Annotated in this window: 53 protein-coding genes and 1 tRNA gene (1 of these 54 running past the window's edge); 17 read left to right on the top strand and 37 right to left on the bottom strand. The window is 44.0% G+C overall.

Going from position 1 to position 57,671, the window contains the following annotated elements; genetic code table 11:
* On the bottom strand, positions 1 to 1,699 hold the 5' portion of the coding sequence (locus ACO1R6_RS10780; RefSeq protein WP_486264632.1) for a T9SS type B sorting domain-containing protein. The gene continues 1,076 nt to the left of window position 1, outside the view; the window shows 1,699 of its 2,775 coding nt (coding positions 1-1,699); it begins with the start codon at positions 1,697 to 1,699; its stop codon lies off the left edge, out of view.
* 254 nt (positions 1,700 to 1,953) lie between these two features.
* Here ACO1R6_RS10780 and ACO1R6_RS10775 point away from each other — a divergent pair, with 254 nt between their 5' ends.
* The 4 genes from ACO1R6_RS10775 (at position 1,954) to ACO1R6_RS10760 (ending at position 6,111) form a co-directional block, all read left to right on the top strand.
* Positions 1,954 to 2,625: a succinate dehydrogenase cytochrome b subunit gene (locus ACO1R6_RS10775; protein WP_486264630.1), complete on the top strand. Its 672-nt coding sequence runs from the start codon at positions 1,954 to 1,956 to the stop codon at positions 2,623 to 2,625.
* Between the two features lie 16 nt (positions 2,626 to 2,641).
* Positions 2,642 to 4,555 carry a fumarate reductase/succinate dehydrogenase flavoprotein subunit gene (locus ACO1R6_RS10770; protein ID WP_486264628.1) on the top strand — a complete coding sequence of 638 codons (1,914 nt, stop codon included), beginning with the start codon at positions 2,642 to 2,644 and terminating at the stop codon, positions 4,553 to 4,555.
* 140 nt (positions 4,556 to 4,695) lie between these two features.
* Positions 4,696 to 5,448, top strand: coding sequence for a succinate dehydrogenase/fumarate reductase iron-sulfur subunit (locus ACO1R6_RS10765; protein WP_486264658.1), 753 nt, complete (start codon positions 4,696 to 4,698; stop codon positions 5,446 to 5,448).
* Between the two features lie 138 nt (positions 5,449 to 5,586).
* Positions 5,587 to 6,111, top strand: a complete 525-nt coding sequence (locus tag ACO1R6_RS10760) for an NADPH-dependent FMN reductase (protein ID WP_486264627.1) — start codon at positions 5,587 to 5,589, stop codon at positions 6,109 to 6,111.
* A 73-nt stretch (positions 6,112 to 6,184) separates the two neighbouring features.
* Here ACO1R6_RS10760 and ftsZ read toward each other — a convergent pair whose 3' ends face one another.
* The 14 genes from ftsZ to ACO1R6_RS10690 form a co-directional block, all read right to left on the bottom strand.
* Positions 6,185 to 7,699, bottom strand: coding sequence for a cell division protein FtsZ (gene ftsZ, locus ACO1R6_RS10755; protein WP_486264625.1), 1,515 nt, complete (start codon positions 7,697 to 7,699; stop codon positions 6,185 to 6,187).
* Positions 7,700 to 7,722: 23 nt separating this feature from the next.
* Positions 7,723 to 9,048 carry a cell division protein FtsA gene (gene ftsA, locus ACO1R6_RS10750; protein WP_486264624.1) on the bottom strand — a complete coding sequence of 442 codons (1,326 nt, stop codon included), beginning with the start codon at positions 9,046 to 9,048 and terminating at the stop codon, positions 7,723 to 7,725.
* Between the two features lie 10 nt (positions 9,049 to 9,058).
* Complete coding sequence (locus ACO1R6_RS10745; RefSeq protein WP_486264623.1) at positions 9,059 to 9,577, bottom strand: cell division protein FtsQ/DivIB; 519 nt, start codon at positions 9,575 to 9,577, stop codon at positions 9,059 to 9,061.
* A gap of 232 nt (positions 9,578 to 9,809) precedes the next feature.
* Positions 9,810 to 11,222, bottom strand: coding sequence for a UDP-N-acetylmuramate--L-alanine ligase (gene murC, locus ACO1R6_RS10740; RefSeq protein ID WP_486264621.1), 1,413 nt, complete (start codon positions 11,220 to 11,222; stop codon positions 9,810 to 9,812).
* A complete protein-coding gene (murG, locus tag ACO1R6_RS10735) occupies positions 11,219 to 12,334 on the bottom strand; it encodes an undecaprenyldiphospho-muramoylpentapeptide beta-N-acetylglucosaminyltransferase (protein ID WP_486264619.1) in 1,116 nt (371 codons plus the stop codon). Before murG ends, murC begins: the two co-directional genes overlap by 4 nt.
* Entirely contained in the window at positions 12,318 to 13,502 is a 1,185-nt protein-coding gene (locus ACO1R6_RS10730; protein WP_486264617.1) for an FtsW/RodA/SpoVE family cell cycle protein, read from the bottom strand. The genes murG and ACO1R6_RS10730 overlap by 17 nt, the downstream gene beginning before the upstream one ends.
* Before the next feature lie 159 nt (positions 13,503 to 13,661).
* Entirely contained in the window at positions 13,662 to 15,017 is a 1,356-nt protein-coding gene (gene murD, locus ACO1R6_RS10725; RefSeq protein WP_486264615.1) for a UDP-N-acetylmuramoyl-L-alanine--D-glutamate ligase, read from the bottom strand.
* An 85-nt stretch (positions 15,018 to 15,102) separates the two neighbouring features.
* The gene (mraY, locus tag ACO1R6_RS10720) at positions 15,103 to 16,326 is read right to left on the bottom strand and encodes a phospho-N-acetylmuramoyl-pentapeptide-transferase (RefSeq protein WP_486264613.1); all 1,224 of its coding nucleotides are present in this window, start codon (positions 16,324 to 16,326) and stop codon (positions 15,103 to 15,105) included.
* 64 nt (positions 16,327 to 16,390) lie between these two features.
* Positions 16,391 to 17,854 carry a UDP-N-acetylmuramoyl-L-alanyl-D-glutamate--2,6-diaminopimelate ligase gene (locus ACO1R6_RS10715; RefSeq protein ID WP_486264611.1) on the bottom strand — a complete coding sequence of 488 codons (1,464 nt, stop codon included), beginning with the start codon at positions 17,852 to 17,854 and terminating at the stop codon, positions 16,391 to 16,393.
* The gene (locus ACO1R6_RS10710) at positions 17,854 to 19,956 is read right to left on the bottom strand and encodes a penicillin-binding protein (protein WP_486264610.1); all 2,103 of its coding nucleotides are present in this window, start codon (positions 19,954 to 19,956) and stop codon (positions 17,854 to 17,856) included. The genes ACO1R6_RS10715 and ACO1R6_RS10710 overlap by 1 nt, the downstream gene beginning before the upstream one ends.
* Entirely contained in the window at positions 19,940 to 20,374 is a 435-nt protein-coding gene (locus ACO1R6_RS10705) for an FtsL-like putative cell division protein (protein WP_486264608.1), read from the bottom strand. Before ACO1R6_RS10705 ends, ACO1R6_RS10710 begins: the two co-directional genes overlap by 17 nt.
* A 114-nt stretch (positions 20,375 to 20,488) precedes the next feature.
* The gene (gene rsmH, locus ACO1R6_RS10700; RefSeq protein ID WP_486264607.1) at positions 20,489 to 21,391 is read right to left on the bottom strand and encodes a 16S rRNA (cytosine(1402)-N(4))-methyltransferase RsmH; all 903 of its coding nucleotides are present in this window, start codon (positions 21,389 to 21,391) and stop codon (positions 20,489 to 20,491) included.
* Positions 21,391 to 21,858, bottom strand: coding sequence for a division/cell wall cluster transcriptional repressor MraZ (gene mraZ / locus ACO1R6_RS10695; protein WP_486264606.1), 468 nt, complete (start codon positions 21,856 to 21,858; stop codon positions 21,391 to 21,393). Before mraZ ends, rsmH begins: the two co-directional genes overlap by 1 nt.
* Before the next feature lie 398 nt (positions 21,859 to 22,256).
* Entirely contained in the window at positions 22,257 to 22,937 is a 681-nt protein-coding gene (locus ACO1R6_RS10690; RefSeq protein WP_486264604.1) for a fatty acid desaturase, read from the bottom strand.
* A gap of 447 nt (positions 22,938 to 23,384) precedes the next feature.
* Here ACO1R6_RS10690 and ACO1R6_RS10685 point away from each other — a divergent pair, with 447 nt between their 5' ends.
* Positions 23,385 to 24,389 (top strand): aldo/keto reductase, encoded by a 1,005-nt coding sequence (locus tag ACO1R6_RS10685; protein ID WP_486264602.1) that lies wholly within the window; start codon positions 23,385 to 23,387, stop codon positions 24,387 to 24,389.
* 71 nt (positions 24,390 to 24,460) lie between these two features.
* Positions 24,461 to 25,357 carry a helix-turn-helix domain-containing protein gene (locus ACO1R6_RS10680; RefSeq protein ID WP_486264600.1) on the top strand — a complete coding sequence of 299 codons (897 nt, stop codon included), beginning with the start codon at positions 24,461 to 24,463 and terminating at the stop codon, positions 25,355 to 25,357.
* Between the two features lie 221 nt (positions 25,358 to 25,578).
* On the opposite strand, the gene ACO1R6_RS10675 is transcribed toward ACO1R6_RS10680, so the two are convergent.
* From ACO1R6_RS10675 to ACO1R6_RS10620, 12 genes are all read right to left on the bottom strand, one after another.
* A complete protein-coding gene (locus ACO1R6_RS10675) occupies positions 25,579 to 26,424 on the bottom strand; it encodes a 4-hydroxy-3-methylbut-2-enyl diphosphate reductase (RefSeq protein ID WP_486264599.1) in 846 nt (281 codons plus the stop codon).
* A gap of 5 nt (positions 26,425 to 26,429) precedes the next feature.
* Entirely contained in the window at positions 26,430 to 27,125 is a 696-nt protein-coding gene (locus ACO1R6_RS10670) for a lycopene cyclase domain-containing protein (protein WP_486264597.1), read from the bottom strand.
* Positions 27,125 to 27,655 carry a hypothetical protein gene (locus ACO1R6_RS10665; protein WP_486264595.1) on the bottom strand — a complete coding sequence of 177 codons (531 nt, stop codon included), beginning with the start codon at positions 27,653 to 27,655 and terminating at the stop codon, positions 27,125 to 27,127. Before ACO1R6_RS10665 ends, ACO1R6_RS10670 begins: the two co-directional genes overlap by 1 nt.
* A gap of 6 nt (positions 27,656 to 27,661) precedes the next feature.
* Positions 27,662 to 28,498, bottom strand: a complete 837-nt coding sequence (locus ACO1R6_RS10660; RefSeq protein WP_486264593.1) for a phytoene/squalene synthase family protein — start codon at positions 28,496 to 28,498, stop codon at positions 27,662 to 27,664.
* A gap of 115 nt (positions 28,499 to 28,613) precedes the next feature.
* Complete coding sequence (locus ACO1R6_RS10655; RefSeq protein ID WP_486264592.1) at positions 28,614 to 30,092, bottom strand: phytoene desaturase family protein; 1,479 nt, start codon at positions 30,090 to 30,092, stop codon at positions 28,614 to 28,616.
* Positions 30,093 to 30,179: 87 nt separating this feature from the next.
* A complete protein-coding gene (locus ACO1R6_RS10650; protein WP_486264590.1) occupies positions 30,180 to 30,695 on the bottom strand; it encodes an RNA polymerase sigma factor in 516 nt (171 codons plus the stop codon).
* A gap of 677 nt (positions 30,696 to 31,372) precedes the next feature.
* Positions 31,373 to 32,257 (bottom strand): MerR family transcriptional regulator, encoded by an 885-nt coding sequence (locus ACO1R6_RS10645; protein WP_486264589.1) that lies wholly within the window; start codon positions 32,255 to 32,257, stop codon positions 31,373 to 31,375.
* A 6-nt stretch (positions 32,258 to 32,263) separates the two neighbouring features.
* Positions 32,264 to 32,728, bottom strand: coding sequence for a sterol desaturase family protein (locus tag ACO1R6_RS10640; RefSeq protein WP_486264588.1), 465 nt, complete (start codon positions 32,726 to 32,728; stop codon positions 32,264 to 32,266).
* Positions 32,729 to 32,772: 44 nt separating this feature from the next.
* Positions 32,773 to 33,546, bottom strand: a complete 774-nt coding sequence (locus ACO1R6_RS10635) for an enoyl-CoA hydratase/isomerase family protein (protein ID WP_486264586.1) — start codon at positions 33,544 to 33,546, stop codon at positions 32,773 to 32,775.
* Positions 33,547 to 33,661: 115 nt separating this feature from the next.
* On the bottom strand, positions 33,662 to 35,794 hold the full coding sequence (locus ACO1R6_RS10630; protein WP_486264584.1) for a ComEC/Rec2 family competence protein: 2,133 nt from the start codon (positions 35,792 to 35,794) through the stop codon (positions 33,662 to 33,664).
* Positions 35,787 to 36,248: a GNAT family N-acetyltransferase gene (locus ACO1R6_RS10625; RefSeq protein WP_486264582.1), complete on the bottom strand. Its 462-nt coding sequence runs from the start codon at positions 36,246 to 36,248 to the stop codon at positions 35,787 to 35,789. The genes ACO1R6_RS10630 and ACO1R6_RS10625 overlap by 8 nt, the downstream gene beginning before the upstream one ends.
* 163 nt (positions 36,249 to 36,411) lie before the next feature.
* Positions 36,412 to 37,434: a PhoH family protein gene (locus tag ACO1R6_RS10620; RefSeq protein WP_486264580.1), complete on the bottom strand. Its 1,023-nt coding sequence runs from the start codon at positions 37,432 to 37,434 to the stop codon at positions 36,412 to 36,414.
* 97 nt (positions 37,435 to 37,531) lie between these two features.
* On the opposite strand from ACO1R6_RS10620, the gene ACO1R6_RS10615 reads away from it, so the two are divergent.
* From ACO1R6_RS10615 to ACO1R6_RS10595, 5 genes are all read left to right on the top strand, one after another.
* Entirely contained in the window at positions 37,532 to 38,305 is a 774-nt protein-coding gene (locus ACO1R6_RS10615) for an SAM hydrolase/SAM-dependent halogenase family protein (RefSeq protein WP_486264578.1), read from the top strand.
* A gap of 185 nt (positions 38,306 to 38,490) precedes the next feature.
* Entirely contained in the window at positions 38,491 to 38,781 is a 291-nt protein-coding gene (locus tag ACO1R6_RS10610; protein ID WP_486264576.1) for a putative quinol monooxygenase, read from the top strand.
* 74 nt (positions 38,782 to 38,855) lie between these two features.
* Positions 38,856 to 39,392, top strand: coding sequence for an iron-sulfur cluster co-chaperone HscB C-terminal domain-containing protein (locus ACO1R6_RS10605; RefSeq protein WP_486264575.1), 537 nt, complete (start codon positions 38,856 to 38,858; stop codon positions 39,390 to 39,392).
* Positions 39,393 to 39,458: 66 nt separating this feature from the next.
* Positions 39,459 to 39,542, top strand: a tRNA-Leu gene (locus ACO1R6_RS10600).
* 219 nt (positions 39,543 to 39,761) lie between these two features.
* Entirely contained in the window at positions 39,762 to 40,721 is a 960-nt protein-coding gene (locus ACO1R6_RS10595; RefSeq protein WP_486264573.1) for a hypothetical protein, read from the top strand.
* Between the two features lie 269 nt (positions 40,722 to 40,990).
* On the opposite strand, the gene ACO1R6_RS10590 is transcribed toward ACO1R6_RS10595, so the two are convergent.
* Positions 40,991 to 41,290 (bottom strand): transposase, encoded by a 300-nt coding sequence (locus ACO1R6_RS10590; protein ID WP_486264572.1) that lies wholly within the window; start codon positions 41,288 to 41,290, stop codon positions 40,991 to 40,993.
* A gap of 423 nt (positions 41,291 to 41,713) precedes the next feature.
* Between ACO1R6_RS10590 and ACO1R6_RS10585 the strand changes: the two genes are divergently transcribed.
* A complete protein-coding gene (locus tag ACO1R6_RS10585; protein ID WP_486264570.1) occupies positions 41,714 to 43,330 on the top strand; it encodes a beta-N-acetylhexosaminidase in 1,617 nt (538 codons plus the stop codon).
* A gap of 108 nt (positions 43,331 to 43,438) precedes the next feature.
* On the opposite strand, the gene ACO1R6_RS10580 is transcribed toward ACO1R6_RS10585, so the two are convergent.
* From ACO1R6_RS10580 to ACO1R6_RS10560, 5 genes are all read right to left on the bottom strand, one after another.
* Complete coding sequence (locus ACO1R6_RS10580; protein ID WP_486264568.1) at positions 43,439 to 44,407, bottom strand: SRPBCC domain-containing protein; 969 nt, start codon at positions 44,405 to 44,407, stop codon at positions 43,439 to 43,441.
* Positions 44,404 to 44,724, bottom strand: coding sequence for an ArsR/SmtB family transcription factor (locus ACO1R6_RS10575; protein WP_486264566.1), 321 nt, complete (start codon positions 44,722 to 44,724; stop codon positions 44,404 to 44,406). The genes ACO1R6_RS10580 and ACO1R6_RS10575 overlap by 4 nt, the downstream gene beginning before the upstream one ends.
* Positions 44,725 to 45,290: 566 nt before the next feature.
* Complete coding sequence (locus tag ACO1R6_RS10570) at positions 45,291 to 46,013, bottom strand: hypothetical protein (RefSeq protein WP_486264564.1); 723 nt, start codon at positions 46,011 to 46,013, stop codon at positions 45,291 to 45,293.
* 72 nt (positions 46,014 to 46,085) lie between these two features.
* Complete coding sequence (locus ACO1R6_RS10565) at positions 46,086 to 46,697, bottom strand: immunity protein Imm33 domain-containing protein (protein ID WP_486264562.1); 612 nt, start codon at positions 46,695 to 46,697, stop codon at positions 46,086 to 46,088.
* Between the two features lie 74 nt (positions 46,698 to 46,771).
* Positions 46,772 to 48,325 (bottom strand): bifunctional metallophosphatase/5'-nucleotidase, encoded by a 1,554-nt coding sequence (locus ACO1R6_RS10560; protein ID WP_486264561.1) that lies wholly within the window; start codon positions 48,323 to 48,325, stop codon positions 46,772 to 46,774.
* Between the two features lie 332 nt (positions 48,326 to 48,657).
* On the opposite strand from ACO1R6_RS10560, the gene ACO1R6_RS10555 reads away from it, so the two are divergent.
* From ACO1R6_RS10555 to ACO1R6_RS10535, 5 genes are all read left to right on the top strand, one after another.
* Positions 48,658 to 51,021, top strand: coding sequence for a TonB-dependent receptor (locus ACO1R6_RS10555; RefSeq protein WP_486264560.1), 2,364 nt, complete (start codon positions 48,658 to 48,660; stop codon positions 51,019 to 51,021).
* Entirely contained in the window at positions 51,021 to 51,842 is an 822-nt protein-coding gene (locus ACO1R6_RS10550) for a DUF4249 domain-containing protein (RefSeq protein ID WP_486264559.1), read from the top strand. Before ACO1R6_RS10555 ends, ACO1R6_RS10550 begins: the two co-directional genes overlap by 1 nt.
* A gap of 131 nt (positions 51,843 to 51,973) precedes the next feature.
* Complete coding sequence (locus ACO1R6_RS10545; RefSeq protein WP_486264557.1) at positions 51,974 to 52,540, top strand: RNA polymerase sigma factor; 567 nt, start codon at positions 51,974 to 51,976, stop codon at positions 52,538 to 52,540.
* Between the two features lie 70 nt (positions 52,541 to 52,610).
* On the top strand, positions 52,611 to 52,832 hold the full coding sequence (locus tag ACO1R6_RS10540) for a hypothetical protein (RefSeq protein ID WP_486264555.1): 222 nt from the start codon (positions 52,611 to 52,613) through the stop codon (positions 52,830 to 52,832).
* A 363-nt stretch (positions 52,833 to 53,195) separates the two neighbouring features.
* Positions 53,196 to 53,873, top strand: coding sequence for a ClpP family protease (locus tag ACO1R6_RS10535; protein WP_486264554.1), 678 nt, complete (start codon positions 53,196 to 53,198; stop codon positions 53,871 to 53,873).
* Between the two features lie 82 nt (positions 53,874 to 53,955).
* On the opposite strand, the gene ACO1R6_RS10530 is transcribed toward ACO1R6_RS10535, so the two are convergent.
* The 4 genes from ACO1R6_RS10530 to ACO1R6_RS10515 form a co-directional block, all read right to left on the bottom strand.
* The gene (locus ACO1R6_RS10530; protein WP_486264552.1) at positions 53,956 to 54,408 is read right to left on the bottom strand and encodes a GNAT family N-acetyltransferase; all 453 of its coding nucleotides are present in this window, start codon (positions 54,406 to 54,408) and stop codon (positions 53,956 to 53,958) included.
* A 99-nt stretch (positions 54,409 to 54,507) separates the two neighbouring features.
* Positions 54,508 to 54,801 (bottom strand): YciI family protein, encoded by a 294-nt coding sequence (locus ACO1R6_RS10525; RefSeq protein ID WP_486264551.1) that lies wholly within the window; start codon positions 54,799 to 54,801, stop codon positions 54,508 to 54,510.
* A gap of 86 nt (positions 54,802 to 54,887) precedes the next feature.
* A complete protein-coding gene (locus tag ACO1R6_RS10520) occupies positions 54,888 to 56,819 on the bottom strand; it encodes a sialate O-acetylesterase (RefSeq protein WP_486264549.1) in 1,932 nt (643 codons plus the stop codon).
* A gap of 203 nt (positions 56,820 to 57,022) precedes the next feature.
* The coding region (locus ACO1R6_RS10515; protein WP_486264547.1) for a hypothetical protein at positions 57,023 to 57,671 on the bottom strand (649 nt) is incomplete at its 5' end.

Genomic DNA, 57,671 nt, shown 5'->3' with positions numbered 1-57,671 from the left:
AATTATTAGACCGGAAAACTTCGGTAAAGGTAGTGGTATTGCCCGGTGCCCGGAACAGGCGGTACTGTAACGGCGTAATTAATTGGTTTATGCCTTCGCGCGGCTGGGTCCATTTAATTAAAATACTACCGTTAGTAGGGTCAGTAGATTCTACCGATACATTGGTTAGCACCGGAATATTACTTTCCAGCATGGTACATACCGGCAAAGTTGCAATACTTTCGCCGCCCCGGGGAGCCGGAAATACCGCGTAAATAACGTAGCAATAATTGACACCGCGCTTTAAGCCGGTAGCCCCGCCATTATCGGTGTACGTTACGGCATTGGCATTTACCTCGGCAATTTTGGTAAACCCAGCCGAAGCAGGTACGCCGGTTTCGCATGGTCCGGGTACAAAATTAGAATTTCCTTCTCGCCGGTAAATAAATATCTGAGAGGCATTCTGGCAAGTATACGAATCCCAGTTAAGCGTAATGCTTTTCCCGACCGGCGTCACTTTCAGGTTTTGCGGGGCCGGCCCAATTACCTTAATATTCCAGGGTTGTAAATCGGTTAGCGGTAATTCGCCGTTACCGGTAGGCACATCGGTTACTTTAAATACTACCTGGTAAGGCTGGGTTTGCACATCGGCACAAACGGTATTCCAGTTAAATACGCCGGTATTACCCGTAACGGTAAAAGTAGCCGGCGGCACTTTACTAAATACGCCTCCAAATGCCTCTAACACCATTGGGTTATTATCCGGGTCCGTAGCGGTAACCCGGCCGGTTGCCCGGGTACCCGCTACCACGCAGGTATCGCGCGGCACGCGCAAGGTTGGCCGTTTGTTATTTACACACCGTACCCTGATTTGCATATCCCGCAGTGTTTCCCCAATTTTTCGGCCATTGCGGTATTCTTCTACAATAAAAGCGACGTTGTAATCGCCTTGCTGGCAAGGTGCGTTCCAGGTAATTTGGCCGGTATTGGGGTCGATGGTTAAAGTAGAGGGCCCTCCCGGCGGATTGGGCGCAGCCGAACAACAAAAAGAAGGGTCGTTTAATACTCGATACGATAAAACCGGACCGGCAATAGGATTTTGCTGGTCGCCGCTGGTGTTGCGTTGCGGGGTTATAAATCTAAACTGCAACCGATCACCATCGCGGTCGTAGGCGCCGGGGTTGTGCACAAACACCTGGCCGCAAGCTGCGTAATCGAGCGGCGGCACTTGTAATTCTGCCGAAGTATTTTGCCCGATAAAGGGGTCGATGGTGATGGTGGTACGCAGGAGCATGTTCTGCTGATCAGAATTGCCAATATTCATTACTCCTATAGCCCGGTTTACTTCGGTATATACGGCATTATACGTACCAGGCCCCGGATAGCGGTGATAAAAATAGTAAACGCACCGGTAAGTATCGCCTCTAACGGCATTGCGGGTTTGCCGGGTAGGAAACTGGTCTACCTTTTGGCTCTCACCAGTACCAAAAAATAAAGTAGCATCTTCATTAAAAGCACCGGTCTGGGCAAAATCAACAAAAGTTATAAGCTTAAAACGATAGAGTAACGGATCTCCCAGGGAGTCGCCCATAGATTTAGCAATAATTTCACCTGCCCGGATGTGCGTAGCCTGTACTTGCGAGGTAAAACCCCAGCTAAAGACAAACACCCAGAATAGGTAAAACAAGAATGGTTTCCGTAAGGGTATAGGTAAGTGCATACAAATTGTTTATCTGTGTAACGAAAGAAAATTTTCGTTAGTATTGTTATGAATTAGGGAAATAAACCAGATTAGGGCAAAAATAACCGGCAAATATTATAACGCTATTTTTTTTCAATAAGGTATAAATATTTTCATAACGGTATGTAATTTAGATTGTTTAAAAATAGATTTTATTATTGTTTTATAAAGGGTCGGAGATTACCTTTGGCCTTCATATAAGTGTTATTATTTAGATATATCTACAAATACAAATGAGTTGGTTTACAAAAACATTCTCCAGTACCATCGGCCGAAAGTTGGTAGTTGCCGTTACCGGTTTGTTTCTTTGTTCGTTTCTGGTTGTGCACCTGATAGGTAATTTGCAGTTATTTTCTGCAGATGAAGGGGTAGCTTTTAATGCCTACACTTATTTTATGACGCACAACCCGTTAATCCGGGCCATGGAAATTATTCTTTTACTGGGCTTTGTGTTTCATATTTATGAGGCCTGGTCTTTAAGCAGACGCAACCAAAGTGCCCGTTCAGTAAAATACGCCGTAAATCGGTTGGAGGAAAACAGTAATTGGTCATCGCGGAACATGGGCCTTCTAGGAACGGTAATCTTTATATTCCTGCTGGTACACCTTTATAATTTTTACTTTAAGCTTAAGTTTGGCGAAATAGGTTTAGATGCTGCAGGCAATAAAAATTTATACGCGATTACCGTTGAAGCCTTTAGCCAATGGTGGTACGTAGCGCTCTATGTAATTTCAATGATTGCCCTGGCATTCCACCTGATTCATGGTTTCCAGAGCGCTTTCCAGACTTTAGGTTTAAGTCATAAGAAATATACCCCGGCCATTAAGGCTTTTGGTTATCTCTTCTCGATTGTGGTATGTGCCGGCTTTGCCGCTATGCCGCTGTATTTTTTCTTCATTTATTAATTCTACCGGTTTATATATGCTATTAGATGCCAAAATTCCTGAAGGGCCTTTAGCCGAAAAGTGGGAAAAACATAAATTTAATGTAAAGCTGGTAAACCCGGCCAACAAACGTAAATACGACATTATCATTGTAGGTTCTGGTTTAGCCGGTGCTTCGGCGGCCGCTACCCTGGCCGAATTGGGTTATAATGTAAAAGTATTTTGCTTCCAGGACAGTGCCCGCCGGGCACACAGTATTGCGGCCCAGGGTGGTATTAACGCTGCCAAAAATTACCAGAACGATGGCGACAGCGTTTATCGGTTATTTTATGATACTGTTAAAGGAGGCGATTATCGCGCCCGCGAAGCCAACGTTTACCGGCTGGCTCAGGTAAGTGTTAATATTATTGACCAATGCGTGGCGCAAGGTGTGCCTTTTGCCCGCGAATACGGTGGCTTACTGGCTAACCGTTCGTTTGGGGGAGCACAGGTATCGCGTACGTTCTATGCCCGGGGCCAAACCGGTCAGCAGTTGTTACTAGGTGCTTACAGCGCCTTGAACCGCCAGATTGCTTACGGAAAAGTAAAAATGTATCCGCGTACCGAGATGTTGGATCTGGTACTGGTAGATGGCAAAGCCCGCGGTATTGTTACCCGCCACCTGGTTACCGGCCACATTGAGTCGCATAGTGCGCACGCCGTAATATTGGCTACCGGTGGTTATGGCAACGTATTTTATTTGTCTACCAATGCCATGGGTTCTAATACTACGGCCATTTGGCGGGCTTATAAAAAAGGAGCTTTCTTCGGTAATCCTTGCTTTACCCAAATTCACCCTACCTGTATTCCGGTTTCCGGCGAATATCAGTCTAAATTAACCCTGATGTCGGAGTCGTTGCGGAACGATGGCCGCGTTTGGGTACCCAAAGCCAAAGGCGATAAACGCGCGCCGCAGCAAATACCCGAAGACGAACGCGATTACTTTTTGGAACGCAAATACCCGGCTTTTGGTAACCTGGTACCCCGCGATGTGGCTTCCCGTAATGCCAAATTGGCCTGCGACGAAGGCCGCGGCGTAGGTTCTACCGGCTTAGCGGTTTACCTCGATTTTTCGGATGCCATTAAACGCGACGGATTAGATAAGGTAAGCCAGAAATACGGTAACTTGTTCGAGATGTACGCCAAAATCACCGGGGAAGATCCTTATCATACACCAATGCGTATTTACCCGGCGGTACACTATACCATGGGCGGTTTATGGGTAGATTACAACCTCATGACCACCATACCCGGTCTATACGCGGCTGGTGAAGCCAACTTCTCCGACCACGGAGCTAACCGCTTAGGTGCTTCGGCCCTGATGCAAGGTTTAGCCGATGGTTATTTTGTTATACCTTATACCATTGGCGATTACCTGGCGCAAATGCCGGCAGGTAAAGTAAGTACCGACCACCCAGCCTTTAAAGAAGCGGAAACCAACGTCCGGTCTACTATTCAGAAGTTACTTTCCATTAACGGTACCAAAACAGTAGACGAGTTCCACAAAGAACTAGGTTTATTAATGTGGGATTACTGTGGCATGGCCCGTAACGCCGAGGGTTTGCAGTTTGCCAAAGATAAAATTAAAGCCTTACGGGAAGAGTTCTGGCGCAACGTTAAGCTTTACGGCGAAAACGAAGACATGAACCAAACCATAGAGAAAGCTGGCCGGGTTGCCGACTTTTTAGAATTGGGTGAATTAATGGTGACCGATGCCCTGCATCGGAACGAATCGTGCGGCGGACACTTTAGAGAGGAGTACCAAACACCGGAGAACGAAGCTTTGCGCGACGATGAAAACTTTGCTTATGTAGCAGCGTGGGAATATACCGGCCAGAACAGCGAAGCCCGTTTAAATAAAGAGCCGCTGGTATTCGAAAATGTGAAGCTTACCCAGCGTAGTTACAAATAGTTTTAGAGAATTATAAAATCAAAATTTATGAATTATGAATTACCCAGCGTTTGAAAATTAGCTAACTATTCAAACTCATAATTCATAATTCAATATTCATAATTAAATATATGGCAGGTAATAATCCCAACAGCAAGCCCATGAACCTGACGCTGAAAGTCTGGAGACAGAAAAACGCGAAAACGGCCGGCCAGCTGGTTACTTATAATGTAAAAGATATCTCGCCGGATATGTCGTTCCTGGAGATGTTTGATGTTTTGAACGAAGATTTGCTTCGGGAAGGACAAGAACCCATTGCCTTTGACCACGATTGCCGCGAGGGTATTTGTGGTATGTGCAGCATGTACATAAACGGCCGCGCCCATGGTCCGGAAAAAGGAACTACCACGTGCCAGTTGCACATGCGTAAGTTTAAAGACGGTGATACCATTGTGGTAGAACCTTGGCGCGCCAACGCCTTTACCGTACACAAAGATTTAAGCGTAGACCGCTCGGCGCTGGACCGGATTCAGCAAGCGGGTGGTTACGTATCAGTAAATACCGGTGGGGTACCCGACGCAAACGAAATTCCGATTCCAAAAAATATTGCCGATAAAGCTTTTGATGCTGCCACTTGTATTCAGTGCGGTGCCTGCGTAGCCGCTTGTAAAAATGCTTCGGCCATGTTATTCTTAAGTGCAAAAGTATCGCAGTTGGCTATGTTGCCACAAGGGCAGGTAGAACGGAAAACCCGCGTAGAAAACATGCTGGCCCAGCACGATGCCGAAGGTTTTGGTGCTTGCACCAATATTGGCTCTTGCGCCGCCGAATGTCCGGTGGGCATTTCGTTAGATAATATTGCTATGTTAAACCGCGAATTTATTGTGGCCAAAGCTACCTCTAACAATATTTAATTTAATACTTAAATATTTAAAAGAAAAAGCGAGCCCACCAGCTCGCTTTTTCTTTTAAGCACAACTTATCTTTACTAAAATAGAACCTTGTATTATTAAAGTAGTTATTCTTTCTATTCGCCACCTCAACGTATTTCTATGATAACCATTATTTCGGCCACTAACCGACCTAAAGCAAATGCTAAAGTTATCTCTTTAATATATGCGCGGTTGCTGCAGGCCCGCGGCATTCCCAATCAGATTCTGGACCTGCTGGATTTGCCCCACGATTTTATTTCAACAGCTTTATACGACAACAGCGGGAAAAATCCGGAGTTTAATAAATTAAACCTGATTATAGAAGAATCAGAAAAGTTTGTTTTTATCGTGCCCGAATACAACGGCTCTTACCCGGGTATATTAAAAGCGTTTATGGATGGTTTGAGTTACCCCCAAAGTTTCCGGCATAAAAAAGGCGCTTTGGTAGGCATTTCTACCGGTACGCAAGGCGGGGCTTTGGCCCTCAGCCATTTAACTGATGTCTTGAATTATATGGGTATGCACGTATTGGCGGCTAAACCCCGCCTGATGCACATTCATAAAAACATGAGCGAAGGCGAGATTACAAATAAATTGTACCTGCAGTTACTGGATGAGCAAATAGACGCTTTGATCAACTTTTGATTTTACAAATAGCTTTAAAACAGAAAGGCCGGTTAAGATTAACCGGCCTTTCTGTTTTATTTACTTTTTACAGTTAATCTACATTGTCGTGCAGAAACTTGTTGTCACCCAGAATATCGTTGTCGTCGCTTAAGTTAAACCGAGAAATATTACGGGCCGATGACGACGCTACATTTTCCAGGGCTACATTGCGGCGCAAATAAGCGGGCACTTCCAGCTTTTCTTTAATGGCTTCGCTAGTAACTTCGCTACTTAACTGTTGTAAACGCTTTCTTCTTTCGGCTGCTTTGGCTTCCAGGCTGGCGCGCTCAGCTTCGTACGGGTCAATTTCTACCCGGGGCGGCTCTATGCGCGGTGGTTCTTCGCGGCTAATTTCTCTTTCCCGGAAAGTAGGAACTGGTGCCGGCGACGACTCTAAATCCATAACAATCCGGGAAGGCTCCGGCTTTTTAACTGGTTCTGGTTGCGCTACTGGTTCAGCTGGCCGCGGAGCTGGTGCAACTGGTTCTTCCCGGCGAATGGGCGCTGGTGTTGGTTCAAAAATATTAGCTAAAGGATCAGAATCTAAAGGTACTATCTTTTTTGCGGGCTGGGGCTGCACAATGCTGGTTCCTTCTTTAGCAAAACCGGTGGCAATTACAGTTACCCGAATGCTCTGGCCCAAAGAAGAATCAATACCATGACCAAAAATAACTTCTGCTTCTTCGCCGGCTTTATCCTGGATGTATTCAGTGATTTCGGTCAGCTCGTCCATTTCTAACTCGGCTTGGTCGCCGGACATAATAGACAGCAATATTTTCTGCGCCCCGTGAATATCGGTGTTGTTTAACAACGGCGAAGATAAAGCTTCTTCGGCCGCCCGTAAAGCCCGGTTCTCGCCTTCGGTAGTAGCCGAACCCATTACGGCAGCGCCAGAATCTTTCATTACCGTTTTCACGTCTTCAAAGTCAACGTTTACTTCAGAAGTTACGGTAATAATTTCGGCAATGCTTTTGGCAGCGGTGCTTAAAACGTTATCGGCTTTGGCAAACGCCTGCCGGATAGGCAAATTACCAAACATTTCACGCAGCTTATCATTCAGAATTACCAGTACGGTATCGCAGCTATCGCTCAGTTCTTTTATACCGTTATCGGCCTGAACGCGCTTTTTACGGCCTTCAAATAAGAAAGGAGCCGTTACAATACCTACGGTTAATATTTCAAGATCTTTGGCTACTTTGGCAATAACGGGTGCCGCACCGGTACCGGTACCACCGCCCATACCCGCCGTAATAAATACCATTTTGGTATCGTTGCCCAGGAGCTCTCTTATTTGCTCTTTGCTTTCCAGCGCGGCTTGTTTTCCTCGCTCCGGATTTGCTCCGGCGCCCAGTCCTTCGGTCAGGTCTACCCCTATTTGCAATTTATTCGGTACGCTACTGCTTTTAAGGGCTTGCGCATCGGTATTACAAACCACAAACTCCACATCTTTGATGCCTTGGTTGTACATGTGGTTTACCGCGTTACTGCCGCCTCCGCCCACGCCAATCACCTTGATGATGGACTTAGAATTGGTAGGAATATCAAATTTATAGTTTGAAAAAGCCATTTCTTGATTCGCTGCTTATAATGTTAGTAATTCTGTTTATCGTCAAAGTCATCAATGAGCAGACCTTTGGTGCGATCAAGGATTTTCTTAAAGAAATCGCCGCTGCCCGAGTTCTGCTTAGCTGGCGCTGCTACCCGTTGCTCATTGGTGCGGGTTTCAACGTTTCTGGTTTCGGTGTAGCGGGTAACCCGGTCGTCTAGAGAACGGTAACCGGATAAAACTAAACCTACCGAGGTGGCATACATCGGGCTCTTTACTGCATCAATTTTGCTCTTGCCCAAGTGCTCGTTCGGGTACCCGATGCGGGCATCCAAACCGGTTAAATATTCTACCAGCTGCACCAGGTTTTGTAATTGTGAGCCGCCGCCCGTAATAACAATACCTGCTGTTAAACTGTTAGCGTATCCGCTTCTAACAATTTCCGAGTAAACAAGTTCAATAATTTCTTCCATTCTTGCTTCTATAATATAAGCAAGATTTTTCAGGGATATTTCTTTAGGCGTACGGTCGCGCAAACCCGGTATAGAAACAATCTCATTATCAGAAGCTTCATCGGCAATGGCCCGGCCAAACTTAACTTTTAACTGTTCGGCTTGGTTTTGCATTACCATGCAGCCTTGTTTAATATCGGAAGTAATAATGTTACCGCCAAATGGCAATACTGCTGCATGCCGAATAATGTTGTCTTTAAATATAGCCAAATCGGTAGTACCACCACCAATATCAATTAAAGCTACACCTGCTTCTTTTTCTTCGTCGCTCAGCACCGACATGCTCGAAGCCAATGGCTCCAGAATCAGATTGTCAATCTCCAACCCGGCCCGGTTTACACATTTATTAATGTTGTTAATGGCGTTAGACTGGGCAGTAATAATATGAAAATTACCTTCCAGTCGCACGCCCGACATACCCACCGGATCAATAATACCTTCTTCGTAATCTACCTTATAATCCTGGGGCATTACGTGAATAATTTCGCTGCCCGGCGGCGTAACCAACCGGTACATATCGTTGGTCAGACGGTTTACATCGTCTACCGTAATTTCCTGGTCCGTAGAAAGACGGGTAATGCTGCCGTTGTGCTGTAAGCTTTTTATGTGCTGACCGGCAATACCTACGTTAACAATGCCAATGTTAATGCCCGACTGTTCTTCTGCTTGTCTAATAGCTTTTTTAATAGCATCTACGGTTTTGTCGATGTTGCTTACTATGCCGCGCACAACCCCTTCCGAAACCGCTTTTCCCATGCCCAGGATCTCGAGTTTGCCAAACTCGTTTTTGCGGCCAACCAATGCACAAATTTTGGTTGTTCCGATGTCCAGGCCTACTACAATTTTGTCGTTTTGCATACTTAATATTTTATTCACAGATGATCTGGTCTTTAAACTCCACGTTCACACGCTGATACTTATCCCAGCCCATTGCCGGCAGTACCTTCCGGTAAAAGATTAAAATCTTTTTAAATTTTTGCTCAATATCTTCCGGCTTCCCAAACTGGATGGTTTCGCGACCAATCTGGGGCAGAAAAGAAATCTTTCCTTTGGCGTCAATGTGCATTTGGGCAATCTGCGCTTTCCAGAAGTTATCCTGCTCGATAAATTTTAGCAGCGCCAGATATGGCTTACCCGTAGAGTCCTGAAAAAAACCTTTTTCTAAGGCCGGCAGATTTTCACTACTGGTAATGGGTATAACCCGGGCGGTAAACCGATCGGATAAAGGCAATACACTACCGTCCTCATCAATATACACATCCTGCTCAGCGTCAGGGTGTACAATGCGGGCTATCGGGCGGTTTTGCTTGATTTTAATGTTTATATTGCCACTTAAATCGCGATACACTTGCGCATCCTGCACAAATTTATGCGATTTTATTCGCATTTCAAGATTCTTTAGATTAATCTCTTTAACATTTAGCCCTTCTATTTTACTATCGCCGTACTGTGTAAGTATGTTTTTTATTTCCCGATCACTGATAAAATAGTTATTGTATTCATTATCAATGGATATATATACCTTTTCGCATATACGTTGTTCCTGGCGTTTATTTACAAAGGCTACAGAAATGCCTATCAGGCAAAACAAAGCAAAACAAAAAAGCAAAGAAACGACCCTACGCCTTCTCAACATAACTCCTCTCCTCCAAAATGTTTTTTATGGGCTTTACCAGGGTGTCAATATCGCCGGCGCCAACGGTAACCAGAATATCAAATATGGGATTTTTTCCGATACTTTCCAGCACTTCTTCTTTAGTGTTGATAACTTTTTTTGGTATAGTAACCTTGTTTAGAATTAATTGAGCCGTAACGCCGGCAATGGGTTTTTCGCGGGCCGGATAGATATCTAAAAGCACCAATTCGTCGGCCAGACTCAGGCTTTGAGCAAATTCATCGGCAAAGTCGCGGGTGCGGGTATATAAATGCGGCTGAAAAATAACTTTTAGCTTTTTACCCGGATATAATGCCCTTACCGACTTTAAAAATGCATTTATTTCGCTCGGGTGGTGGGCGTAATCATCAATGTATATTACTTTTTCAGAATCAACAATATACTCAAAACGGCGGTTTACTCCGCGGTAAGTTTGTACGGCCGCAGCAATCTGTTCGGCAGGCACGTGCAGCAACTGGGCCACTGTAATGGCGGCCAGCATATTTTCTACGTTATGATAGCCGGGCACCAGCAGTTCTAAATGAGAAATATTGCCCAGGTTACTGTTGAGGGTAAAGCTAAACTGCCGGCCCGCAATGTTTAGTTCGGTGGCGTGCACGGGTGCATCCGAAAAACTATACCGGATAACCGTTACCGTTGGATCTATTTTTGCCACAATGCGGCTGTCGGCCTGGGTATTTAAAATCAGGTAGCCGTTTGGCCGTATTTGCCCCACAAAATCGGTAAAGCTTTTAATCAGCGCATCTTTATCGCCGTAAATATCTAAATGGTCGGCGTCAGTAGAGGTAACTACCGCCACATCCGGAAAAAGCCGCAAAAATGAACGGTCAAACTCATCGGCTTCTACCACTACTTTTTCTGCTGCCTGGTTATTGCTGGCCAACACCAGGTTGGATTTAAAATTAACCGCAATGCCGCCTAAAAACGCTGATACATTTACGCCAGCCTGGTGCAGCAAATGCGCAATCATAGACGAGGTAGTGGTTTTACCGTGGGTACCGGCTACCGCAATGGTGTAAGCGTTTTGGGTTATCAGGCCCAGTACTTCCGAACGTTTTTTAATGGTATAACCCTGCTCCCGTAAATAATGCCACTCCTGGTGCTCGGCCGGAATGGCCGGGGTCAGAATTACCAAGGTTTCCTGTTTATGCAGCAGTACTTCCTGGGGAATATGGTTAACATTGTCGTCGTAATGCACCAGAATACCTTCGGCAGCCAGGGCTTCGGTTAACGGCGTGGGCGTTTTATCGTAGCCCCAAACCGGGTACCCTTTTGCCCGGAACCAACGGGCAATGGCGCTCATGCCAATGCCGCCAATTCCTAGAAAATATATGTAACGGTAGTCTTCGGGTTTCAAGGCAAAATATTTATTAATTCGTTCACAATGGCTGCGGCTGCATGGGGCTGCGCCATTTTTAAAATATTCTTTTTAAGCTGTTCTTGCTTTGCGGCATCGGCCATTAAAGCCAAAGCCGCCGGGTAAAGCTGCGAATCGGCATCGGCATCTTTAATTAAAATAGCTGCTTCTTTTTTTACCAGAGCCAAAGCATTTTTGGTCTGGTGGTCTTCGGCCACATTGGGCGATGGTACCAGAATAACCGGTTTACCTACCAAACACAGCTCCGAGATAGACAAGGCACCAGCCCGCGAAATAACTACATCGGCGGCGGCATACGCTAAATCCATACGCCGAATAAAATCCATGGCTTTTAATCCTACTCCAGCATAAGTTTTAGCCGCCTCCTGCGCCTGGTTGTAATACGTTTTACCAGTTTGCCAGATAAGCTGGTAGCCGGCGGCTTTTATTTTATCCAGGTTTGCGGCCGTGGCTTGGTTAATGGTGCGGGCACCCAAGCTACCCCCTATAACCAAAATGGTTTTCCGGTGCGCCTCCAGGGTAAAATAATCCAGAGCTTCGGTTCTCAGGTTTTCGCTCACGGCAATATCTTGCCGGACCGGGTTACCGGTAAGCACGATTTTAGCAGCCGGAAAGAAATTTTCCATTCCTTCGTAGGCTACACAAATTTTATTTACCCGTTTGCCCAGCAATTTATTTGTTATGCCGGCATAAGAATTTTGCTCCTGAATAAGGCTGGGAATATTTAATGAGGTACCGGCAAATAATACTGGTGCACTTGCATACCCCCCTACGCCTACTACTGCATCGGGTTTAAAGTCTTTTATTATTTTACGCGCCGCCCTAATACTGGAAAAAACCTTGAACGGAAACGATAAATTTTCTAAAGTAAACCGGCGTTGCAAGCCGCTGATGGTTAAACCCACAATTTTATAACCAGCTTCAGGCACGCGGGTCATTTCCATCCGGCCTTTGGCTCCTACAAATAAAATGTCGGCATCGGGGTTGCGTTGCCTTATTTCGTTGGCAATAGCTACGGCCGGGAAAATATGCCCGCCGGTACCGCCGCCACTAATAATAACCCGTGCTATTTTTTTAGTTGTTAGAGACATTGGCGACCATTTTAGCGGCTACATTGCCCGGTAAATTAATTTTAGAAGAACCAGATAATTCGGCTTCGCTGCGACTAACACTTAAAATAATCCCGATAGAAATACCGGTAAATATTAAAGAAGTACCGCCCATACTAAGCAACGGCAACGGTAAACCAGTAATAGGACCTAAACCAACGGCTACGCCCATATTAACCATGGCTTGGATAACCAAGCTAAAACTTAGTCCCGCCGAGAGCAATCCGCCAAAGGCGCCGTAACTTCGGGATACCGCCACCATGCCCCGATACAAAAAGGCTAAATACAGGAATAACACCAGCAAGCCGCCAATAAAACCATATTCTTCAATAATAATGGCATAAATAAAATCAGAATAAGGTAAAGGCAAAAAGTTACGCTGGTCGCTTTTGCCCGGCCCTTTACCAAAAACGCTGCCGGTAGCAATGGCAATATAAGACTGCTCTAACTGAAACACGGTTTCTTTGGGGTCCATGAAGTTCTCAATCCGGCTAATAGCAGTTTTCATCCGCTGCCCAACTGCCAAAGCCACCGAACCAAACAAAGCGCCTACCACAATCAGCATCATGATATATTTTAAAGGCACTCGGCCAATAAACATGAGCAGCATACAAGTCAGGAACAGCAATAAAGCCGTCGAAATATTCATTAAGGCAATCAGGCCGCAAATTAAACCGCACCAAAGTAGCATCGGAACTAAGGTTTCCCGGATATTAGTAATATTTAATTGGCGCTTCGATAACATGCTGGCCAGGTGGGTAATTAAAGAAAGTTTGGCCAAATCGGAAGGCTGAAAGGTTTGATTAATAACCGGGATTACAATCCAACGCGACGCTTCGTTTACCGTTGTACCAAACTTCCAGGCAAAAAGCAGCAAGGGAACCGATAATATTAACCCAAATAACGACAGCCGGGAATAATACCGGTAATTGATTTTGTGGGCAAACCACATAAAGGCCAAACCCACAAAAATAAGCCCCATGTGCTTAAATAAGAAGCCTTCGGTGTTGCCTTGGCTCTTGCGGTAAGCCAGCGTACCAATAGCCGAGTACACCACCAAAATACTAATAAGCGAGAAAGCAATCACAATTCCCCACAAGATTGGATCGCCTTTGAGGTTCTCCTGCAGCCAGCCTTTAATTTTGTTCATAACTTTAGCCCTTAATCCATGGCCCAAACCATGGTAACTGTTAATTAATATTTGTTTGATAAACTTGCCTTTGGCAGTACTACCAGTCTCAAAATACCTGGATAAACTTTTATATCTGAGCCAGCATAGATATTGCCCGATTCAGTGTATCCTGCTAGTTTATTTATGCTCTTCTTTGTTTAAAACCTGCTTTTGCACGGCTTCGGCAAAACTGCGCCCGCGGTGCTCGTAGTTCTGAAATAAATCGAAACTGGCACAGGCCGGCGACAGCAGTACCACATCACCTGCGGTAGCCAGGCTCCGGGCTTTCTGCACTACTTCTTCTACCGACTGCGTTTCTTCGATAACCGGAATTACTCCGGCAAATGCCCCAAAAAGCTTTTCGTTTTCTTTACCCAGGCAGATTAAGGCTTTAATTTTCTCTTGGGCCAATGGCTTCAGGGTATCGTAATTATTGCCTTTGTCTACGCCGCCGGCAATCCAGATAATGGGTTGTTTTATGCCTTCCAGCGCATACCAAACGGCTTCCACGTTAGTAGCTTTGGAATCGTTTATATAAGTTACACCATTAGCTTCGCCTACTTTCTGCAACCGGTGGTCAGCATTTTTAAAAGTAGCCAATCCTTCTTCAATCCGAAATGGTTCTACCCCGGCCAGCAAGGCGGCAGTAACCGCAGCCAGGGTGTTGTATTGGTTGTGTTTACCAATTAAAGGCGAACCCGATACATTTATTTCCTGCGGAATGCCGGTTGCTAATGTTGTAATGCTGCTGCCCTTGTAATAAGCTTGCGTGCTCTCCGTATGGTTTAACCCAAAAGGAACGGCCGTACCATTAAAATCTACTTTCCCAAAATATTCCCGAATCAGCGGATCTTCTTCGTTGTAAATAAAGAAATCAGTTGGGGCCATGTTTTGGGTAATGCGTAATTTTGATTGTGCATAGTTCCCGATGTTATAATCGTAACGGTCCAGGTGATCGGGGGTAATATTCAGCAGAATGGCAATGTGGGCTTTAAAGCCATACATGGTATCTAACTGAAAGCTACTCAGCTCTACTACATAATATTCGGCGGTATCTTCAATTACTTTGGCGGCTAAACTTTCGCCAATATTTCCGGCTAGTTCGGCATTTACCCCCGCAGTTTTTAGCAAATGGTGCGTTAAAAGTGTGGTAGTGGTTTTTCCGTTGGTGCCGGTAATACAAATAAACTTAGCTTTAGAATAACGGGCTGCAAATTCTATTTCCGAAATAACCGGAATACTTTTAATCTTAGCTTGTTTAATAATTTCGGCTTTATCCGGAATACCCGGGCTTTTAATTATCTCATCAGCGGCTAATATTTTATCGAAACTGTGCGTACCTTCTTCGTAAGATATATTTTCCCGGTCGAGATGTTCTTTATAGGCCGGTTTAATATTTCCCATATCCGATACAAATACCTCTACTCCTTTGGCTTTTGCCAAAAGAGCTGCTCCTACGCCACTTTCGCCGGCTCCTAGTATCGCAATTGTCATTTCGTTGGTCGTTAGTCGTTGTTCATTAATTATTTATTCCTGGTAGTTGCTTTAATATTTAACCATTAGCAGTCAGAAATTAAAATTATCTTAATTTTAAAGTTGCCAGGCTTAAGATGGCCAGCATAATGCCTACAATCCAGAACCGCGATACAATTTTAGATTCGTGGTAGCCTATTTTTTGGTAATGGTGGTGCAACGGCGACATCTTGAAGATGCGGCGACCTTCGCCGTACTTTCTTTTGGTGTATTTAAAATAACTCACTTGTATCATCACCGATAGGTTTTCAACAATAAAAATACCGCACAGGATAGGAATTAATAACTCTTTGCGCACAATTAAGGCCAACACGGCAATAATGCCCCCAATAGCTAAACTACCGGTATCGCCCATAAAAACCTGAGCCGGGTAAGAGTTGTACCACAAAAAGCCAATACAAGCCCCCACAAACGCAGTACAAAATATTACCAGCTCTCCGGAATTCGGGATAAACATAATGTCCAGGTAATCGGCAATAATGGTATTACCAGAAATCCAGGCAAAAATGGCCAAGGTTATACCAATAATGGCGGAAGTACCGGCAGCTAATCCGTCTATACCGTCGGTAATATTGGCGCCGTTAGATACCCCGGTTATAATTAAGATTACCAGCGGAATATACAGGAAACAAGCCCATTGCCCAAAAACTGGCTCGACAAAAGAAAAGAGTGTGCAATAGTCGAGTTCGTTGTTCTTTAAAAAAGGAATCGTGGAAATCATGGATTTCACGTCGAGGTACGTAGGCGAAGCATCTACCGCCGACAAAGCCCCGGTGGCGGGATGTACATATTGCCGCACCACTACATCGTCGCTGGTAAAAAGCACGTAGCCCACAATCAAGCCCAAGCCCACCTGGCCAATAACTTTAAATTTACCCGCCAAGCCTTCTTTATTTTTCCGGAAAACTTTTATGTAATCGTCCAGGAAACCAATCAGGCCCAACCAAATGGTAGATATCAGCATTAAGATTATATAAATATTATCGAGGCGGGCAAAAAGTAATGTGGGGATTAGAATGGCCATTAATATTATGATACCCCCCATGGTTGGCGTGCCTTTTTTCTCCATCTGGCCTTCTAAACCTAAATCACGGATGCTTTCGCCTACTTGTTTGCGTTGCAGCATTTTAATTAAGCGGCCACCAAAAATCATGGCAATCAGCAAAGAAACCAGCGTAGCCATACCGGCCCGGAACGAAATATATTGAAATACTCCGGCACCATACAGATTATATTCTTGCTTAAGGTATGTGAATAAGTAGTATAGCATTTATCTTTAAAATTACTTAAGCCGACAAATTTTATTACCGGTTTAAGCTATGTAACATCTGGTTTTACTTTCCCAAAACCTGGAAAAGCTGGGTTAATATTTTTTTATCGTCGAAATCGGTTTTAACCCCTTTTATTTCCTGGTAAGTTTCGTGGCCTTTACCGGCTACCAGAATAATATCCTGGGTATTGGCCAAAACACAAGCCGTTTTAATGGCTTCGCGCCGATCGGTTATGGTCAGGGTCTTTTTTAAGTCGGTGGGCTTTACGCCGGCCTGCATCTGGTTTAATATTTCCAGGGGATCTTCGTACCGCGGGTTATCGGAGGTTAATATTACCCGGTCGCTGTACTGGCAGGCAATATCGGCCATAATGGGCCGCTTGGTGGCATCGCGGTTACCGCCGCAACCCACCACCGTAATAACCTGTTGCTCGGGCCGCCGGATTTGCTTGATCGTGTTCAGCACATTTTGCAAAGCATCGGGGGTGTGGGCATAATCTACAATGCCGGTAATTTGGGTATCCGATACAATATAATCGAAGCGGCCGGCCGCCGAAGACAAGCTTGACAAAATGGTTAGTACTTCGTCGGGGTCTTCGCCTAATAAAACGGCTGTTCCGTAAACGGCCAGCAGGTTGTAGGCATTAAAAGTACCAATTAGTTTGCACCAAACTTCTTTGCCATCTAGTTCCAGTTGCAAACCCTGAATAGAGTTATCCAGAATGCGGGCTTTAAAATCGGCGGTGCTGCGCAGGGCATAGGTATACGTTTTAGCAACTGTATTCTGAAGCATTACCGTTCCGCGTTTATCGTCGGCGTTTACCAGGGCAAAGGCTTTCTTCGGCAGAAAATCAAAAAACAACTTTTTTGCCCGGATATATTCGTCGAAAGTTTTGTGGTAATCGAGGTGATCGTGGGTAATATTTGTAAAAATGGCGCCGGCAAATTGTAAACCGGTTACCCGGTGCTGCACCAATGCGTGCGAGCTCACCTCCATAAAGCAATACCCGCAGCCGGCTTTTACCATTTGCGCAAGTAAGGCGTTCAGGCTAATGGCATCGGGGGTGGTATGGGTAGCTGGCACTACGGTTTCGTTAATCTGGTTTTGAACCGTAGAAAGCAAGCCAACCTGGTGTCCTAACTCCCGAAACAGTTTATGTAACAGCGTTACGCAAGTGGTTTTACCATTGGTACCCGTAACTCCTACTAATTTTAATTTCTGTGACGGATTTTCGTAAAATGCGGCGGCCATATACCCCATGGCGGCCGCACTGTCGGTTACCTGCACGTACGTTACGGCTGGTTGTAATTCGGTGGGCAACACCTCGCAAATAACTACCCTGGTGCCCGCAACTATTGCCTGCGGTATATAAGCATGTCCATCGGTTTGTACTCCTTTAATGGCAAAAAACACCGTACCGGCTTCTGCCCGGCGCGAATCGAAAGTTAAGCCATTTACCTCAACCGTTTCGGTGCCCAGTATTTGCAGTCTTTTTACGTCAGATAATAAATTGGTTAATAGCGGCATTAACTCAGCGTTATTACAATAATACTTCCTTTTTTAATGGGCGTACCCGGCTCCAGCGATTGCTTCTGGACCCGGCCTATTCCTTCGGTGCGTACTTTCAGCCCCTGGTTACCCAGCACAAATAAGGCATCGCGCAGGGTCATACCCTCCACATCGGGCACCCGGCCCACCATTAATTTATTTGGCCGCCAAACCATCGATTGTTTCTGGGTATCCACTTTTACCCATTCTTCGTCGGCTGTTCCGTGCGAACTAACACCCATTTTATTGCTAATCAGGGTGAGTTCTTCCTGGTTGCCAGCTTTTACCGGCGGCAGTTTTTGTCGGTCGGTTACTACCCGGTTAGCCAATGGTTTGTGTAAGGTCAGGTCGCGGGCATAAGCTTTATCGGCCAGTTCCCGGAAAACCGGGGCTGCTACATCACCGCCGTAAATGTGCCCACGCTTAGGCGTATCGATAATAACTATACAGGAATATTTAGGATTGTCGGCGGGGAAATAACCGGCAAAAGAAGTTGAATAATCTTTTATGTATTTACCATTTTTAATTTTCCAGGCGGTACCGGTTTTACCGGCTACTTTATAATGCGGGCTTTTTACGTGTTTACCTGTACCCCGCTCTACCACACCTTCCATGAGTACCCGCAGTTTTTTCACGGTTTCTTCGGAACAAATGCGGGTTGGGTTAAAATCGTCGGCGTTATAGCTTTCGATTACCATATCGGCCTTGCGAATTTCTTTTACAATAATAGGCGTAACCTTAATACCATTATTGGCCACTGCATTGTAAAAAGCCAGCGTTTGCAATGGCGATACTTGTAAACCGTAACCAATGGCCAACCGCGACAAAGAAGTCTGGCTCCACCGGGGGTCGGCGGGGGTACGAATAAAAGGTTTGGCTTCGCCGTGCATCTGGAAACCTAAAGGCTTATCTAAACCAAACTGGTGCAGAAAATCGGTGTACTTTTTCGGGTCATGGCCAAAATATTGCTCCACGAGCTTGGCCGTACCGGGGTTAGATGATTTTTCGAATACCTGCGATACCGAAAGTTTACCATAGCCACCGCCTGTGGCTTCGCCCATACTTTTACCCCCGATTAACTGGCGGCCCCGGCCGGTATCAATAGAATCGTAAGGGGTGAGTTTGGTACCTTCAAAAAGCGCCATCATAGAAGCCAGTTTAAAGGTAGAACCGGGTTCGGTACGGCCATGGTTACCTACGGCGTAGTTGTAATTCTCGACGTAAACGCCTTCTTTTTCTTTACCCAGGTTGGCAATGGCTTTAATTTCGCCGGTTTTAACTTCCATTAAAACCACACAACCGTACTGGGCATTATTGGCTACTAAAGCCTTGTACAACGCATTTTCGGCTACGTCCTGTAAGTTAATGTCGATGGTGGTTTTAATGTCGTAGCCCGGCAATGGTTTTACATCGGTCCCATTGTAAACCGGTTTGTTACCACCCGCCATACGCTCAAACAGGGCTTCGCCATCTTTACCGGCCAGGTAACTGTTGTATGTATATTCTAAACCCGACCCATTTTTATCTTCGGTAATCCGGCCAATGGTGCGTTGGGCCAGGGTACCAAACGGCCGGAAACGCTTGTCTACTTTCTCGAAAATAACGCCGCCCTTGTTTTTACCCGCCCGAAAAATAGGCCACTGCGCCATCATTTTCTTTTCCTGGTAATTTAGCTGACGACTGTTTATGCGCAGGTAACGCTTCTTCTCGCCCCGGGCATTCATAATCTTGCGTCGGTAACCTTCCGGCGATTTATCTTTATAAAAACGCGATAAAAGCAAAGCCAGGGAATCGATACCTTTGTTAAAAGTTTTGGCTTCGCAAATGGTGGGATCGAAGGCTACGCGGTAAAATGGCAGCGAGGTAGCCATAATGCTTTCGTTATCCGAAAGTACATTACCCCGGGTAGCGTAAACCGGCAAATAAATAATGCGGCTTTCTTTTTGGAGTTGCACCCACTTGGGGCCTTCTACAAACTGCACGTAAGCTACTTTGGCTACAATGGCCCCGGCAAATAAACAAATAGCCAAAAATGCTACCCGCACCCGGGTAACAATAGATTTCTTAATATTCTTCGCCATTTACTTCAATCTGATAAGGGGGTGAAGAACTTTCGACAATACCGGCCGGTAATACTTTGCGGGCTACTTCTGACTGCTTGCTGGCTTCCATGTACTCAGAGGCTAAGGTCGTGTAGTCGGCCCGCAAATCTTCGGTTTCATTTTTAATTTTATCAATTTTCCGGATGGTCTTTTCGGCGTAATGGGTGTTGCCAATGTAAAAAATAGCTACCAGCATTAAATATAAAATGTAAGGCAGAAATCTTACCGGCAAGCCATGCTGGAACAGCACATCCATGCGGGTATAGCGGTCCAGCAACTCAAAAATGCTAATGCCTTTGGGGCGCTCGGGTTTCTCGGGCTCCATTTGCGGCACCACACGTTGCGCATTAACCCGGCGCTGAATCCGGGGACGTTCTTTTACGGTGTTTGTAGCCATTTTTAAAGTTTTACGTGGTAAGTGGTAAGTTTTAAGTTTTGCATGCGTCGCTTTCCTCCTGGCCTTCTACTTTAATTACTTATTTTCTAACACTTATAACTTATGCTTTATTTCTTACAGCTTTTCGGCTACCCGGAGCTTAGCGCTTCTGGACCTGCTGTTTTCTTGCAGTTCTGTAGCCGATGGTGTTAAGGGTTTGCGAAATACCGCCTCAAAGGGCTTCTTCTCGTTGCCAAACAAATCTTTTTCTACCTCGCCAAAAAACTTACCGGTACGGATGTAATTTTTTACCAGCCGATCTTCGAGCGAGTGGTAAGAAATAATAACCAGACGCCCGCCCGGTTTTAATACTTCTGCCGTTTGCAGCAGCATTTCTTCCAGCGCTTTTAGTTCGTCGTTTACTTCCAGGCGCAACGCCTGAAACACCTGCGCCAAGTATTTATTTTCTTTGCCTTTGGGCAAACAACTCTTAATAGCCTCTTTAAACTGCCCAATGGTTTCCAGTTCCTGGGCGGCCCGTTTTAGCACAATGGTACGGGCCAGCGTACGGGCATTTTTTACTTCGCCGTAAATGCCAAATAACTTATGCAAATCTTCTTCGGCGTAAGTGTTCAGAATATCTTTAGCCGTTTTGGTACCCTCCTGATCCATGCGCATATCCAATGGCCCATCAAACCGGGTAGAAAACCCTCTTTCGGAAGTATCGAACTGGTACGACGACACGCCCAAATCGGCCAGGATACCATCGGCCTGCTTTACCCCGTACAGGCGCAAATATTTTTTCAGGTACCGGAAGTTGGCCTTTACAAATGTAAATGCCGGGTTGGTCAGCTTTTGAGCTTCTGTCTCGGCATCCGGGTCCTGATCGAAACCATATAGTTTCCCGGTGGTCAGCGCTTCGGCAATCCGGGCCGAGTGGCCACCACCGCCAAATGTTAAGTCTACATAAATGCCGTGGGGCTTAATATCCAGGGCATCTACCGATTCCTGTAGCATTACCGGTTGGTGATACGCCATTATATTCCGGGTTGAATGACAGGCTGTTCGCCTAAATATTTTTGTGCCAGTTGCGAGAAGCTTTGCTGATCTTTAATCAGGAAGTCTTCGTATTTATCGGGATTCCAGATTTCGACCCGATTGCCTAACCCCACTACAATTACTTCTTTGTCTATATCGGCGTAGCGCACCATGGTACGGGGCAATATAAACCGCCCGGTGCTATCCAGTTCTATTTCGGTGTTGCCCCGGAAAAAATTCCGCTGAAAAGTACGGTACTCTTCGTTAAACTCGTTCAGGCTAGCAACTTTGTCGTAAATTATTTTCCACTCCGTTTGCGGATACAAAACCAGGCACGGCTCAAACCCCCGGGTCAGGACCACCTGGTTGCCGGAATCATCGGGCAGGTTGGCTTTAATCTTAGCGGGTAAAACCAACCTTCCTTTCGGGTCTAGCTTGCACTCGTATTCGCCGGAAAGAAAGTTCATACACTATGTTTAGTCTCCGGCTAAAATCCGGAGTAAACAAAAATACGGAATACAGAAATTAAGTCAACCACAATCTCCCACTTTTTACCACTTTGTGGATAAATTATGGTTATCAACTCCACTTATACACATTATCCACAGGTTACCCACGGGTTTATTTTGGTTATACCACGGTATTTTAACAATAATAAATTGGTATATTTCTGTAAAATTGGTTATAAATACTTATGTAATAAACTTTTAGCTTCCAAAAAACCCGTTTTACCAGCTGTCTGATTTATGTAGAAAAATAAAAGTGGGAGAAAGTGGGATGGATTTCCGGAAGCGTACTATCTAACACAGGTACTATATAAGCAAAAAACCTCCGGCAGATGCGGGAGGTTGACAGGTAAATAATATCAGGGTTTTTCTTTATATAGTTGCCACCAAGGCACGTAAGGTTTATCGTGGTGCTCGTAATGGTAACCAAAAAAGTAACAGCTTATAAAGGCCCAGGTGTGGTTTTTGGCTTGGGTATGCGCTTTGTGTGTATTATCGGGCGCATGCTCGCCGCGGTGCGGCAGGTAAGTACCAAAATAAAATAACTGAAAAGTAGCCAAAATAGCCGGAATCATCCAGAACAAAATTACGTTTTCCGGGGCAAAAAAAAGCTTCAGCAAGTTAAAAGTTAAGGCCATGAGCACCAGTTGCTGCCAGGTAATATAATTTTTAAGAAAGCTGAAATACCAGGCAAAAAAATTACCGCCGTGATAATCCGGGTCCTGGCCGGTAGCTACGTGGTGGTGGTGGGCATGGTGGCGGGGCAACAAACGGTTAAAATTATTATAAGCAAACAACCCGGCAGCCAACGTGCCAATAAATTTGTTTACCCGGCGGTGGCGCGAAACAACCCCGTGCATGGCATCGTGGGCAGTAATAAATAAGCCAGTATACAAATGGGTTTGCACCAGCAAAAACAAATAAGGTACCGGCGAATACAAATTAACCGGGAAATGTAGCAGAAACCACAGACTACCCGCCCAACTCAGGATAACCAAAATTGCTATTATAACGCCGGTATGTTTTTGCCAAATGGTCATAAAAGTTTATTCGTGTTTAAACCAGAACAAGTGTTTGCCGCTTAAAGTTTTAAATCAACTTTTAACAAAGCTATACAGGCAAATTTAAGTAAACTATTTTTTACCCACCCGCAAACCTTTGTGCAAAGCCTTTTTTGGTCTAATTATTTATTTAAAAAAAACACCGGCTGCAAATTTATGCATTTAACAACTTTTATAAGACTGAATCCCAATAAAATGCACTTTAAAACAATAGGTTTTGCCTAAAACTAATAACGCAGCAAATTCGCGAAAGCACTTACTTATCTATTACTATTTAGTGTATAAGCAAATATTTATGTGTTTAGAAGTTTGATTTTAAATATTTCTAAATATTGGCCACAACCCTTGATTTGCATACAACCTTCCGGGCTTTGCATACAACCGTTTTTTATTTCGTACCGAACTTTGCCCTACTAAATAAATATTATGGAAATAAAAAAAATAACATTAGGAAGTCAGGGTTTGATTGTACCGGCTATTGGGTTGGGCTGTATGGGCATGACCGGCTTTGAAGAAGGCAACATGTACGGCCCGGCAGATGCGCAAGAAGCAATTGCCACCATTCACCGCTCGCTTGAACTAGGCGGCAACTTTTTAGATACCGCAGACTTATATGGCCCTTTAAAAAATGAGCAGCTTATCTCGAAAGCGATTCGGGGCAATCGCGACAAATACGTTATCGCTACTAAATTTGGTTGGGAGATAGACGATAACAACAAAGTAACCTGGGCCATTAATGGCAAAAAGGAGTATGTAAAAAAGGCAATTGAGCGTTCCCTGAAAAACCTCGGCACCGATTATATTGACCTATATTACATGCATCGCCTGGATAAAAGTACCCCCATTGAAGAAACCGTGGCCGCTATGGGTAGTCTGGTAAAAGAAGGGAAAATAGGTTACATTGGTTTATCGGAAGTGTCTTCAGAAACCGTAGAAAGAGCACATGCCGTACACCCAATTACCGCAGTACAAAGCGAATATTCATTATTTGAGCGAACGGTAGAAGAACGGGGTGTATTGGAAACATTGAATAAACTGGGCATTGGCTTTGTGGCTTACTCGCCGCTGGGCCGCGGTTTTTTATCCGGACAAATCCGTACGATAGACGATTTACCAGAGAATGATTTCCGGCGGGCAATTCCACGGTTTCAGGAGGCCCATTTTCATAAAAACATAGCATTAGTTAAAGCAATTGAAGCATTGGCAGCAGAGAAAAACGTTAGCTCGTCTCAGTTGGCATTGGCTTGGATCATGAGCAAGGGTATTTTACCAATTCCGGGTACCAAACGCAGAACCTATTTGGAGCAGAATCTGTCGGCTACTGCTATCCAGTTAAGCGAAGCAGACCTGTCGCGCCTGGAAAGCATTGTACCTTTAGGCACGGATACTGGTAAGCCGTACGATGAATTTAGCATGGGGCTGATTGATTAATTATTTCTAACGGCTGCATTTCTGAACAATGCAGCCGTTGTGCTATCAATCTTAAATTTTAAATTAGTGTTATGAACGCAATTAGATCTGTTTCAGAATTTCACCGGCTTTTGTCTTTGCCCGAACCCCGGCATCCGCTGGTAAGTGTTATTAATCTGGCCGAAAGTATTTTTCTGGAGGATGACGTCTGGAAAGGTTTTGTAAACCGGTTTTATTGCGTAGCCTTAAAAAGAGACGCTAAGGGCAAAGTAAAATATGGTCAGCAACATTATGATTATGATAAAGGCGTTTTAAGTTTTACCGCCCCCAATCAGGTGCAGTATTTAGATTTACGGACTATGGAATGCGGTTCGGGCTATCTGCTTATCTTCCATCCCGATTTTCTGCTGAGGCATACTTTGGCAAACACTATACATACTTACGGTTTTTTCTCTTATGCAGTAAACGAAGCATTGCACCTTTCTGCCGAAGAAGAAGAGGACCTTATTACAATTCTAAAAAAAATTGACCAAGAATGTACCCATATTGACAGGCACACTCAAGAAATTATATTATCCCAAATTGATCTGCTGCTCAATTATTCCAGACGTTTTTACGAGCGCCAGTTTTTCACCCGCAAAAGCAACAATCATCAGCTCATTACAAAATTTGAATACCTGGTAGATAATTACTTTAACACCGCTCACCAAGAGCAACCCGGTTTGTTAACGGTACAATATATAGCCAATTTAATGAACATCTCACCCAACTACCTAAGCGATCTGTTACGCATCCATACCGGGCAAAACACCCAACAACATATTCATGAAAAGTTGATTGAGAAGGCCAAGGAAAAACTATCTGTTACAAGTTTATCAATCAGCGAAATTGCTTATACACTAGGTTTTGAACATGCGCAGTCGTTTAGTACGCTTTTTAAAAAGAAAACCAAAATGTCGCCACTGCAATTTCGACAATCATTTAACTAACAAATTCAAGGGTTCAGGATTTAAGGTAAAGTTTAAGCAGCTCACAAGTTAAACAACTACAGATACCTTAACTGGCTTATATATTGTATGATTTCTCTTATGAATACATTCCTAAAGCTATCAATATCTACCGAACTATAAGGTAAGTTACTCTAAACGGGCCAAGTATTTACTGATATAAAATAATTAACTGGCAGAGGAAAACACACCAGCCGGTTGGCTTAATAAGAAAGCAGAATATCGCGTACGTTTTCCATGAGCCACATGGGCGTAGAGGTAGCACCGCAAATACCTACCGAGTCGCCGGGCGAAAATAAAGCAGGCGAAAGCTCTTCTACTTTGGAAATAAAGTAAGTATTTGGATTGGTGTCTTTGCAAACCTGGTACAACACTTTGCCATTAGACGATTTGGTACCCGATACAAAAACAATTTTATCGAAGCGGCTGGCAAACTTACGTAAGTCTTTGTCGCGGTTAGAGACCTGGCGGCAAATGGTATCATTGGCTTCTACGGTAAAACCGCTGGTTTCGAGGTGGCTTTTTATTTTGTAAAAATTATCGGTACTCTTGGTGGTTTGGCTGTACAGGGTAATATTGGCTGGCAATTGGTGTTGCATCAGTTCTTCAATATTCTCAAAAACCACGGCTTGGTTGCCGGTTTGGCCCAGCAGACCCAGCACTTCGGCATGACCATGTTTGCCGTAAATATAAATCTGCTCTTTTTTATCGTACGATGTTTTAATGCGGTTCTGTAGTTTAAGCACTACCGGGCACGACGCATCAATTAAATTTAAATTATTTTCAAGGGCAATCTGGTACGTGCTGGGCGGTTCGCCGTGCGCCCGGATAAGTACGTGCTCGTTTTTTAGTTGCTGGTAAACTTCGTGGTTGATAATGCGTAAGCCCCGTTTTTCCAGTCGCTCTACTTCTTCATCGTTGTGCACAATATCGCCCAGGCAATACAGGTAGCCCTGCTCAGCCAGAATATCTTCGGCCATTTGAATGGCATAAATTACCCCAAAGCAAAAGCCGGAATTTGGGTCGATATGTACCTGCAGATTATACATATAGCTTAAACCACCGTGTTGGTTATTTGTTTTGTTTTATTTCTTTTCAGCAGTTCATATATCGTAATGGTAATCAAGAGCATTAACATCGAGTACATGGTGTCTTCGGCCGGAATGGTAGTAATCCGGAGGCCCAGGTTGTGCTGGTTGTTGTACCAAACAACCGGCAAAGCGGTAAGCACCCCATTTACCAGCAGGAACGGTATTAAATGTACGAAATATGCGGTAAAAAATCTACCCAGAATAATTTTTTTAAGGAGTAAATAATGCACAACCAGCATGATAGCTAACCCCAAAAATGTAATAGAGGTGTAAAGCCGGGGCAAAAACAGTAAACCCAGCGGCACCAGTAAAATAAGTAAGCCCAGTATAAACCAGTGGGCGTACGGGTATAAATAATCTTTTTTAATGTAGGTATTCAGGGTTTCGTAAATAAATACGCAGGCGTACGGTACGGTAAAGAAAAAAAGTATTTCTTCCAGAGGTAAACCAAAAAAGTACCAACCTACCAAATATTCGGGGTTAAAGCCCCACACCCCAATGCGGGTAAAAATACTGTCCCAGAGAATAAACAATAAAGCATTGGCCAGAATAGCCGGAAACAAGGCCGGCCAGTTTTTGTAAAACTGCACCCGCTTATCAAAAGAAAGAATAAAAGGGAAAAAGATGGTAAACAGGTTCAGATATAAATAAATATACATCAGGTTTTTAGATTTTGGAGCTGCTTTTTCTCCTGTTCGGTTAGCTGATCGGGGTGTTTTTGCAAGAAATTACGCATTATCTGGTAAACTTCGCCGTCTATATCGGATTTAGGATACCGGAAAATACTTTCCAGGAATACTTTTTTATCTTCGTCGAGGTGGCTGCTCATGTTCAGGTAGCGCGGAATAAAATATTCGAGCGAATACCGCAAAAAACGTATTTCGGCTACCTGCGGGTTTTTGGCTATTATTTCTTCGAACTGCTGTGCCGAATTACGGAGGTGTTTTATTTTGGAATAAGGACTCCAGGCGTATTTGGCCATCATGCCTTCGGTGCTTGCGCCAAACCCTTGTACCACGGGGTCATTGCCTTTATATCTATTCAGGTGCTGTAGTAGCTTCTCGCAGGTAGCTTTATCTTTGGCGCTTTTCTCGTACAGTTGGCGCAGATCATGTATTTTGTAAGAGTTCTCAAACTGAAAAAACAAACCGGTAAAGAATACGCTAAGGGCTAAAAGTAAATTGTGCACGATAAGCTAGATTGTGTTAAAACGGTAACGCAGGTAAGAACCTACCAATAATGCCAATTTGGTATTATCTGGTACTCTTACGCGTTCCGACAAAATTCGTGCCGCTGGTAAGTGCTGAATTTTACGAAATAGCTTTAAATAATAGATATAGGCCAGGTAAACGCCCATGCGCGCCGACTTGGGTAACTGTAAAATACCCTGGTAAGCCGCCTGAAAATCGGCCAGAATATCTTCTTCTATAGCGGCTTTACAATCGTTATCGAAAGAACGGAAATCTACTTTAGGGAAATAAACCCGGCCGCGTTCTTTGTAATCGCTTTTCATGTCGCGCAAAAAATTCACTTTCTGGAAGGCCGCTCCCAGGCTGCGGGCTGGTTCTTTTAATTTATGGAACAAAGCCTCGTCGCCTTCGCAAAAAACCTTCAGGCACATCAGGCCTACTACTTCGGCCGAGCCGTAAATATATTCGTCGTACAGGTCTTTGTTGTAGCGCTGGTCCAGCAAGTCCATGCGCATGCTCTTCAGGAAAGCATCGATAAAAGACAAATCTATGTTGTATTGGTTTACCACCGCCTGGAAGGCATGTAATACCGGGTTAAGGCTTATTTTTTTCCGGATAGCTTCGTAGGTGCAGGCCTCAAAATCGTCGAGCAGGGCGGCTTTGTCGTAATCATGAAAGGTATCTACAATCTCATCGGCGAAGCGCACAAAACCATAAATGCCATAAATTGGGTAATGAAATTTTTTATCCAGGGTTTTAATCCCCAACGTAAAAGAAGTGCTGTACTGCTGGGTAATCAGCTGGCTGCATTTGTAGCTCGTCTGGTTAAATAATTCCATCATTTTTTTAAGCGTTTATGTACTTTACAACAACCAAACCTGCATCTGCTCCTACCCTGCCGGTTATTTATTTAAGTTACCGGATTTCTTTTAATTTATGTATTAATTACCAGTTTAATTAACGGTAAGCTTGGGTAATTTCCTGGGCCACTACCTGCCCCGATATAAGTGAAGGCGGCACACCAGGCCCTGGCACCGTAAGCTGACCGGTATAATATAAGTTTTTTATTTTTTTACTTTTAAGGCTAGGTTTTAAAATGGCCGTTTGCATTAAGGTATTGGCTAAACCATAGGCATTGCCCTTAAAGGCGTGGTAATCATTTACAAAATCCTGATGCGCGTAGCTACGCTTAAATATTACGTGCGGCCGTATTTCCTGGCCGGTTAATTTTTCGAGGCGCTGCATAACTAAATCATAATATTTCTCCCGAATGGCGTTTGTATCTTCTAAACCGGGTGCCACCGGAATCAGGATAAATAAATTTTCGCAACCCGGCGGCGCTACTGTATTATCGGTTACTGATGGCGCCGACACGTAAAACAACGGGTTGGCCGGCCAGCGGGGTGTTTCGTAAATTTCGCGGGCGTGCGGTTCAAAATCCTCATCGAAAAACAAATTATGGTGCTGCAGGTTTTTTAAGCGTTTATTTATGCCCAGGTAAAATATTAACGAAGAAGGTGCCATTACTCTTTTTTGCCAGTAATCTTCGGAGTAGCTTCGTTGGGCCGGTCCCAGCAATTTATCTTCTACGTGGTGGTAATCGGCACTGGCTACTACCACCTCGGCGTTAAACGAACTGGTACGGGTATGCACCTGGTTTATTTGGTTATTATCCGTAGCAAAAGAAGTTACTTCCTGGTTATAATAGAACTCTACGCCCTCGGCACGGGCCAGGTTTTCCATCCCTTCCACAATCCGGTACATGCCGCCCATGGGGTACCAGGTACCTAAAGCAATATCGGCGTAATTCATTAAACTATAAAGGGCCGGGGTATTTTGCGGCAAGGCTCCCAGAAAAAGAATCGGGAACTCCATTAACTTAATTATTTTATCGTGCCGGAAAAACTTACGCACGTGCTGGTGCATCGATTGTAAAACATCTAACCGGAAAACATCTAACAGCAGCTTAGGGTCCAGAAACTCGGTAAAAGAAAGGCCGGGTTTGTAAACCAGTTTATTTATACCTACCTCGTATTTATAAGCAGCTTGTTTTAAAAAAGCTTCTAACTGTTTACTACTGCCGGGCTCCAGCGATTCGAACAAAGTCTTTAATTGGGGTAATTGCGCCGGCACCGGCATAAAATCATCGGCACCAAAAATAACAGTATAAGATGGGTCCAGGCGATGCAGGTGGTAAAAATCGGCGGTGGTTTTGTTAAATTTTTTAAAGTATTTTTCAAATACATCGGGCATCCAGTACCAGCTGGGGCCCATATCGAAAGTAAAACCCTGTGCTGAAAAAGAGCGTGCGCGGCCACCCGGGGTACTGTGCTTCTCTAGCACTTTTACCGCAAACCCTTGCTGCGCCAGGCTGGTAGCTGCCGCCATACCAGAAAATCCGGCTCCTATTACAACTACTTCCTTTTGTTTACCCATGTACTGTATACCGCAAGTTCTTGCCTTTGATTGCGCTTACGGCCGGTTAAAGCTAAAAAAATTAATCAGAACAAACGCTGCCGGGCTTTAAGCCGCCGGATTGTAAACGCTCAGCATGTCTTTTAATTCTTTGCGGGCCAGGTGAATCCGGTTTTTTACAGTACCAATGGGTATTTTTAATTCTTCGGCTATTTCCAGGTATTTATAGCCGGTAAAATACATCATAAAAGGTGTCCGGTATTCTTCATTCAGGTAAGCAATGGCATTATCTATGTCTTTTAGGGCAAATTTAGAAGTGGCGCCATTCTGGGTAATGTAACTTTCATCAGCATTCAGGTACTTCAAAAAATCGGTGTTATCGAGATTGCTGCTGCGCTTGGTAATTTTATTATAATTATTAATAAAAGAATTGCGCATAATAGTATAAAGCCAGGCTTTTAAGTTAGTACCGGCTTTAAACTTTTCTTTATTGGTTAGAGCTTTTAATAATGTCTCCTGAATTAAATCCTTGGCGTCATCCAGGTCCCGGGTCAGGTTCATGGCAACTGGCTTTAGCGAATAGGACAACTTCTGGACCTGGTTGGTGAATTCAATTGCAGTCATTTTGTTTAACTTTATTATTAAAACTTTAGACAAATATAAACTACAATACGGTTATACACAAATATTGTTTATAATTTTAACAACAACTATAAACAATAATTTAAAATACCATTTAATACTTAGGATAAACCAGCCTAACGTACGTCTTTAATAAGAGAACCGGATTTACCCAAAAGAAAAATATTTTCAATTAAGATTCAGGCACTTAAGCATAATGGGGCTTAAATGAATGGGAAAGATTGGTTTGTCCCGGAGAACTGGGCTGGATTTGAAATTCTGGTATAGCACGAAAAACATTGCTTTCTGTCAGAAATACCTGCTGGCCAGAAATACAGAATACCAGAAATAGGTTTGTTTAGGAAGTAATATTACCGGTGCCTATAAGCCTCCCGAACAATTATTGTTGTCCTGAACTTGTCTAGAAAACTATATTAGCTCTATAAACTATTGGGCAGCTGTATTTACAAATAAACAAGACCCGAATCAGGTAAGCGCCTTAACCAAGTGGTTAGATTATAAGCTTATAGTTTAGGCACTATGTTTACTTAAGAGAAGCAGATTTATTTTTTGGAAAAGGGGGTTTAAAAAATAAATATTTAACCGCGTAGTTTTTGAGGGTTGGCCACCGGCAAATATTATTCGCAGCCTACTGGTCATGAAAAGCAGACCCACACTGTTTACACCGCATTATTTAAGTGATCGATAAACTCGGGCAGGGAATTGATACGGGACAAATTACCCGGAAAAGTAAGATGCTCCTGGTGCACTAACGGCCCACACACGTATACGGTAGCCGCCCTGGCAGCCGCGGCTAAAGCATTCAGATAAGGCTGCATGTGCTCCCGCTCCGGAACCGAAGTAAAAACCGTGAGAATAAAATGCGGCTGGTAAGCCAGAATGCTGGTTTCCAGATCCGGAAAGGGTAAATTTTGCCCCAGGTACACTACGTGGTGGTTACGCGCCCGCAGCAAATAATTTACAAAAAGCAATCCTATTTCGTGCAGTTCGCCTTCGGGCAAAAACAATAAATAACGCGTAGCTACACTGGGTTTGGCAATCACTTGCCCGTCAATGGCTACTACTATTTTCTGCCGGATAATATTGCTCACAAAATGCTCCTGGGCCGGACTAATGCTGCCCGCCTGCCACAAAATGCCTACTTTAATCAGGAACGGACAAATAATATCCAGCATGGCCCGCTCCAAACCTTTCTGCAGAATAATCGTGGAAAGCGTGCGATCAAAACGTTCTTCGTCCATTTCAATCATGGCCAGAATGAGGGTATTCATTTGCTGCGGATACTGTACCGTTTTATCGGCAATAGTCATAACCGCCTCGGCTATTTCGGAGCCCGACATTTTGGCAATCCGGGATATTTTAAAGCCGTGCTCGTTCAGTAGCGAAATATTCAGAATACTTTTTAAGTCTGTGTCGTCGTAAAACCGGATGTTGGTTTCGGTGCGCTTGGGGTTTAAAATATTATAACGCTGCTCCCAAATACGAATGGTATGCGCTTTAATGCCAGATAAGTTTTCCAGATCTTTAATAGAATATTGCGCCACCCTTTTTTAGTTATGAATACTTCTTTTTTTGCGGGCCAATTTAAAATATTTTACCGGCACCCAGAGCATGCCAAATACTTCAGAACCGTCCCGATCGGTTGTTTTATGGTGTACCTTGTGGCCTATATTAAGGGCTTTAAGATAAGTGTTGGAGGTTTTATGAAATAATTTTATCCGGCGGTGAATAAAAATATCGTGCACCAGAAAATAAGTTAAGCCATACAAACTAATGCCGGTGCCAATCCAAAAACGATAATCCATTTTTTCGCTGCCATAAATAAAAAAGAGCATGGCCAGCACCCCGTAGTAAGCAAAAAACAAATCGTTGCGCTCAAAAGCGTGGTTATGCCGCACGTGGTGCGAACGGTGCAAAAACCACAACCAGCCGTGCAATATGTACTTATGGGTAAACCAGGCTACACCTTCCATGAGCACAAAAGTAACCAATACAATACCAATGTTCGCCAGCATAATTAAACAACCTAAAAATTATGTTTATGTTTAAAATAACCTTTTTACCAGGTAAATTTTTCTTTCTTCAGAAAAGCGGCTAAACCCCGCTGGCAATCGGCGGTGCCGCGGGCCACTGCATTCATGTCGGCTGCGTAGTGCAGGCTTTGTTCCAGGGTAAGATCGGGCAGATGGTAAAGCATCTCTTTTACCAGTTCCATCGATTGCCCTGAGTTTTCCCGGCAAAGCTTTTGGGCAAAATCAAACACGGCGGCTGGCAGTTCATCGGGCGGTACCACGTAATTGACCAGGCTTAAGGCCAGGGCGCTTTCGGCAGAAATCAAATTGCCCGTCAGTAATAATTCTTTCGTACGCGATTCGCCTATTCTCCGGAGTAAAAAAACGCTAACTATGGCCGGAATAAACCCAATTTTTACCTCGGTATACCCAAACTGCGCTGCGGGTACGGCAAACACCAAATCGCAAACCGCCGCCAAACCACAGCCGCCGGCAATGGCGTGGCCGTGCACCTGGGCAATTACTACTTTTTTGAGCGTATAAATTTGGTGAAACAACTGCATGAGGTGCGTAGAATCATACAGGTTTTCGGAGTAAGAATTCTGGGCCAAAGTATGTAAATAAGCCAGATCGGCACCAGCACAAAATACATCGCCGGTAGCCTGTAACACCACCACTTTACAGGTGGCGTCGTTTTCGGCTTGTTCAAAAGCTAGTTTTAACTGCCGCACCACTTCGTAATTGAGCGCGTTGCGTTTATCGGGCCGGTTTAAAGTAATGTACCCTACTCTTTCTTCTGATTTGTATTGTACAAAATCCATAGGCCAAAATGCGCTGTTTATTCTGTCAGATACCGCCGGAACGTTTTATAAGTTGCCGCCTGAAACCATATTGGCCGAAACGTATCTTATTACTTTTTGTACTTAGCCGGCGGAGTTAATTTTTAGTGGTCGGCAGGTAACCCAGGTATGCCCCGTTCTTATGCTGGTTGTAATAAATTATACCAGCTTGGGCCAAGGCTTGTTCCAGGCGTTGCTGGTACCGGTAGCCATTGGCACTGCCAATAATTATTCTTGTTTCTTTTAACTCCGTTGGCCAGCGGTTTACCGGGAAATACGCATTTTGGGTTAACAAGATGTAATCGGGCTTAAGTTGAGCCAAGCTTTCCAGGTTAAGCCGTTGCCGCAAAATGAATATTTTTACGCCTTGCCAATGTATCAACCAATTATCATCGGGCAATAGCCGCACCGGCACCGTTGTTGTTTTCCGGAGGCTGTTGGGTAACGTGTCGTGGCTAACTACTGCCAGACCGGCTTGCTGCACGTGGGGTTGCAACACATATTGCGCGTGCCGCGGGTTAAAGAAAAAGCTACTATCGGCGAGCAGGTGCAAATACTTACCCTGAACAAATCCTAAAGTTGTAGCGCGGTGCGTGTGGTAAATTACCCAGTGATTATTTTGGTTACGGGCAATGGTTTGGATTACTTGCAGGCCGCAGAAACACATTAATAAACCCGTAAACAAACCAAAATACAGTAGCTTTTTACGTACCAGAAATGCCACCAATAAAACCAGGAGCCCATACAGCAGCCAGGTTTGCACGACCGTAAGGCTAAAACCATCTATTACCGGAAAAGGCACCCGCAACAACCAGGCATTGCTTTGGTTCATAAACGAAAGCAAATACGTTAAACCTATCCCCAGCTTAACCGCTACGGCCGGCCACCACGTTAAAGCCAGTAACAGCAAGCCCACTATTAATGCTACGTTAGAAAGAGTAATGGCCACCAGGTTAGCCATCAGAAAATAAACCGGGAACTGGTGAAAATAATAAAGCGTAAGCGGCAAGGTGGTAATTTGGGCGGCCACGGTAGCGCAGGCCATTTTCCAGGTAAAATTTAGCGGGTAAGCCGCTGGGGTAAGCAAACTTTGGAGTTTGGGCGTAAAATATACAATACCAAATAAAGCCAGAAACGACAACTGGAAACCTACATCCAGCAAATAATACGGGTTTATGAGCAGCAGCAGAAAAGCCGTAGCCGCCAAGGTATTGTAAATATTGGTTTGCCGCCGGAAAGTATCGGCAACTGCCAGGAACCAAAACATAAGCACGGCCCGAAGCACCGACGGCGACAAAGCCGTTACAAAGGCATAAAAGCCAAAAAAGCTGAATAAAATTATAAACCGAAAATATTTAAACCGGCGGCGTTTACTCCATTTGCCCAGCAGTAAGTTAATTATCCAGAACAATACTGCTACGTGTAAACCCGAAACCGCCAACACGTGCATAGTGCCCGACCGCGAAAAGTTAGCTTTAATGTCATCGGGCAAAGCATCCCGGATGCCTAACAGCAAAGCCGCGCCTACTGCGTATTCGCGCTCCGCAGGAATATACCGGCGCAGTTGGGCATCTAGCCGGTTCCGGACCCGAATACTCCAATCCATTAAAGCATAATTAGGTTCCTGGCCCAATTGCTTAAACTGTTGACCAGCTAAATAATGCTGGTGGTATACTTGCTGGTTGGCTAAATAGCGCTGGTAATTAAATTGGCCGGGGTTTAAGGGTGGTTGTACAGGTTGCGACGCTCCTTTAACCAGCAAAATGGCCCCATAAGTTAAAGCCGGCGCCAAAGTATCTTTTTTAAGGCTTAGGCGTACCCACCCGGTGGTTTCTTGCCAGGTTCCGTTGCTTTTTACGGCTTTCACCCGCAAGGTAGTACTTGTGGTATGGGGCTTACGCACTATATAATCGTCTACCACGCCCACGTAATGGCTAATGGTACCGCTATGCCGACTTAGATTAGCTGACTGGTGCCGGGCCGTTCGGTAATGCGTCAGCACAAAGCCCAGGATAAACAGCAATAGTAAACCAGTGAGCCCCGTTACATCGGTTAAAAAGCTTGATTTCTGAAATCCGGCAAAAAAGAAAAGCGCTAAAGATATACCACTAACAATAACCAAAAGCCAGGGAAGCCAAACGGGTAACTGACCAACTGCTAAGTACGCCAGAATACCGGCACTCAGAAAAAAAGTAAAGCGTAGAAAAGGGAAAGGCGCCCACCTAAGCACACAATACCATTTTATAATGTAAAATATCGCACTCGCTAAACAGGTCGCCTTCGGTTACAAAGCCCTGGCGCTCGTAAAAAGATATCGCCGGTAATTGGGCGTGCAGGTAAACCGTTTTGCCGGGATACGCGGCTTTTACATCCTGTAAAACTTTATGCAAAATATGGCTACCCACCTCCTGGTTGCGGTAATCCGGTAATACGGCAAAACGCTCTAGTTTTATGCCTTTGTCGGTTTGGCGCCAACGGGCCGCACCGCAAGGCACCCCGTTTACAGTAGCCAAATAATGATGCGCCGTTTTTTCATGTTCGTCATATTCGGCATCAGCGGGAACTTGCTGCTCTTCTACAAACACTTTTTCCCGAATGGTAAAAGCCGCATCTAAATCCCGTATATCTTCAATCTTGCTAACAAAAACCATTTGTTTGTATGTTCCACGTGGTACGTAGGCCATATTCAGGCATTTAGGTACTACGCAAGGTTTTATATCCAGAACCGATAGTAATATTTCGTGTTTAAACCGGTATTTACCCTAAAATGAGCTTTAGCCAATAGTACGGTAAAACCGGTTTAAACAGCTAGCGCGACAAACGCTACTTATATGATTTACCTAACCCTTAACCATTAGCGCCGGCGCTTTCGGCGTGGCGATAATTATTGCGGGGCTGGTAATTCGTGTCGCGGGTTTGGGCTTGTTCTTCGGCTTTGGTATACGCTTCAATAATTTCGCGTACCAACCGGTGCCGCACCACATCTTCGGGCTTCAGTTCTACCATTACAATACCTTTCACGTCGCGCAGAATATGAATAGCTTCTATTAACCCCGATTTTTGCTTTGTAGGCAAATCTATCTGGGAACGGTCGCCGTTGATCATGACTTTCGAGTTCGGGCCCATCCGGGTCAGGAACATCTTAATTTGCATGGGCGTGGTATTCTGGGCCTCGTCGAGGAGCACAAACGCATTATTTAACGTGCGGCCCCGCATATACGCCAGCGGCGCTATTTCTATTATTTTGTTTTCGTAATAATATTTAAGCTTTTCAACCGGAATCATGTCTTCCAGGGCATCGTAAATGGGGCGCAAATAAGGGTCTACTTTATCTTTCATGTCGCCGGGCAAAAAGCCGAGGTTTTCGCCGGCTTCTACTACGGGCCGCGAAATAATTATTTTTTTAACCTCTTTGTTTTTTAAAGCCCGCACGGCCAACGCTACCGAAATATACGTTTTACCGGTTCCGGCGGGCCCCAGGGCAAATACCAAATCGTTTTTTTCTACAGCATCTACCAGGCGCTGCTGGTTGGGGCTTTTGGCCTTAATCAGGCCGCCTTTGCTGCCGTAGAGCAACACATCAGGCGCAGCCGGCACCGCTTCTTCCGGGGCCTCCGCTTCCGGCGATATATATTTATTCACGTTGGTATGCGTTATTTTGCCAAACTTATGGTAATGCTCAATCAGCGAAGAAAGAATTTCGTTAATCTTCGCTATTTCGGGCGTTTTACCTTGTATTTTAATTTCGTTGCCCCGCGAAATAATCTTGCTGCTCGGAAAAGCCGCCGCGAGTTGCTTAATATTCTGATTCTCAATTCCCAGGAAATCTATCAGGGATATATTCTCCAGGGTTATAATTTTTTCTACCAAATTGCTCTAGGTTGTTTACCGTTTAAACTGAATTATTCTTCTAAAATATTTCTACTTTTGCAATTAACAAATATTGTGCAAATTTAATTCGTAATATATGCCTCTGATTACGTTTTTATCTGATTTTGGATATACTGATCATTACGTAGCAGCGGTTAAAGCCAGCATTCTGAAAATCAGCCCCCAGGCGCAAATCCTGGACATTTCGCACGCCATCGACCCGTTTAATATTGCCCATGGTTACTATGTGCTGCAGGCCGTTTTCCAGGATTTTGCCGAGGGCACTGTACACCTGGTAGCCGTAGACTCCCAAGGCAACGCCGATGGCCGGTACCACGCTGTAAAATACAAAAACCATTATTTTTTAGCGGCCGACAACGGCATTTTATCTTTATTAACCGAATCGCGGCCCGACCTGTTGATAGAAATTAACACCGAAGGCCCGGCAGCCCACCCGGCTAAACAAATTCTGGGCCCGGCGGCGGCTTTTCTGGCGCAAGGCGGCGACATACGCGAACTGGGTACCGAAACCAAAAACATGCGCGAGCTCCTAAACCGACAACTCCGCCTAACCGACCACGCCATTACCGGCCACGTAATTCACGTAGACCATTACGGTAACCTGATAACCGATATTACCCAGGACAGCATTGACGCCATTGGGCACGGCCGTACCTTTACCGTTAAATTTGGCCGCGAAACTGTAGAACGCTTTAGCACCAACTTTAACGCCGTAGACGAAGGCGATTGCGTTTGCGTATTTACCAGTTCGGGGCAGCTTACCATTGGTATTAACAAAGGCAACGCCGCCGAACTCCTGGGCCTTTACTTCGATTCGCGGGTAGATATTAACTTTTACCCGGCGGTGTAAAGATTTGGGTTATACCCGCCAACCCCTACAGAAATATTCTCTTAACTTTTATTTTTCTTACGAGTACATACCAAACACTAATAGTGTAGCGGGCAACCAGGCAAATAATATTACCATGGGCATACCCAAAAATTAAAAATTATTGACTTTTTGAGCGCTGGTATTTAAAAACTAAGAACACAATTATGTTAATACGGGTGGTACGCATGACTTTCCGGGAAGACGAAGCGGCTTCATTTTTAAATATTTACAAAAATGCGCAATCCGAAATCCGGAATTACCCGGGCTGCCGGCATTTAGAGCTGTGGCGCGACTCCAATCACCCGTATATTTTTACCACTTACAGCCACTGGGATTCCGAAGAAGTTTTAAACCAGTACCGGCACTCGGCTTTCTTTGCCCAGGTTTGGTCCGAAACCAAAAGTTTATTCTCCGCCGCACCGCAGACTTTTTCGTCGGTGGTAGTAAGCTTTTAAGCTGGCTGGCCAATAAGGCATAAATACCTGGAAACAAACCGTGCCAGAAGAACTACTTTTTATAAAAACTAAAAATGCAAAACTACTTTAGCTTTTACGAGATACCCGAAAGCTTTCTGCCCGACGAAGGTTTGATAAAGCAGAAATATTACGCGTTTAGCCGGCAATACCACCCCGATTTTCACGCGAACGAAACGCCCGAGAAGCAAAGCGAAATATTGGCGCTCTCTACGCTAAACACCAACGCTTACCGCACCCTGAGCAACCCCGACCTGCGCATGCAATATATACTGCAGCAGCACAACCTGCTCGAAGAAGGCAAAAACAACGAATTGCCCCAGGACTTTTTAATGGAGATGATGGACCTGAACGAGCAATTAATGGAACTGGAATTTGACTACGACCCGGCCACCTACCAAAAGGTTAGCCAGGAAGCTACGGGTATTGCGGCCGCCCTCGATGCCGATATTTTACCAACGCTGAACCAATACCCTATGCTGGAGGGTTTTACCCACGACGAGGCCCTGCAACAGGTAAAAACTTATTATTTAAAGAAAAAATATTTATTGCGAATTCAGGAAAGTTTATCTAAGTTTGCATCCCAATCGTAACACAGGGCACAGAACTAATCGGGTTCGACCCCGGCTCTGGGTACATAAATATTGGAAATTCTACCTGCCCAGATGGCGGAATCGGTAGACGCGTTGGTCTCAAACACCAATATCTTCACGGATGTGCCGGTTCGACCCCGGCTCTGGGTACATTAAAAGCCTTGCAAGTTATTTGCAAGGCTTTTTTGTTTTTAGCAACTTTATAAACTGTTTTTAAATTTTCAACGATGTTAGGTTGTTGGTTAAAGATGTAATAAATATATTAGCACAAGAATCATTATTAGGTGAGTATTAGATGATAAAACCTAATAGATAGAAGTTGCGAAAGTTGTAAGATCTTGATCATAAGATCATAAACATTTAAAACATATGTCTAAAAAGCAGGAGCAAGAAAGCCAATCTGACGAAAATAAATCATCCGAAGAAAAAGACATAACATCGCAAAAGGCGCCTATGTGCGGCTTGATTATGCCAATTTCCGATACTAATGGTTACTCTATTGGACACTGGCTAGAGGTTAAAGAAATGTTAACTGAAACAATTGTAGAGCTTGGTTTTAATTGCAGACTTGTTAGTGAAGCGGATGAAAGCGGTAGTATTCAGAGCCGCATTATTTACAATGTATACAATGATGACATTGTTGTTTGTGATGTAAGCAGTAGAAATCCTAACGTCATGTTTGAATTAGGTTTACGACTTGCTTTTGACAAGCCTTTTGTTATAGTTCATGATGGGCAACTACCCTTTGCTTTTGATATAAATACGTTAGAACACCTTCAGTATCCTGCTGATCTGCATTTTTTTAAAATTAAACAGTTTAAAGGAAAGCTTTCTCAAATGCTAAAAGCCACAAATAGGGCATCTAAAGACCCCGGCTACTCTGCATTTTTGAAAAACTTTCCCAACTTTATTTCAAAAGGGTTGACTCAACAAGAAGCTAATGAGACCCAAATTATTTTAAACAGTTTGAACCAGTTAACTAATGAAGTAAGGGCTCTAAAGAAGACTGAAGGTGAAAAATATTGGATTTCTTCCCAAGATAACCCATATGGAGGATCATTAGGCTTTGTTGCTAGGAATTTTAAAGTTCCAAATGAAGATCTAATTTCTTATGGTACAGTTCTTCCTGTTGAAGATATAAAGGAAACATTACTTGAATATTTAAGAGTAACTGATATAGGGTTTGAAAAATTAGAAGACAAAAATAAAAGGGAAGATGTAATTAATAAAGTAATTAATTATAAAAAGTATCCGGGGTTTACGCAAGGAGAGATAAGAGCATTTATGAACAAATATTTATTAAATCTCTATAAAGATTCCAAATCATAAGCAAGCATATATCTAGATTTTGCCTTCGCCGTGTCAGGTGTTATCACCTGACACTTACTCTGCATAATGCGTAATAAATCTCCAATCATCTACATTTAACAAATAATACCGGGCAATGGAGTAATAATAATTCTCCGGCAAATCTGCTAGCTTCCATTTTTCCTGCACCGGAGCCTGGTGAATATAATCCAGCTTTTGTTCAAACACCGGCCTAGACCACAATGGTACAGATAACGGCCGGTGTTCCCATATCTGATAAGAGCGGTCTTTTACCTGTACCCGAAATTTCGCCAGTACGGCCGGATGGCTTTGTGTAAATCAAATTTAATCTGTTGGGCGGTATACTTCAGAAAATCCCGTTGCACATCGGCTTGTTTAATATGCTCCCACATTTGCCAGATTACATGCAGGTGGTTGGGCATTAAAACAAAGCCAAACAGCTTTATCCGCTCTTTTTCTACCAAGAATTTCAAGCTCGCCATTATAATATCTTTGTATTTGTCTGGTTTTAACAAATGCTTCCAATCCAAAGCCGTGGCGGTAAAAAATTGCGGGTGTTCTGTGAGCATAATTAAAATTTGGTTTGATTGTCTTAAAACCGCAACAAGGGAAATGGTGTCAGGTGATAACACCTGACACGGCAGCAGATTATTGTTTACTAAAATAGTATTCTTTTACAAAGCGTCTGATGCGGCAACTAAATTTAATTTAAATTACAAGGCTGGGGCTTTCAATTCAAGCGGCGGGCTTCTAATGAATCCAGAATTTCCGCCTGCGCAATTCCTCCGCAGAAAAAGTTTGGGGTAATATTTCAGCTAAATAAACCAGGAAAATATACAAAATATCTCTATGTTTATGTGCACGAACACGCATTTCAAGTTTCAAGAAAGCCTTAAAATCAGTTATTAGCTATGCGCGCGGCAGAAAAAGCTTTTATTTGATACCTGGTTGTTAATAGTTTAATAAAAATTTCCTCATCTGGCATTAAGTTTATGAAAAAATTATTATTTGGTGCATTACTCTTTTTATTCATTACCCATACCGCTGCGGCGCAGGAAAAATGCCCTATTATTCCGCTGCCCCAAAGCTATCAGCAGACCAACAGTACTTTCCGGCTCACCAACCAAACTGCCATTGTACTCGCCGACCCTACTTTACAACCGGTAGCTTATTTTTTACAGAAAGAAATATTAAAGCAAACCGGACAAACCCTGGCTATTCTGCCTAAAAAACAAGCTGGTCCGCAAATAATATTACAAGTTGCCAAAAGCAAGCAGGCACAGCCTGAGGCTTACCAACTTACTATTGCGGCAGAAAAAATAGAAATAAACGCGGCCCAGGCGCACGGTGCTTTTAATGGGGCCATATCGTTGTTGCAACTGATAAAGCAAACGCCGTTGAAGGAGAATACTGTGGTGCTGGCCGGCTGCAAAATTACCGATGCCCCGGCGCTGGCGTGGCGCGGATTAATGCTGGATGAGTCAAGGCACTTTTTTGGCAAAGAAACCGTGAAAACATTATTAGACTGGATGGCTTTTTATAAGCTTAACCGGTTTCATTGGCACTTAACCGATGCCCCCGGCTGGCGCCTCGAAATAAAGGGTTACCCCCGGTTAAACTTAGTAGGGGGCGTGGGCAACCACTCTAACCCTAATGCAGCCGCTACTTATTACACCCAGGAAGATATAAAAGAAATAGTAGCTTATGCCGCCGAGCGTTTTATAGAAGTAATTCCGGAGATTGATATGCCAGGGCATGCCGCTGCGGCCAACAAAGCTTACCCCGAGTTTAGCGGCGGTGGCTCGGCCCGTTATCCCGATTTTACTTTTAACCCGGGCAAAGAAGACACCTACAGCTACTTAACCAAAATATTGCGGGAAACTGACGTGCTTTTTCCGGGCAAAAAAATACATTTAGGCGGCGATGAAGTACATTTTGGCAACGAAAAATGGAAAACCGACACCCACGTGCAGCAGCTTATGCAAACGAAAAAACTGCCCGATTTAAAAGCCGTGGAGTTTTATTTTATTAAAAGAATGGCCGATTCGCTGGCCCGCATTAACAGCAAAATATTGGCCTGGGACGAAGTAGTACCCGCCGATTTACCGGTAGAAAACACCATTATTTTTTGGTGGCGCCATAATTTGCCCGATCAGTTAAAAACGGCTTTAGCCAAAGGCTACCAAGTGGTTATGTGCCCCCGCATTCCGTTTTATTTCGATTTTGTGCAGGATGCCAACCACCTGTCGGGCCGGAAATGGCAAGGCGATTACAGCTCCCTGGAAAAGCTTTATGCTTTTTCTTTAAACTCCTACCCGAGCATTATTACCGAAAAAAATAGAAAACAAATATTAGGCTTTCAGGGCGCCCTCTGGACCGAAACCATTGCGTCTGAAGCGCGGCTAGAATACATGCTCTTTCCCCGGATAAGCGCTTTGGCCGAAGCCACCTGGACTACCCCGGAAAAGAAGAATTTTGATGCGTTTAAAGGCCGCATGGCAGGCCATTTTAAACTATATCAGCAAGCGGGTTTACAGTATTACAACCCACTGCAACCAAACTCCCGCCCCGAAATTGTCGATATTTTCGAGAACAAAGCGATTGAATAAAGCCTGTTTTAAAGCCAATGGGTTTTAAGTTAATTGTAAAAGTCCTTAGCCAAGCTTTCATTTATCGTTAGGCATGAAAGCTTGGCTAAGGGCTGCTGCCTTAAAAGCTTAATTTATATTCTGATGGTTGAGCATCCAGTTAATGCCGTATTTATCTTTTAAGGCGGCGTAGTAAGCCCCCCAAAACATATCCTGCAGCGGCATTGATACTTCGCCGCCTTCGGCCAGGGCTTTATATAGCCTTTCGGTTTCTTCCCTGGTTTCGGGTTCCAGATTAATGTGCATGTTGTTGCCGGGCTCTACTTTAAAACCCATGCTTTCCGGCACATCAGTGGCCATCAGTACATGTCCGTTCATAATGGTGAGTTCGGCGTGAATAATTAGATTTTTATTTGTATCGCTTATGGGCGGCGCATCGGCCGGCATTTGCAGGTCGCCGAACCGCTGCAGCCCGTTACCGGTAAATTTGCCGTTAAATACCTTCTGATAAAAATTTAAAGCCTCTTCGGTATTGCCCGGAAAATTTAAATAAGTGCTTACCCGTGCCTTATTACTGGTTTTATTTTGCTGCCGCAGTTTAAACTGGGTACTTAAATAATGATCCAGATTTTCCAGGCCGGCGGTAAAGCCTTCTTTAAAGCCCATCTGCATTACGGTTTCTAAATCTTCCAGCTTTTCGAAGCTTATGGCAATGTTCACAACGGTGGTGTCGTCGGTTGGGGTAAATTCGTTTTCCCACAACGAGCGGGGCATACTATGGTCGATATTTCCGTTCTCGTCGCAAAAACCATCCAGTCCTGAAAAGCTTTTCTGGGGTTGTATGCTTTTGTAGTCGGCACGGCACCAGTGTTCTTCTCCTTCGGGCCCCACCATGGCGTACAACCAACAGCCGCCCTCGGTAAAGTCCATCGATTTGGTTTTGGTTTGCCAGGGCTTGGGCGCCCACCATTGGTCCAGCAGTTGGCTTTCGGTCCAAGCCGACCACACCAGCGGAAGTGGCGCATCGAACTCCCGTTCTACCATAATTTTTTTGTTGGCTTTGTCTACCGCAAAGTTCATTAACAGGACATCTCTCATTTTTTTTGCTTTTTTAGGTTGTTTAATACTTCATCTAATTGGTTAAAGCGTTTTTCTAATAAGCCTTTGAACTGTTGCAGCCACTTTTCAATTTCCTGCATTTTATCAGGGTTTAAGTGGTAGTAAATTTCTCGCCCTTGCTGCTCCTGCTCCACCAGCTCACACTCGGCCAGAATCTGAATGTGTTTAGATACTGCCTGCCGGCTACTGTCGAAATGTTCGGCAAGTGCATTGGGGGTCATGGTTTGCACGGCCAGCAAACATAAAATGGCCCGTCGGGTTGGGTCGGCTATTGCCTGGAAAACATCTCGTCTCATGGTAAGTAATATTATATGCAACCATTCGGTAGCAATTATACGCGCAATTAATTAGTTGCGCAAATTTATTTCCGTTTTTTTATGAATTACTTATTTCCAGGGAGATAAGGTGCTTGGTTTAACGGGCCGCAACTATATCTATTATGTCCTATAAACACTTCTGCCTTTTAGAATTAAAATAAAAGAAGGAATTAGCTATAAAAACTACTAATCCTATACCTCCAAAAAGCCCAGCATTTTTTGAAAAAACATAAAGCCAAGGATAAATTGCTAAAAGCAGTATACAGAAATAAAATATGGTACCCATTAAAGTAAATTGAGGAGACTTATTACTAGCATTTATTACTTTAATAAACCGTAAGGTTGAGGCAAAAACCACTATTAATGTAAAGAAAATAAAGAAAAGGAGTATATATATGAGGCTTAGGCCTATATCGCCATACTCTACCGCAGCATATAAACTACCACTAACAAATAATAATATAATACTAAGTGTATACTTAAGCTTTATCATTTATTTTTTCTAATATTTTTCCTTACAAATATGTTAGCAATGGCGCCTCTTTCTAATAGTTATCAAAGTACCGGGTTAAAAGTTTTTTATTCTCTATGTCCACTAGGTAAGTTGCTTTATTGCCATTGTCTGTTGAATCAAGTCGTTTAAAAAGAAAGCATTCTTTGCCCAGCGTTTTTCCTACTACTTTACCTAAACCTCCTTGATAATCATATCTGTAAAAGTCAGATGTATCTAGACGAACAACTGCTTCTGGTACAGCAAATTCATAATAACCACCCTGTTGTTTTACATCAATTATTGCAGCACCTTTTATTAGTTCTATGGCTTCGTCCTCTGTTGGGAAATTTCCAGCATAGGCGCCTCTTTGGTAACCGAACACGTTTGTCCAAAATCTGACTGCTGCATTATTAGCAGGAAAGACGAATGGCTCAAAACCTACAAAAATGCAACCAGAAGATGTTGAGGCCACACGAGTCTCTCTGTCGATGCCATGGTAAGTCTTTGGCCCACCTATTCCCTGTAGTAAAGCTGTCCCAGCGAAATAGCTGGCAGACCCCGTCAAGAAGTTACAACTAGGAACAAAGAGCCAAGCAGAAAAAATTATATACCATTTTAAACTAGATTTCTTAACAATCAAATAAATTAAGATAGCAAGCCATGCGATGAATCCCAATGGCGAAAGCAGGAACATCCAAAAAGTCGCCCAGGAAATCATCAGGCCTGCAATTGCCCAAGACTTTGCTTCGCTTTTTACTTTTCGGTCTGTTATCATAATTGCAGTATTGCCAACGGGCCGCGGCTAAGGCACGCTTTAGTGTGCTTTTGCTTGTGTTGTGTGACGTATTTATTCTTCTGGTGTGCTATAATCAAAAACTTCTGCGAAATCCATTTGTTCTTCGTTCCACTCAAAAGCATTTCCGTTTGAGGAGAAAACATTTTCAAGTTTAGGTTCTATTTGTAGAGCCTCGTCCAAGGTAATAATTGTAAGGTTTTCTGGGTTATTTATATAATCATCTTCTTCGTTTCCATGGAATAATTGCCAGCCGCTATCTTGTTCGTTGCTTATGTTTCCGCGTAAAATCCAATTTATTTCTTTCTTTTTAATCGCTTCGAGTGAAATAATAGCTTTTAAATTCTCATCAAATGGAGGTTTAATTAGAATAGATGCAATGTGACCTTTATTGAAATTGACAATGTCTCCAATATTAAGGTCATTAATATAAACTGGTTGATTAGTTAAATAGCCCTTGCATATTTCATTGTTTATTTCTAAAATTTCAACCCACATTCTTTCATCTCTACAGTTGTCATTATTCTGAACATTGAGCACATATATTAGTCTGACAAAATCTCCTTCTTTCAAATTATCTAATTCTTCAGGAGTTGGAGCTAAAAATCTTCTGGGATTCTCTTTTTGTTTTTCAGTAATATCTTCTAGATAATAGGATTTTGCCATTCTTTTATTTTCAACAGGATATTTCTTTGTATGACTAACAACTCATTTATAAATGTAAGCTAACTAAAACCCACTTATTTTCTCTTTTCCAAATATTTAACTACCGCCAGTCTGATATCGGCTTGGGGGTTGGGCAGCACCGTATTTGTGGGTAATATTTTAAGAACTTCGGGGTTCTTTGGATTAAGAAAACCCAGGTTAGCTTCCTGGCCGGTAAATAAAAAATCGGTAAGGGCTACCCGGTACGTTTTATTTATAGCCAGAGGCTGGTTTTGGATGCGCCAGGTATTGCTGGCAGCATCAAAACTTACCGTTTCGTTGTAAAGCAGAAAGCCACCGTTACCGGCATTCTTCCGGCCTTGGGTCAATGTTTTTTCGAGTAAGCTGCCTTTTAGTATTACTTCTTTAATGCCCCCGCCAAAAGGTAAAGTTCGGAGAATATCGTACTGTGTAACCGGGGCCGGCAAAATATCATCTACCCGAATAGAACCAGCGTTTACCAAAACCACCTCGGCAAGCGGCGCAGCTTCGGCTACCGCTGCAACAATTAACCTGGTTAAATTAGTAGGTTGCCTTCTTACCTGGCTTTCCCGTCCATCCAGGGGTTCGGTTTGGGTAAGCAATATTTTTTGGGCATCAAAACCCAGGGCCTGGTAAGTATTATCGGCAATGCGGGTCCATTTGTGTACCACCTGGGTGGTGGCACTATCCAGGGCTACGGCTTCGTTCAGGTATTTTAACTCTGGCCGGGCAACAACTTTCTTTTCTTTTTTATCCAGGTTTAGCGTTACGGCATACGCCGATTTGGCATTGGCGTGGGCTTTGGTAATAAATACGTTGCCTACTTTTTCGAGGCGCATATCGTGTTCGTGGCCGCCCAGAATAGCTGCTAAACCGGGTAATTCACGAGCTAAAATTAAATCTTCCCGGATGGTTTGGTGGGTAATGGCTACTATGGCATCTACCGAATCTTTTAAACCGTTGTATAAGTCTTTTGCCGTGGTCAGGGCATCGGTGTAGGTTACGTAACTGGCTTTGTTAAACGGCAAGGTCAGGCCTATAATGCCAATTTTAGCGGTAGTACCATCGGCATCTTTACAGGTTAAGATTAAGGATTTAGGGAAAGAACTGGTTTGCGCACCGGCCGTTCTGGCAAAAGGTATCGTTTGTCCGTTTACCCGATGAAAAACATTAGAAGCAACCCACTTAAAAGCCGATTCGTTTAGGCGTTCTTGCAATTCATTTTCTTTAATGTCAAATTCATGGTTACCAAAAACGGCCAAATCCAATCCGGCGGCATTCAGGCCCTCCACCATTTGCTTACCCCGGATGGGCTTGCCTGCGTAGGGCAAACTGTTATACACCGAAGGGCTTAAAAAATCGCCGGCCATTATTAAAAAGGTATTCGGATTTTGCCGTAAATATTCCTTTTTTAAAGTAGCTACCCGGGCCAGGCCGCCTTCTTTGCCGGCTGCTAAAGGCTCAATCTCGTACACATCATTTATCTGCAAAAAAGCTACTTCTATCCGGCCATCGTCGGGGGCGGTTTGGGTAGCATTTGGTACAGTTTTACAAGTAACGGTACCCAGCAGCAAGCCGATAACAGCACACCGGATTAAATATTTCATACCCTTAATTTAGCAGGTTTAACTGTTAAACCCAATAAGTAAAATGCTGTTTTAAAGTTAAAACTAAGCTAAATATATTATGGGCCTATTGCATGGTTTAAAATATTACCTGTTGCTGATTCGGCAAGCACCAGTGGCGTAAATTCGCTATTAGTTACAAGTTGCCAATCCTGCCCAACCTCAGAATAGGGGTTATTACCGGTTATCAAGAGCCTGCTAATAGATTTTTGTTGTTGCAAACCTTAATAGCATTATAACTAAGCCCATTATATCTTCTAACATCGCTTAAAACATAATGCACCTGTGGGCGTTATTCCTAAAAAACTTTACTTTTGGATACACTTATACGCCCATTCTCCTACCCGATGCCAATCCTTTACCCGGTACGCCTGTTTCTTTTACTTTTTATCTTCTTATGGTTAGGCTTATCTAAACAAAATACCGCCTTTGCCCAGGCCAAGGTAACTTTAAGCGGCACGGTACGGGCCGGCGATAGCGGCGAAAACCTGATTGGCGTTTCGGTGCAAATTCCGGAGGCACAAGCGGGTACCAACACCAACACCTATGGTTTTTACAGCTTGTCGGTCGCGCCGGGTACTTACACGGTTATTTTCTCTTACGTGGGCTACCAAACACTAAGCCGCCAGGTAACCATAAACAGCAACCAAAAATTAAATATTGATTTACCGGCGGGTGCCCAGGAACTCGGCGAAGTTTTAATTAATGCCAGCAGCCTGGAAGAAAAATTAAAAAGTACCCAGATGAGCGTAGAGCAATTAACCGTACGGGAAGCTAAATTATTGCCGGCGCTGTTTGGCGAAGTAGATATTCTGAAAACCTTGCAACTAAAACCCGGCGTGCAATCGGGCGGCGAAGGCAGTGCCGGTTTGTACGTACGCGGCGGCGGCCCCGACCAGAATTTATTTCTCCTCGACGAAGCCACCGTTTACAACGCCTCGCACTTGTTTGGCTTTTTCAGCATTTTTAATTCCGATGCCGTGCGCAGCGTAGATTTGTACAAAGGTGGCTTTCCGGCCCAATTTGGCGGGCGGTTGTCGTCGGTGGTAGATGTAAAGCTAAAAGAAGGCAACAACAAAAAATTTGCGGCCAGCGGCGGCTTGGGTTTAATCGCCTCGCGCCTGACCTTAGAAGGCCCTCTGAAGAAAAACAAAGGCTCTTTTATTATTTCGGGCCGCCGCACCTACGTAGATGTTTTTACCCGGCTCCTGAACAAAGTAAACGAAAACGACCCTGACTACAACCCTATTCCGGGCTATTATTTTTACGACCTCAACGCTAAATTAAATTACGACCTCGGCGAAAACGACCGTATTTACCTCAGTGGCTACCTGGGCAACGATTTAATTGGCTTCCGGAACAGCGGTTTTAATTTTGATTTTAACTGGGGCAACAAAGCCGGTACCCTGCGGTGGAACCATATTTTTAATCCTAAATTATTCGCTAATACTGTTTTTACTGCATCCAGCTACAATTACAATATTACCAACAGCATCCAGGATTTTAGTTTTAACTTAAACTCCAACATTAAAGATTTAAGTTTTAAAACCGATTTTGATTATGTACCCGGCAATGCGCACGCCTTTAAATTTGGGGTTCAGGCGGTACACCATACCTTTAACGTGGGTCGGCTTAAAGCCGGCTCCGAAGACAACAGCATTGCTTTTAATTCGGGCTCGGCCTATACCGGTATAGAGTACGGCGTATATGCCACCGATGACTTTAACCCCAGCCCTAATTTTACTTTAAACTACGGCGTACGATTCTCGGGCTTTACCAATGGTAAAAGCAACTTTACCGGTCTGGAACCGCGCTTATCGGCTCGATATGCCTTATCTGAAAATACCTCTTTAAAGGGCAGCTACACCCGCATGATGCAGTACATACACCTGGTTTCTAATTCCGGGGCTTCGCTGCCAACCGATATCTGGTACCCATCTAACAATACTGTGCGGCCCCAGCGGTCGCACCAGGTAGCCCTGGGTTTAAGCCATTTATTGGGCCGCGGTAAATATTTAATTACCAATGAGGTGTATTACAAATGGATGCTAAACCAGATTGATTTCCGGAACGGTGCCCAGCTTTTTGTAAACAATAACCTCGACGAAGAATTTTTATTTGGCCGGGGCCGCAGTTACGGCAACGAATTATATTTCGAGAAAAAAGAAGGCCGCACCACTGGCTGGGTGGGTTACACGCTCTCCTGGACTTACCGGCAATTCTCTGATATTAACGAAGGTCGCTGGTTTCCTAATCGCTACGACCGCCGACACGACATAAGTGTAGTGGCTTTGCACCAGTTGCGCCCGCGCCTGCACCTGACCGGCACCTGGGTATATGGCACCGGTAATGCTTTTTCGGTACCGGTTTCACGGATTATTTTACAAGGCCAAACCGGCAATAACGAAACATTTGTACCTATTTACACCGAACGCAATGCGTACCGGCAAGCCGCTTACCACCGCCTGGATCTAGGTTTGGTGTACAAACTGCGGCCCAAACGCGGCGAATCGGACCTGAGTTTTAGCGTGTATAACCTGTATAACCGGCGCAACCCATATTTTGTATATTTTGAGCAAGTGAAGGCCGATGACGACCGCACAACCATTGGTTTCCGCGGCCGCCAGGTTTCTTTATTCCCGGTAATACCTTCTGTTACTTATAACTTTAAATTCTAATGCGTTTACCCAACTATAAATATAGTATTTTTAGCCTGCTGTTGGGCTTAGCCCTGTTGCCGCTGGCTTGCAACATGGAAAAAGATTTTGAGGTAGATTTGCCCGTAGTTGCGCCCCAGTTAGTGGCCGAGTGTTACCTGGAAGTAGGCCAACCGTACCGCCTTACTCTTACCGAAAGCAGCAGTTACCTGGCTCCACCCGAATTGCCGCTGGTAAAAGATGCCACCGTGGTTATTATTTACAATGGCCGCCGCGACACTTTGCGTTACGACCCGCATTACGATAGTAATACCCGGAAATATTATACCCACTCATCTAACACCCGCGTGCGGGGCCGGGCCGGCGATACCTATACTTTAGAAATAACCGATAAACAAGGCCGCCAATTAACCGGCACGACCACTATTTTACCCGTTGTAAAGCTCGATACCGTAGAATACCGCTACAATGACCGCGGCAAAGCTTTTCTGGTAGCCAAGTACTCCGACCCTGCCAACATTAAAAATTATTACTTTTTTAGTGTGCAACGGAATGCCGCAAACAAAAGAGCCGAAACCGACTATACCGCCGATGATATTTTGAACGACGGCAAAGCCGGGGCTTTTGGCACCGGTTATGATTTTGAAAAAGGCGATACCGTTATTGTTTCATTGTTTCACCTGGAAAAACCTTATTACGATTTTTTTAACTCCGTAGAAAATGCCCGCGATGCCAACGGCAACCCTTTTGCCCAACCGGCCAGCTTAACTTCTACGGTAAAGGGCGGCTACGGTGTATTTACCTCCCTCGTATACGACCGCCGAAAGATTATTCTAAACTAAAACACCGCCGTATAATTAAGCTGTATTGCCTTCATTTATCGGACACACGGCAAAAAAGAATATTATTTAAAAAATTATTTAAAGTTGAGGTGATAATTAAGTAAGAACCGGATTAATCATAAAAAAAGCCTATGCAGACTTTAGAAAGCCCGGTAATGGCTACCGATTGGCGCCAAGCTTTTATAACTGACCGGGAAAAAACCCTAACGCAACTATACGCCCAAACTTACCCCATGGTACTGCACTATGTAAAGCAGCATAACGGCACCCCTGAAGATGCCCAGGATTTATTGCAGGAAGCCATTATATTATTTTACGAGAAAATTATCCGGGATGAACTTACTTTAACGGCGGCCGTTACCACTTATTTGATGAGCGTTTGTAAAAACAAATGGCGGCAGGAGCTCGAAAAACGTAACCGTCGCACCCGGAATATTCCCGCCGAACTGGCCAATACCTGGGAAGAGCCCATAACCGAACCCACTACCGCCAGCCTTAACCTGCTTGATTTTGTGGCCCAGTTAGGTAAAAAGTGCCAGGATATTTTAGTATCTTTTTACTATCAGCAAAACCCAATGCCGCAAATTGCCGCGCAACACCAATATCGCAATGTGCATACCGCCACCGTGCAGAAATTTAAATGCCTGGAGCGGCTCCGGAATTCGCTGGCCACTTTTACGCCTCAGGATTTCCGGTAAAAAGCGCTATAAACCAGAATACGCCGAGTGCTTTGCCAAGAAATAAATTATTTAATCTAAACTAAAACGTATGCGCCCCGCCTTAGCCGAAATAAAAACTCTGGAAGCTTACCTAACCGGTACTTTATCTCCCGCAGAACAGCAGGATGTAGCAATACGGCTGCTCTGGGATCAGGCTTACGCACAAAAAATAAGCTTACAGCAATTGGCTTACGAAGCCTTACAGGTTGCCGGTCGGCAACAGTTAAGGGAAGAATTAAAAGCTATTCATAACCGGTTGTTTCCGGCTTAAATAATCGGGTACAAATAAAAACGGGCTAGTGGCAATTCTATTAAATATATAGAGCTGGCGCGAGTGGAAGTTTTCCCAAATAGAATAACAGCCGCCATGGGTAGTGTTATTACCGCCAACCTTTTAACGTTTACCGGGCCACTTGCCATAAGAACAGGTAGAAGAGCAAACATTAATGACAATTTTAATATTCTAAACAAGTTTTATTCGTAACCTGCATCAGCGTAAATTTTTAGTACAAAACAAATTCCGTTTATCTTCTTTTTCTTCCTTTAAAATATTCCTGCTGTAAATAGTAAACCGGCCGTTTGGGGCGGTCAGGAATAGCTATGTCTTTTAAAATCAAAAATAACCTTGAAATATATGTATACTTCTCAATATAATACCCAGGATTTCCGGCGATTTGCGGTGCACGGCCGGTACCAAAACGGCTTGGCCGTAGATAAATATATCTCTCACGTAGAAAACATGACCCGTTCGGTTATTGAGGAACGGCCGGTAAATTTCCGGGAAGTAGATGTTTTTTCGCGGTTAATGGCCGACCGGATTGTTTTTCTGGGCACCGCCATCGACGATAATATTGCGAATATTATTGTGGCGCAGTTGCTTTTCCTGGAATCGGCCGACCCGAAGAAGGATATTTTATTGTATATCAACAGTCCGGGTGGCTCAGTGTATGCTGGCTTGGGTATTTACGATACCATGCAATTTATTAAGCCCGATGTGGCCACTATCTGTACCGGCGTAGCCTTATCGATGGGCGCGGTTTTACTTTGCGGCGGCGCTCAAAATAAACGCTCGGCTTTGCCCCACGCCCGTGTCATGATTCACCAGCCATTGGGTGGGGCACAGGGCCAGGCCTCCGACATTGAAATTACCACCCGCGAAATCTTAAAACTTAAAAAAGAGCTTTACGAAATTATTGCTCACCACAGCGGCAAAAGCTACCAGGAAATACACGATAACTCCGACCGCGATTATTGGTTACGGGCCGAAGAAGCCAAAGCCTACGGTTTAATTGATGAGGTTTTGGTGCGGTAACACAAACGCATTTATCATTCTTAAATAAAATACAACCTGCACCGGTAAACTGGCTGGTGCGGGTTGTTCTTACCAAAATAAATTACCTAAGGTTTAAAGGATAATAAAAATGCACGACTTTTTCGGGCGTTGCCCCGGTACCTTTGTAAAACTGAACGGCGTAATCATCTACTTCGTCGGCTTGCACAAATACTTCTTCTACCCCAATCTTTTGGCAATATTCGGTAATGCTTTGCATTAATATTTTGCCTATGCCTTGCCGCTGCCATTGGGTTTTAACGGCCAAGTCAAAGACATATACCAATGGCTTGGTGGCGTAATACTGGTGTAAGGTGTAAGCTGTTAATCCGCCCACTACTTTATTTTCCAGCAGGGCTACAAAAACAAAAAAGTCTGTATTATTCAATAATATCTGCAGGTGCGTATCGTCGGGTATTGCAAAATTTTCCATTTCGAAAACATCTTCAAACAACCAGATTAAATCTTTAAACTGTGCCAGATCCTGCGAATCGAGTTTTTTGATTTGAACAGACATTTTATTTAACGGTTTTGTAAGAAACTAAGACTTACCCCCAAATTATATTGTTGTATTCAAAAGCATAACTAGTTTGTGCCTGGCCGGCATTACAAATAGTTACCTGACCAAACCGACCAGCATAGGTGTTAACTCAAAGGTATTAATTTTAGAACTAACGGCCGGATCGTTGGTGGCTATTTGGTTTGCTTCTTCTTCAGATGCTACTTCCATTACAGCCAGCCCAAAAACACCTTTGGGGTCGAGCACCGGTCCGTACACAATCGCTTTCCTGTTCGCAAATAAATCGGCCCAATATTGCATGTGTTGCTGCATGGTGGCTTTTTCGTGTTCATCCATATCCAGGTTAAAGGTAGGCCGGGGCGGTATTAATTTGTACAAAAAGTGTTTCATGGTGTATATTTTTAAATTAAAAACTAACCTAGATTGCCGCAACAAACAGCTTCACTCCTTCTCTACTAAATCTTAAGCCCGTTGCTTTACTCTTTTAGTTGCGCCTCAAAAGGCGATGCGGGTAACTGCTCTTTGTTGTACAGGTTGGCCCCAACCGGATTATCGGCCCAGGCGTACCTAACCGCTACGGGTTTAGCAATAGTGTCGTGCCACACCACTACCTGATTGCCTGTTATTTTGGCCTTGGCCCACACGTATTTTTTATCGGGGCCCGCAACGGCAAAATATTTTAATTCTGGCTGGTTCCGGGCTATCAATCCGCTGCCGGTATGCGCAAACGTGAGTATCAGTTTATTTCCCTCGCGCTTCATTGTTCTGTAAATAGGCCCCGACGACACAACTTTTTTATCTCCATAAACCAGGTTCCGGGCACTAAGGGCTAAGCGTTTACCTACTACTTGTTTATTTAACGGATGAATATCGTTCCATTCGCCGGCATCAATGGCCACGGCCATAGCGGTATTGGGTACAGCCAATAAATTGAATTGCGCTTGCCTTAATGCCGCCCAGTTGCTTTCGGTGGGTTGCTTTTGGGGTTCCATAAAATTGGCAAGCTGCACGTAAATAAAAGGTAGTTTGCTTTGCTGCCAGTGTGCCCGCCAATCCTGAATTAAGGTTTGCATTAAAGCGTTATAATTACCAGGGTTATCGGTGTTAGATTCGCCCTGGTACCAGATAACACCTTTTATGCCGTAATTTAGCAAGGGAGCAATCATGGCATTAAACAAACCGGTGGGTTTCCAGCGAACAAAAACCTGGGGCGCCATCGGTTCCATTTTAGCGCCTAATTTGTATTTCCAGGTTCCAGTCAGGTCCAGCGAATCAGTGCCAATTACCAGTTTATACGGTTTATCCGGCACAAAGCCGCCCCGCCCCGATTGGTTAATAACCCGGACGGAAATTTCATTTATACCGGCTTTTAAAATAGCTGCCGGAAACACATATTTGCGAGGTGGATACTGGTAACCTGTGGTGCCTACAAATTTACCGTTAATGAATACCGAATCGGCATCTACAATTCTGCCCAGGAGCAATTTGGCCGGTTTACCTACCAAGTGCGGGGGCACATTTATTTCTTTCCGGAACCACACCGCCCCATTTACCAGGCCCAAAGCATTATCGGCCCAATAGCCGGGCATTTCTGTCTGAGGCCACGCTGCATCGTTTAACAACGGACTGTACCAATTTTGTTTTAAGCCGATATCGGTTTGATTTAAAAGCCCAAACCATTTATTATTTACTTCTTTGTTGGTGTTTTCAATCTGGTTTATCAGGTCAGGGTTTTTAAACCTTTGGGCTTCGGCATAAAGCGACGGAAATTTCTTAATAGCCGGTTCGCTGATCCAGGCTTCGGCCGGCGAACCGCCCAGCGCCGAATTAATGAGCCCGATGGGTACTTTGTACTGGGTATATAAATCGTGGGCAAAAAAGTAAGCTACCGCCGAGAACTTTAAAATATCTTTTGGATTTACCTGCAGCCACTTGCCGGTTTCTACATCGGGGTTAGGTGCTTTAAAATTATACCGGTCTGGCACCTCAAATTGCCGGATATACGGGTTATTGGCCTGCGCAATAATAGCGGCGTATTTATCGCCTACCCTTTCCATGGGCAACTCCATGTTAGACTGGCCGCTGCACACCCACACATCCCCGAAAAGAATATTTGTTATAGTAATGGTATTGCTACCGGCAACGGTCAGGTTAAATGGCCCGCCTGCTGGTTGCGGAGGCAAGCTAACCACCCAGGTTTTATCTGGACCAGTAACCGCATTGTATTTTTTTTGATTAAACGTTACCGTAACTTTTTCGTCGGGTTGGGCCCAGCCCCAGATTTTAGTAATGGTGCCTCTTTGCAAAACCATGCCATCGCTAATCAGGCGCGGTAACTTAACCTCACAGAAAGCACACGTTGCCGGCAAAAAAAATATTAAGAAAAAGAATGCTTTAAATTTATTCATTTAGTAAGCTAAAATATGCGGAGTTTAAAGTTTTATTCTGGTGTTAATTTTAAACCCGTTGTATTAGGGGTAGGTTGTAAATTATTGCATTATGTTATAAATTTATACGCGGCAGTAATTGGCCAATAGATATGGTTGTACTTACTCCCATCCGGAGAGATATGATTAAATAATTTGCACGAAAAACCTTGTTATGGCACAGTTTAATTTTTTTCTTTTATTATAAAAATTTCAGGATTTGATTTTATTGGCTTTGGGGTTAAAGATAACGTGGCTTGTATATCTTGTCGTAGTATTTCAATAACCTTTTCTTTAGAAAACAATATTCTGTTATCGTCAGGATTCTCAGTCATTTGGTACCAATAAACATTCTCGGAGAGAACAAAAATATTATTTGGTAATTTATCTATTTTAATAAAATTAGCTTTACCAGCTTCTGTTTCCTCCCGTAAGCTATAATCATAATCCTGGTTAAGTCTGGTATAGTTCTTTTCTTTCCTATGTTCTTTAGCAGGTTTTGCCATATGCCCTTCGATATAAAGAATACCAAACTTGGGGTTATAAGAATATACCGACAGTACTAAATGTTGCCCTGCATTAGTCTTAAATAAGGAATAACTATTTAGATTATTATATCCGGCTTTTTTAAGTTCTTCTATAATAACCGGAACTACTTCATCTTCTCTAAGCCAAGCAGTAGTCATAGTTCTTCCTTTTAATTTAACATTTACAGAAGATTTGGCCTCTCCTATACTAGATGTATAAACAAATCCATTAGAATTCTTGTTGAAGTGCACCATAAAGTTATAGTAATTACTAGTATCTAGCTTACTGGTAAAACTTTGGGCATTG

This window comes from Adhaeribacter sp., from assembly GCF_057359045.1.
The sequence above is the reverse complement of the archived record's forward strand: the minus strand, read 5'-3'. Positions and strand labels throughout refer to the sequence as shown.

Coding starts and splice junctions, on each gene's coding strand:
- ACO1R6_RS10775 (WP_486264630.1), top strand. CDS start 1,954: ATGAGTTGGTTTACAAAAACATTCTCCAGTACCATCGGCCGAAAGTTG.
- ACO1R6_RS10770 (WP_486264628.1), top strand. CDS start 2,642: ATGCTATTAGATGCCAAAATTCCTGAAGGGCCTTTAGCCGAAAAGTGG.
- ACO1R6_RS10765 (WP_486264658.1), top strand. CDS start 4,696: ATGAACCTGACGCTGAAAGTCTGGAGACAGAAAAACGCGAAAACGGCC.
- ACO1R6_RS10760 (WP_486264627.1), top strand. CDS start 5,587: ATGATAACCATTATTTCGGCCACTAACCGACCTAAAGCAAATGCTAAA.
- ftsZ (WP_486264625.1), bottom strand. CDS start 7,699: ATGGCTTTTTCAAACTATAAATTTGATATTCCTACCAATTCTAAGTCC.
- ftsA (WP_486264624.1), bottom strand. CDS start 9,048: ATGCAAAACGACAAAATTGTAGTAGGCCTGGACATCGGAACAACCAAA.
- ACO1R6_RS10745 (WP_486264623.1), bottom strand. CDS start 9,577: ATGCGAATAAAATCGCATAAATTTGTGCAGGATGCGCAAGTGTATCGC.
- murG (WP_486264619.1), bottom strand. CDS start 12,334: ATGTCTCTAACAACTAAAAAAATAGCACGGGTTATTATTAGTGGCGGC.
- ACO1R6_RS10730 (WP_486264617.1), bottom strand. CDS start 13,502: ATGAACAAAATTAAAGGCTGGCTGCAGGAGAACCTCAAAGGCGATCCA.
- murD (WP_486264615.1), bottom strand. CDS start 15,017: ATGACAATTGCGATACTAGGAGCCGGCGAAAGTGGCGTAGGAGCAGCT.
- mraY (WP_486264613.1), bottom strand. CDS start 16,326: ATGCTATACTACTTATTCACATACCTTAAGCAAGAATATAATCTGTAT.
- ACO1R6_RS10715 (WP_486264611.1), bottom strand. CDS start 17,854: ATGCCGCTATTAACCAATTTATTATCTGACGTAAAAAGACTGCAAATA.
- ACO1R6_RS10710 (WP_486264610.1), bottom strand. CDS start 19,956: ATGGCGAAGAATATTAAGAAATCTATTGTTACCCGGGTGCGGGTAGCA.
- ACO1R6_RS10705 (WP_486264608.1), bottom strand. CDS start 20,374: ATGGCTACAAACACCGTAAAAGAACGTCCCCGGATTCAGCGCCGGGTT.
- rsmH (WP_486264607.1), bottom strand. CDS start 21,391: ATGGCGTATCACCAACCGGTAATGCTACAGGAATCGGTAGATGCCCTG.
- mraZ (WP_486264606.1), bottom strand. CDS start 21,858: ATGAACTTTCTTTCCGGCGAATACGAGTGCAAGCTAGACCCGAAAGGA.
- ACO1R6_RS10690 (WP_486264604.1), bottom strand. CDS start 22,937: ATGACCATTTGGCAAAAACATACCGGCGTTATAATAGCAATTTTGGTT.
- ACO1R6_RS10685 (WP_486264602.1), top strand. CDS start 23,385: ATGGAAATAAAAAAAATAACATTAGGAAGTCAGGGTTTGATTGTACCG.
- ACO1R6_RS10680 (WP_486264600.1), top strand. CDS start 24,461: ATGAACGCAATTAGATCTGTTTCAGAATTTCACCGGCTTTTGTCTTTG.
- ACO1R6_RS10675 (WP_486264599.1), bottom strand. CDS start 26,424: ATGTATAATCTGCAGGTACATATCGACCCAAATTCCGGCTTTTGCTTT.
- ACO1R6_RS10670 (WP_486264597.1), bottom strand. CDS start 27,125: ATGTATATTTATTTATATCTGAACCTGTTTACCATCTTTTTCCCTTTT.
- ACO1R6_RS10660 (WP_486264593.1), bottom strand. CDS start 28,498: ATGATGGAATTATTTAACCAGACGAGCTACAAATGCAGCCAGCTGATT.
- ACO1R6_RS10655 (WP_486264592.1), bottom strand. CDS start 30,092: ATGGGTAAACAAAAGGAAGTAGTTGTAATAGGAGCCGGATTTTCTGGT.
- ACO1R6_RS10650 (WP_486264590.1), bottom strand. CDS start 30,695: ATGACTGCAATTGAATTCACCAACCAGGTCCAGAAGTTGTCCTATTCG.
- ACO1R6_RS10640 (WP_486264588.1), bottom strand. CDS start 32,728: ATGCTGGCGAACATTGGTATTGTATTGGTTACTTTTGTGCTCATGGAA.
- ACO1R6_RS10635 (WP_486264586.1), bottom strand. CDS start 33,546: ATGGATTTTGTACAATACAAATCAGAAGAAAGAGTAGGGTACATTACT.
- ACO1R6_RS10625 (WP_486264582.1), bottom strand. CDS start 36,248: ATGGCCTACGTACCACGTGGAACATACAAACAAATGGTTTTTGTTAGC.
- ACO1R6_RS10615 (WP_486264578.1), top strand. CDS start 37,532: ATGCCTCTGATTACGTTTTTATCTGATTTTGGATATACTGATCATTAC.
- ACO1R6_RS10610 (WP_486264576.1), top strand. CDS start 38,491: ATGTTAATACGGGTGGTACGCATGACTTTCCGGGAAGACGAAGCGGCT.
- ACO1R6_RS10605 (WP_486264575.1), top strand. CDS start 38,856: ATGCAAAACTACTTTAGCTTTTACGAGATACCCGAAAGCTTTCTGCCC.
- ACO1R6_RS10595 (WP_486264573.1), top strand. CDS start 39,762: ATGTCTAAAAAGCAGGAGCAAGAAAGCCAATCTGACGAAAATAAATCA.
- ACO1R6_RS10590 (WP_486264572.1), bottom strand. CDS start 41,290: ATGCTCACAGAACACCCGCAATTTTTTACCGCCACGGCTTTGGATTGG.
- ACO1R6_RS10585 (WP_486264570.1), top strand. CDS start 41,714: ATGAAAAAATTATTATTTGGTGCATTACTCTTTTTATTCATTACCCAT.
- ACO1R6_RS10580 (WP_486264568.1), bottom strand. CDS start 44,407: ATGAGAGATGTCCTGTTAATGAACTTTGCGGTAGACAAAGCCAACAAA.
- ACO1R6_RS10575 (WP_486264566.1), bottom strand. CDS start 44,724: ATGAGACGAGATGTTTTCCAGGCAATAGCCGACCCAACCCGACGGGCC.
- ACO1R6_RS10570 (WP_486264564.1), bottom strand. CDS start 46,013: ATGATAACAGACCGAAAAGTAAAAAGCGAAGCAAAGTCTTGGGCAATT.
- ACO1R6_RS10565 (WP_486264562.1), bottom strand. CDS start 46,697: ATGGCAAAATCCTATTATCTAGAAGATATTACTGAAAAACAAAAAGAG.
- ACO1R6_RS10560 (WP_486264561.1), bottom strand. CDS start 48,325: ATGAAATATTTAATCCGGTGTGCTGTTATCGGCTTGCTGCTGGGTACC.
- ACO1R6_RS10550 (WP_486264559.1), top strand. CDS start 51,021: ATGCGTTTACCCAACTATAAATATAGTATTTTTAGCCTGCTGTTGGGC.
- ACO1R6_RS10545 (WP_486264557.1), top strand. CDS start 51,974: ATGCAGACTTTAGAAAGCCCGGTAATGGCTACCGATTGGCGCCAAGCT.
- ACO1R6_RS10540 (WP_486264555.1), top strand. CDS start 52,611: ATGCGCCCCGCCTTAGCCGAAATAAAAACTCTGGAAGCTTACCTAACC.
- ACO1R6_RS10535 (WP_486264554.1), top strand. CDS start 53,196: ATGTATACTTCTCAATATAATACCCAGGATTTCCGGCGATTTGCGGTG.
- ACO1R6_RS10530 (WP_486264552.1), bottom strand. CDS start 54,408: ATGTCTGTTCAAATCAAAAAACTCGATTCGCAGGATCTGGCACAGTTT.
- ACO1R6_RS10525 (WP_486264551.1), bottom strand. CDS start 54,801: ATGAAACACTTTTTGTACAAATTAATACCGCCCCGGCCTACCTTTAAC.
- ACO1R6_RS10520 (WP_486264549.1), bottom strand. CDS start 56,819: ATGAATAAATTTAAAGCATTCTTTTTCTTAATATTTTTTTTGCCGGCA.